Raw genomic sequence first — 55256 nt, 5'->3', positions numbered from 1 at the left:
CGTGGGAGACTGGACGTCGATAGGTGCGCATTGCATGGTAGCTGGCAATGCCAGGATCGGTGAAGGTGTGCAAATTCACCCTGGCAGCATCATCACGGCCAAGGCCGTCATAGGCGATGGAGTCGTGGTGGCTGCAGGCAGTGTGGTGTTCGGGAAAATACCGGCAGGCATTACCGTTATGGGAAATCCTGCCAAACGCTTTTGTTGGGGCTGAATGATGTCCGTTTTACAAGATCCTTTACTTTCTATTGTCATACCAACTTATCATAGAGCTCGGTACCTGAGGGGAATGCTGGATTCCATTATTGAGCAGGCACGGTTGGAGCCAGAGCTGCAGGCGGAATTTGAAGTGGTTGTTGTGGACAATGGCTTGGACGATGTCACCTGTCTTCTCATGGAAGATATGTGTGCTGCCTATCCGTTTATCTCCTATGTACGCCGTCCGCACAGCGTTCCCATGGAGGAAAGCATTCTGGCTGCAAAGCACTTTGGCCGGGGGGACTATCTCTGGACGCTGGGCGATGACGATGCTCTGGAGCAAGGCGCGTTGTCGTTCATATTGGGCCACATCAGACAGGAATCCCCCGAAATTTTCTTGGTGGCTCGCGACTCATGGACACCAGATTTGAGTCGTCGATGTGTTATTACACACGGCAATTATCCCGAGGATGAGATTTATTTTTCATCCTTGCTACAGGCCGTCCATGCGCTAGGCTGGGGGTACTACTTTGTTTATCTGGGCTCCTGTGTGTTTCGGAAGGAAAAATTCAGAGCGGTCAATGAGATTGATTACTTGCATTCGCCTCATTCTTTTTCATTTTGCGTGCTCCAGGCCTTTCATGATATTCCTTGCAAGTATCTAAAGAAGAAGCCGGTGACGAAATACAGAATGGACAATATTTTGCCTTATTCTGCAGGGGGGCTAAAGTCCGTGACGATCATCATGCTACAGTGTTTTCAGCATCTCCAGAAATATGGAATGGGATCTTGGCATGAAATTTTGAGTATCAGAGACCTGATTTTTTCCAATAAGAAACTTGTTCATCTCAAGATTCACTCGTTGGCTGTTTGCATGCTCAGCAACCAATGGGACAGGGTCAGGACTCGTCAGCCCATCCTGGAAGAAGAGTGGGATATTTTTCAGGAAGCATATGCTGCCTACGGTAATGAGGAGATGCATGCCCTGTTGTCCAGGATTCGCAGCCATGTGCAGGATGATGCGCAGTCTGAGCGAAGCATTAATGACCAACTGGGTGTGATCTTGATCAAGGAAAATCTGGACCGGCGCACCTATCCTCGCAATACCCTGCAGGTGGTGTGAGTGGTGAGGTCTGCTACATGCGGCTGCGCACGTCGGCAATCAGCGCCGCAATGCCATCCTGCAGGCGGGTGGTGCTGTGCCAACCCAGTGTCTGCAGCAGCCCCGGCCGCGCGACCGAGAAGCCTATTTCTCCCTGGACAAGCGCAATATCGCCAAAACCCAGAACGCTGGTGGAGTCCGTCGCGGCATGGAGCTCCCGACAGAAATCCCTGAGGGCAATCGCCTGGCCTGTACCCACCTCCACGCTGTGGCAACCCCTGGCAAGCTCTGGTAGGCCCTTTAGCAGGCAGGCATACGCCTGCGCGGCATCCTCGACAAAGAGAAAGTCCCGCATCTGCTGGCCGCTGGTCAAGGCAATCCGGGGAAGATGGTTCAGGCAGTTGCGTGTCAGGGCAGTGCAGAACTTCTCCATGGCATCACCGGGGCCGTAGAGATGCTCCAGGCGCATGTGGATGAGCCGTATGCGAGTCCCTGCCATGACGTCGGCCCATTCCCGGAAATGGGCCTTGCTGCGGATGTAGTTCTGCAGCAGGTGTCCCGGGCCAGCCTTGGCGTAGTAGGTATCGGTATTGATGAAAAACTGCAGGCCCTGGGCAATGGCGTCCTCCAGCAGTCGTGCTGGCAAGAGCACATTGGACGCGATGATGTCCGAAGTGCGTGAGCAGGCCGACCGGCCATACTGGGTGGCCATATGGATGATGCCATCCTGTCCTTCCAGGTCCAGGCACTGCCCATAGAGCACCATATGCAGCGACAGCGGATACCGTGCCTGCAGTTGCCGCAAGGGTTCAGGAAGTATTTCGGTGCGCAGGGCCACGGTGAGCGTATGGCCTTTCTGCAAAAGCGCCGAGCACACATGCTGGCCCAGAAAGCCGCTGGCACCTGTGATGAGGATCCGCATGGGCTAGGCTGGCTTCGTTGTGCTGAAAAATGCATCGAAGCGGCTGGCAATGTACTCCAGATGGTTTGTGCCAAGTCCTGGATAGACACCGATCCAGAAAGTCTGGTGCATGATGCGATCGGTATTTGCCAGGTCACCGCTGACGCGATAGGTGCGGCCCTCCATGTACGGCTGCTTGAGCAGGTTGCCGGCAAACAGCAGCCGTGTGCCGATGCGGTGCCGCTCAAGATGGTTCAGCAGATCGAGACGGCTGAATCCCGTATTTTCTTTCAAGGTGATGGGAAAGCCGAACCAGGAGGGGTCCGAGCGGGGCGTTGGCTCGGGAAGAATGAGAAATTCCTCTAGATGCTTCAGGCGCTTCGTGAGCTGCTGGAAGTTGTGCTTTCGGGCAGCGATGAAACCCGGCAACCTGTCCATCTGTGCCAGGCCGCATGCTGCCTGCATGTCTGTGATCTTCAGATTGTAGCCCAGATGGCTATAAATGTACTTGTGGTCGTATCCCCCGGGAAGCTCGCCCATTTGGCGGCAAAAACGCTTGTTGCAGGTGTTGTCATGGCCGGGAGGGCAATAACAATCCCGGCCCCAGTCCCTGAAGGACTCTGCGGCCCGCTTGAGCTTGGGATTATTGGTGAAGACGGCACCGCCTTCGCCCATGGTGATGTGGTGTGCCGGATAAAAGCTCAGGGTGGCGATGTCGCCAAACGTCCCCACCAGCTTGCCGTCGTAGGTGCTGCCAAGCGCATCGCAGCAGTCTTCGACAAGCCAGAGGCCATGCTTTTTGCATATCGCCACCACGGCTTCGAGGTCGAAGGTGTTGCCCAGCGTATGGGCAATCATGATGGCCTTGGTCTTGGGGGAAATTGCCGCTTCTATGGCGGCGGCATCGATGTTGTAGGTGGGGATGTCCACATCGACGAAGACAGGTACTGCGCCGGACTGAAGAATGGGGTTGACCGTGGTGGGGAATCCAGCGGCGACGGTAATGACTTCATCGCCGGGCTGTATGGCCCTGGAGCCCAGCTTAGGGGACGTCAGGGAGGAGAAGGCAACCAAGTTGGCCGAGGATCCGGAATTGACGGTCAGAAAGTGCTTGACGCCCAGGTAGCTGGCCATGCGGCTTTCAAATTCCGCATTGAATCGTCCCGTTGTCAGCCAGCCATCCAGGCTGGCCGACACCATGTTCTGCAGTTCCGGGGCACCAATGACCTTGCCCGAAACGGGCACGGGAGACAGTCCCGCAAGAAAGGGCTGGGGCGCATGAACCAGGCTGGAGTATTCCTGGACCAGTTCCAGAATGTCTTGCCGGATTTCCTCGGGCGTCCGGCAGGACGCCTGCGGCGAGGAGGTCGATGAGTTCATATCATTCCGAGGTATAGGATTCGATCTGGGACATCACCAGTTCGCAGGCGTTGGCGCCGCTGACCCAGGCGCGATGCCATTCAACCGTCTTGGCCAGCGCCTGGTCGAGTTGCCAGCGCGGCCGCCATTGCAGGTGTTGGACGGATTTGGAAATATCGAGTTTCAGCACATTGGCTTCATGGGGGCCTGTCACCGCATCGCAGTTCCAGTCGATGTCTTCGCCCCAGAGTGCCATTAGCTTTTCCGTGATCCAGCGCACGTTCCTGGCCCCTTCGTCCAGTGGGCCGAAATTCCATGCCTGCGAGAAGGCGGCGCCTTCTTCGTACAGCTTTTGCGCAAGGCAGAGATACCCCGACAAAGGCTCCAGCACATGTTGCCATGGGCGTATGGCTCCCGGGGAGCGGATGAGGGGGGGCAGGCCTTTTTCCAGCGAACGCAAAATATCGGGCAATAGCCTGTCGGCAGACCAGTCACCACCGCCGATGACATTGCCTGCCCTGGCCGTGGCCAGGCCTATGCCGCGCTGTTCATAGAACGATTGGCGGAAGGCATGGGTAACCAGCTCGGCACAGCCCTTGCTGTTGCTGTAGGGGTCGCGGCCTCCCAGGGGGTCGATTTCCCGGTAGCCCCAGTCCCATTCCTGGTTCTCGTAGCACTTGTCGGAGGTCACGTTGACCACGGCACGGACGCAGTCGATCTTGCGGGCGGCCTCCAGCAGGTGCACGGTCCCCATGACGTTGGTGGAATAGGTTTGCACCGGGTCGTCGTAGGACGGCCGAACCAAGGCCTGCGCTGCCATGTGGATGACGATGTCGGGTTGGAAATTTTCCAGGGCCGAGCTCAGTGTTCCATAGTCCCGGATGTCGCCCCGGGTATCCGTCAGCCTGCGGGCGATGCCCGCTCGTGTGAACAGGTTGGGCTGTGTGTCTGGCGCCAGGGCATAGCCGTGGACCATCGCGCCGAGGTGGTGCAGCCAGAGGCCGAGCCAGCTGCCCTTGAAGCCCGTGTGCCCTGTCAGAAACACACGTTTGCCATGCCAGAAACTTGAAGAGGGGGTCATGGAGCGCTATTCCCAGATCTTCCACGGAGCCTGCCCGTGTTCCCACAATTCTTCCAGCTTTTGCTTGTCACGCAGGGTGTCCATGGGTTGCCAGAAGCCTTCGTGCTCGAATGCCATCAGATCCCCTTGCTCTGCCAATTGCGTCAAGGGTGCCTGTTCCCACACCGTTTGATCATTGTCCAGCAGGTCCAGCACGCGGGGCGACAGTACGAAAAAGCCGCCGTTGATCAAGCCGCCGTCTCCCTTGGGCTTTTCCTTGAATTGTGTGACCCGGGAAGCCTGAATGGCGACGGCACCAAACCGCCCGGGAGGATAGGTGGCCGTCATGGTCGCCACCTTGCCGTGCCGGCGGTGGAAAGCGATGGACGCGGCGATGTCGATGTCCCCGACGCCATCGCCATAGGTCATGCAAAACGCCTCTTCGTCTTTCAAATGGGCAGCGACACGCAGCAGACGGCCCCCGGTCATGGTGTGGTCGCCCGTGTCCACAAGGGTCACGCGCCAGGGCTCCACCCGTTGCTGGTGCACCTGCATTTCGTTGTTTCGCATGTCAAAGGTGACATCAGACATGTGCAGGAAGTAGTTGGCGAAATACTCCTTGATCTGATACCCCTTGTATCCGCAGCATATGATGAAATCATTGATTCCGTGGTGGGAATATATTTTCATGATATGCCAGAGAATCGGCTTTCCACCCACTTCCACCATGGGCTTCGGCCGTGTCGTCGTTTCTTCGCTCAGGCGTGTGCCCAGGCCCCCCGCTAAAATCACTGCCTTCATGGTAGGGCGATGCCTCAATGGCCGCAAATCGGAGTGGACTCTGGGAGGCATCCAGATTCGGTCTGGCTGACGTAGGCATTGTGAAAATGCTTGACGCGATCTTCAATGCCTTCTCCCAGAATGGCGGGGCGTGTGGCTTGGCTGATTCCCGCCTGCACCTTGCGACAGATATCACCGTCCTCTGCAAATACTTTACGCGTAAAGGCGTGGCCATCGGCATGGATGCGTTCCATCATCTTCGAGCCCATTTCGGTGCCATTCTTCAAATGCACGCCCACGGTTCGTGAATGCACACGCGTGCGATCCACGGCAAGGGGATCGAAACGTTGTACGTGGAAGCTGTATCCCATGAAAGAGGTGACTGTGAGATTTGGAAAAATCAGATGATGGGTATAGTGTTCGAAGCGCCAAGGCCACTGACCAATCCTGGGCTCCATGCGTGAAAAGCGTGCCACCCACTCAGCATTGGCAGCGTGCTCGAGATGGCTGTGCAGGCGGTCATTCAGAAAGAAGAGGGGCGCTTCTTCTTGCCGGCTCATTCCATCGACCTGGGCGAACGTGCGGTTGTGTACGGCCGGCACGTGATAGCCCTCAAGGGAGTTTTCGATCACGACTTTCCAGTTCGCCTCAACGTCCTCCTGGAATTCATCGAGCACGGAGTCCATACCTTCACTGGCGCGTTCCAGAAAATCATACTGGCTGCCCAGATAGTCCCGCAGGCTGGGACCTTGAGGGGAAAGCCGTACAAAAATGAACTGGCCCACGGCTTCGCAGGCAAACTCGGTCAGCTTGAATTTCTCGGGCTCGGCAACCACTTGGGGAAATGCCTGTTTGGCAGGTATTCCCACAGGGACACCTTGCCTGTCGTAAACCCAGCCATGGTAAGGGCAGCGCACGGCGCCCTTGTGCAGTCCGGGCTCGCACAGCCGGGCATGGCGATGGGCGCACACATTCAGAAAAGCATGTGGCTTGCCCTGGGCATCGCATTGCAGCAGTAGACTTGTGCCGCCCAGGCTCAGGCCACGGTGGGAGAGCCCCTGGAATTCGAAAAGCAGGCCAGCAAACAGCCAGTTTTTTTGAAACAGCTGGCCCTGCTCGAAAGCATGTTGACTCGGGTCACGGTAGGCCGCCAGTGGGATGGATTGAGTGGACATGGAATCTTCAAGAAAAATGCAGCCAGTACTTGAGGCGTCAGGAGCCAGCAAGAGGCACTTTGAGGCAAGGTTTGCACCCTCCTCCTCTCTCTTGCTAGGCTGCATCGGTGCCTGGCAACCAATCGCCGCGCGGTGTCGCGTACAGCATGGTGTCGTAGAAATAGCCGGCATGATGGCGCAGGAAGAAGGTATAACCCGGGGCCAGCTCATCGATGGTCTGGGCAATATCCAGCAAGTCGGTGGCGTAATGGTAGGACGCCACGGCGAGGCGCGGCCGGTTTTCGGTCAGCAGTCTCTTTGAGCCCCGCAGCGCGCGCGCTTCGAAGCCTTCCACATCGAATTTCATGAAGGTGGCGCGCTCCACCCAGTCGTCCACGGTCACGCAACGTATGCTGACATCGCCCTGATCTGAAATATGGCTACCCATGGTGCCTGTCTGGTGAAAGCGCAGGGTCTGGGTCTGGTCCGAGACGGCATAGTTGTGGGCGTGGAATTGCTCAAGCTTCCAGGGTGCCAGTTGCTGCAGGGCCTGGAAATTCTCGGCATCCGGTTCAAAGGCATGCAGGCTGGCATAGTTCCAGCCTGTGACGCCGAACAGCTTGTGCAGTATCGTGCCACGGTGTGCGCCGCAGTCCACGAAGTGCTCCCTGTTGCCCAGGGTGAAGGTGTTGCTATCACCCGCCAGTCCGAAATACTCATCCCTGGGACTGATGCGAATGTCGTTCATCCAGCGCCGATCGTATTCGAGGCGCTGCAGCAGCACGCCATAAAGCGTTTCCCGGCTGTGATCGTCCCCCAGGCGTTGTGCCAGCTTCAGCCAGTCGTCGGCGCGTGCCAGGGTGTTGCTCCGGTAGTCCCTGATTTTTTCGTAGACCGCCACGGAGTTGAAGCAGGCCAGTACCTGGAATACATCCCTCAGCTCAAGCCTGGCGTGGCGGGCCAGATGCCGGCAAAAGCCGTTGGCAAAGAGGCTGAGGCTGAAGTCCACCATCAGGGTATTGGCCGGAAAGCTTCCTGCCCGTTCGACAAGCTGGGCGGATTTGACGATGGGGATTCCTTCCACGGATTCCTTGCTGGTGTAGTCGTCCACGCCGAGGATGATGGATGCTCCCTGGTCCAGCAAGTACCTCAGATGCATGTTCCCCAGCAACGACTGGGGACCGAACACCACCAAGGGTCGGTCGCTCAACAGAGCGGGAGACTCCGGCTCCCCGGAGCGGGCAAAAGATTCGATCAGATGGGCGTAAAGGCTCATGTCAGCAATCAAGAGGTTCTGTCATATTCTTCGGAGGCGTTGCCGCATCGCCGCAGGCCTAGATCTCAGGAATCTCGCGCAGCCCCCTACTAAAAAGCAAGCCACGTCAACTGACGGTCAGTCCGCCATCCATGACCAAGGTAGTGCCAGTTATCCAGCGGCTGGCATCCGATAATAGAAAAACTGCGGCGTTGGCGACATCCTCTGGTTTGCCAAATCCGAGAGGGTAGTTGCCTCGCTCTTTTTCCATGGATCCTACTAAGGTTGCTGTCGCCTCCAGCAGTGGTGTCTCAACTAATGCTGGAGACAAGCAATTTGCCCGTATTCGTCGCTTGACAACCTCCATGGCCAAGCAGCGCACCATTGCTATTAGTGCAGCCTTTGTACCTGAGTATGCCGCTACTCCTGGAACCCCTATATGAGCCGCAATTGATGAGAGAAAAACCAATGAACCATCTGCGCTTATGAGGTTTCGTTTGAGTAGAGCCTGCGTCAGGAGCATTGGGGCATCGACATTGATGGCTTGGACTTCTCTGAGGTGCTGCTCCGATATCATGCGTACGGGACTCAGGCGAGAGATTCCGGCGCTGTGCACTACTCCATGCACCGGGCCTCCAATATGTGCGACCAATCTTTCCCGATCCCTTTCCAGGGTGAGGTCCGTATGCAGCATTTCATGGGTCTTATCCGATATGGATTTCAACTGCTGCAGGCTGCTGGCCAGACGCTCTGGATCTCGTCCTATCCCCAGCACCTGGGCACCCATGCGTGCGCAAGCTAAGGCCGTAGCAAGGCCCAAGCCAGAAGTTGCGCCCGTCACGATGATGCGGCGGCCATGCAGGTGAAAGGGAGTGGAAGTCTCGTGGTTCATGAGGATTATTCTTCGATCAACTCAGGAAGACAAGCGCCATCGATATCCATAATGCAGGCTCCCCATGAAAGGCCAATTCCAAATCCGGAGAGAAGTATTTTGTGCCGGTCTTGCGCAAGTGTATCGCGAAGTCGCGCCGTAATTGTTATCGGTAAAGTCGCACTGCTAGTGTTGCCAAAATCATGCAAAGTGCTTGGAGTTTGCTCGATAGTAAGTCCCAGTTTTTTTCTGATGGTCTCATTTATCATTCTATTAGCTTGGTGAAAAATGTAATAATCAATATTATTCTTTTCAAGCTTGGCATATTCGAGGATTTGCTGTATGGCAGGTGGCACTCTTTGTGTCGAGAAGCTCAGAACTGCTGGTCCATCCAGAGATAAATCATTGGGCCAATGGAGAATTCCATGTTCATCGCGGGTTGGAATGCCATGATGTATAGCGTACGGTTCCCTATGCCCCCCAATAGGCTTCATGATGGCCTTGTAGCCGCTGCCGTCACTATTGAGGTCAAAGTGCATGGGAGATGCATCGGCCGAGAACTCTAGCGCTGTCGCGGTTCCTGCATCTGAGAAGAGTGGATCATTGATGTTGGCCGATTTATCGCCCACCAGCAGCAATCCCTTCTTCACTCCACCTGCTGCAATCATGCTACCCAGGAGGTGTAGCCCGAACGGATAACCCGAACAGCCCAGATTTACATCAAAAGCAATCGTTCCGTGTGGCAATCCCAGCCTGTCCTGAAGAATGATTGCGGTGGATGGAATCAGATAGTCGGGAGACTGTGTAACGACGATCAGAGCATCGATTTCGTTGCGCTGCCACTGCAGTTCGGCCAGCAACTTTTCTGTGGCAGCAAAGGCTAGGTCCGAAAAGCACTGCCATTCCGGGCAGATGCGCCGCGTCTTTATACCGATGTTGCGCACCAGCCTTTCACGCTCGGAGCGTTGCGATGGTGGGCAATCCTCCAGATTGGAGATCACCCGCTTGGGAACGCAACTGGACATGCCCGCAAAGCGGACGTTGTGCAGAGTGGACAGCGCCATGGTGTTATCCCAGCAGCTTGTAGAGGTCGGTGATCGTCGAGCAGTTCTTGAGGTCGTCCCCGGTGATGGTCTTGCCGAATTCGACATCGAACATGACGATCACGCCCAGCGCAGCCAGGGAGTCCCACTCGGGCAGGCTCCGGAGCTCGGTTTCGGGGGTCACTTCGACGGTTTCCTGGAAGTCTACGGCGGTCAGAAAGCTTTCGATGAATTGGTCAATGGAGGGCATGAGATGGGTTCCTGAAAAAGGGCTACGCGCTCGTCTATGAGGGCAGACGCTTCGATGAATTTTCGCAGAGAGCCTCTGCGCTGGAAGGGTGAAACTGTAGGCGAAAGCGAGTCCTGTTCCGATGCTGTGCGGGGTGACGCTGTCCTAGCGAATCCCGGAGATGATGGCACACGGCTCCCTGGGCGGTGGCCGGGCCGCCTGGTAAAAGTCAAAGAAACGCGGTTTGTTCCCGCTTATCCGGGGGCCGTGCCTGCCGGCTTGCCTGCACGATGGCGGTATTTGTGCGGGTGTCGGCCTGGGCGCCGGGCCTGTGTTGGGGCGCTTGCCCGCAACCTTGATGACCAAGATGAATACGAACGAGCATTTGCAGCAGGCCCGCCAGTTGCATGAACAGTGGCAGTTCGAGCAGGCTCGCCAGGCCTATGAAAAGGTGCTGGAGCAGGAGCCTGCCCATGCCGAGGCGCTGCACGGCATGGCCCAGCTGCTGGGTCTGCACCAGCTGCGCAGTGCCGAGGCACTGCCCTATCTGGAGGCAGCCATCGGCGTGCGGCCTGCGGATTTTGGCTACTGGCGCCTGTACATCCACATGCTGATCCGCGAGGGGCTGCTGGACATGGCCATCTCGCTGATCGACGTGGCACGGGCCAACGGCATGCAGGAGATTGCGCTGGAACAGCTGGAAAAGGATGTGGCCCTGGTGCAGGGCGCGCAGGCAGCTGCGTTCCTGGAGGTGCAGGCCGCGCGCTGGCCACTGGGGCCGGCGCAGCCCGAGGCGGCGCCGGTTGCTGGCGATGGCCGTGGTCGGGTGCCCGAGGCGCAGCTGCGGCTGCTGGGGCAGCTGTTTGCCCAGCGCGAGCATGCCGAGGTCAGCCAGCTGGCGGGTTCGCTGGTGCGCCAGTATCCCAAGAGCGGCTTGGTCTGGAAGTTCAAGGCGGCAGCCGATCATGCGAACGGCCGCATCGAGGCGGCCCTGCAGGCAGCGCGCCAGGCAGCCGTTCTGCTGCCGCGCGATGCCGAGGTGCAGTTCAACCTGGGCGGCATCTGCCTGCAGGCAGGCCACGCAGCCGAGGCCGAGCGTGCGATGCGTGCGGCGTTGGCGCTGCGGCCGCATTGGACCCAGGCCTTCTCGCATCTGGGCGATGCGCTGTGCGCCCAGGGCTGTATCGAGGACAGCCTGCCCTGCTATGTGAATGCGCTGCTGCTCGACCCGGAGGATGTGGACACACTGTCGCGGCTGACGGCCGCGCTGCAGAAAACCGGACGGCTGCAGGAATGTGCGCAGTTCCTGGTGCTGCTCATGCAGCAGCGGCCCGAGGACCTGCGTTTGTGCCTGGCCAGCGCCCATGTGCTGGGCGAGGCTGGCTGGGAGCTGCAGGCGGAAACTGCCTATCGCATGGCGCTGCAGATCGAGCCTGAGAGTCTGGAGCTGCTGCTGCATCTGGCGTTGCTGCTGTGCTCCGGAGGACGGCTGGGAGAGGCTGAAACCTGCTTGCGCAAGGCGCTCCAATTGCGCCCCGACAATGCCGTGCTCCACTGCGAGACGGCCTTCACGCTGTTTGCCCAGAAGAAATGGGAGCAGGCGCTGGAACTGCTCGAAGAGGCGCTGCGCATCCAGCCTGACAATGCCCGCGCGCACATGCTGCGCTGCCAGGTATTGCTGGAAACGCGTGACCTGCTCCGGCTCGACCGGGCCTTGACCGAAGCGCTGGAACGCCTTCCCGGTGACCGGGAGCTGATGTTCCAGCGCGCCGCCTACTGGGACCGCTGCGGCGATGCCCTGCGCCACATGCGCCAGCTGGATGAACTGGTCAGGCTGCACCCGGACTACGAGCCCGCCTATAGCGCGCGCCTGTTCGCCATGATCCATTCGCCTGAGGCCAGTGCAGCCTCGGTGGGGCGGGCCAACCGCGAATATGGTGCGCTCATGCGGCGGCATTCCGAGGGGCAGCGGGGCATGGGGCATGAGAACGCCCGTGACCGCGGCAAGACATTGCGTGTGGGCTTCGTGTCCGGTGATCTTCGCGCGCATGCGGCGGCCAAGTTCTTCCTGCCGGTGATGCGCGAGCTGTCCCGGCATGGCGACCTGGTGTGCGTTGCCTATTGCAACAACGAAATTCACGATGAGGTCACCAAGGAATTCCAGGGCCTGTTCCAGCTGTGGCGCGGCATCAAGGACATGAATGTGCAGTCGCTGTCCAACCTGGTTCGGGCCGACGGCATCGATATCCTGATCGATCTCAGTGGCCATACGCGTGGTCACCGGCTGGATCTGTTTGCCGCAAAGCCCGCGCCGCTGCAGATGACCTGGATAGGCAACCCGGGCAGCACAGGCCTGGAAAGCATGGACTACATCGTGCTCAGCGACCTGATCCTGGAGGACGAGCTGCTCAAGACCCAGCTGACCGAACGGCTGATGCGTGTTCCTTTGGCCTACGTCTTCGACGGCGGCATCCACCAGGAGGCCGTGGCGCCACTGCCGGCGCTGCGCAACGGCCATCTGACGTTCGGCTCCTTCAACCGCCTGTCCAAGATCAACCGCCAGGTGGTTTCTGTCTGGGGTGAGGTGCTGCGTGCACTGCCCACGGCGAGGCTGAAGATCGCGGCCTGCCCCCGTTCCGGTCCTCCGCAGCACCTGCGCGACTGGCTGGCCGAGGAGGGCGTGGCCGCGCAGCGCGTCGATTTTGTGGAGCAGATGGGATTCGAGCACTATCTGCAGGCGCACCATGACATAGATATCTGCCTGGATACTCTGCCCTTCACCGGCGGAGTGGTCACCAACCACGCCCTGTGGATGGGCGTGCCCACGCTGACACTGATGGGGGAGCTGCTGGCGGGGCGGCAGTCGGCCGAAGTGATGGCTCGTGTCGGCCTGGACCAGGGCTTTGCAGCACGGGACCTGGCGCAACTGCTGGACCAGGCTGCGTTCTGGCAGGCACATTTGCCGCAGCTGCAGCAGATACGCCAGGGGCTGCGTGCACGCCTGCAGGACCAGGAACCGCAACAGGCGGACATCGTGGCGCGCTCGGTGGCGATGGGGATGCGCCAGGCCTGGGCCCGCTGGTGCCAGGGACAGGAGCCTGTGGATCTGCGTGTCTCCTATGAGGATCTGGGTCTGGCCGCTCCTGTGGCCCCCGTTTTGTAACAGCGAACCATGCACCGCGCGGATGGCCATGCCGCGCAGTGCAAAAAATCTTGTGAAGTCCCCCTAAAGTTCGCCGGGGCAGCTCCGAAAACCAACTCAGCAGAGGGACAAAAAGTCCTGAGCCCACCAAAAGCCGCGTAATTCGATGTGAAAGCGGCCGATGGTCGGATTGGGCCGCCGCCGCCCGCCTTGCGATAAGCGAGGGCACCGTGGCGGCGACGTAACTGACTTTACTAGGAGTTGTCACCATGGCCATGTCTATCAACACCAACGTGCAATCGCTGAACGCCCAGCGCAACCTGGCTACTTCGCAAAGCTCGCTGTCCACCACCATGCAGCGCCTGTCCTCCGGCCTGCGCGTCAACAGCGCCAAGGATGACGCAGCCGGCCTGGCCATCGCAGAACGCATGAACGCCCAGGTCCGCGGCATGAACGTGGCAGTGCGCAACGCCAACGACGGCGTGTCGATGGCCCAGACCGCTGAAGGCGCCCTGTCCAAGGTGACCGACGCTCTGCAGCGTATGCGTGAACTGGCTGTGCAGGCCCGTAACGGCACCAACGGCGCCAAGGACCAGGTTTCGCTGAACAAGGAATTCGTCGAGCTGGGCAAGGAAATCGACCGCGTGATCAAGGGCGCTGATTTCAACGGCAAGAAGATCCTGAGCACCGATGCTGGCGCCATCAACTTCCAAGTGGGCGCCAACACTTCGGCCAACGACTCGATCACCGTCACCACGAGCAATCTGGGTACGAACACCGACATCACCGGCATCACCAGCGCCTCGATCGGCTCCAACGCCACCACGGCTCTGGACGCTACTGCCCTGGCTACCGTGATCAGCAACCTGGACACGGCTCTGGATACGGTCAACTCCGAGCGCGCCGTGCTGGGTGCCACCCAGAACCGCTTCGAGGCCGTGGTCTCGAACCTGCAAGTGGCAGCTGAGAACACCGCTTCTGCCCGCAGCCGCATCATGGATGCCGACTTCGCTTCGGAAACCGCCAACCTGAGCCGCTCGCAGATCCTGCAGCAAGCTGGCACGGCGATGGTGGCCCAGGCCAACCAACTGCCCCAGGGCGTTCTGGCCCTGCTGCGCTGATAGTGCGAGTCCGGCGGCCTTTCCAAGCAAGAGGCGGCCGGAATTCTCCAGGCCCCAGGCATCTGCCTGGGGTTTTTTTATGGGCGAAAGAGTGGGTGAAGAGGGTGTTCGAAAGGTGAATTGGCGTCCGATCATGGGCTTTATCGGCGCTTTGGCGCAAGGGCTTTTCCGCACAATCGTTGGCATCAGATAGGCAGAGCTGGAAGTCCTGGCGTGCTTTCTGGCGTTCTGGCGGCTTGGGGTCGTCGAACGGTTGGCCATTGTTCATGCCTAACGAGGAGCTGCCCCATGGCATCCATCATCAACACCAATCTTGTTTCGCTTAACGCCCAGCGCAATCTCAACACGTCCCAGTCGTCGCTGAGCACCACCATGCAGCGCCTGTCTTCGGGCCTGCGTGTCAACAGTGCAAAGGACGACGCGGCAGGCTTGGCCATTGCCGAGCGCATGAACGCCCAGGTGCGAGGCATGAATGTGGCCATGCGCAATGCCAATGACGGCATTTCCATGGCGCAGACGGCCGAAGGCGCACTGGGCAAGCTCAGCGACAACCTGCAGCGGATGCGTGAACTGGCCGTGCAGGCCGCCAACGACACCAACGGCACGACGGACCGTGGTTCGCTGGACAAGGAGTTCCAGCAGCTGGCGCAGGAAATCGCCCGTATCGTCGGCAGCACCAGCTTCAACGGCCGCCAGCTGCTGGACAACAACAATGCCACCGTGTTCCAGGTGGGTGCCAATACCGGGGCCGACAACCAGATCACGATCATGGCCGTGAACCTGACGGGCTCTACGCCCGGCGGCCTGGCCATTACCGGCGGCACGCCGCCGTCCCTGGGTGGAGCCCTGGGCTCGCTGCTCGGCGCGGGCAGCTCGGCGCCTGATGCCCGCCTGTCCATGGCTGCCATCGACACCGCCCTGGATCTGGTCAACAACACACGCGCCACCTTCGGTGCCGCACAGAACCGCTTCGAGGCCGTGATCTCCAACCTGCAGGTGGCAGCAGAGAACACCGCATCCGCACGCTCGCGCATCATGGATGCCGACTTTGCCGCTGAAACCGCGAACCTGAGCCGCACGCAGATCCTGCAGCAGGCTGGTACAGCGATGGTGGCCCAGGCCAACCAGCTGCCCCAGTCGGTGCTCAAGCTGATCCAGTAAGAGGGAGCCTGCGGGGCTTTTGAGCCTGGCTGCGCAGGGCGTAGCCAAAAAAAGCCTCAGGTTCGGGAGAAACCGGTCGATAAGATACCGGGGAATGCCTTCGGGCATTTGGTGTGCGTGTTCGCAAGGACGCGTTCTGCGCTGTGGCGCGGAGGTGTTCTGCACTTAGAAAGGGATGGTCATGGCCACCTTGAGCTCAGCTGGCATCAGCGGCAGCGGCCTGGACGAGACGATGATCGCCAAACTGGTGGCCCTGCAAAGGCAGTCACTGGTTCCGCTTCAGCAAAAAGCGTCTGTTCTGGATTCCAAGATATCCACGTTCGGGCAGATCAAGTCCCTGATGTCCACGCTTCAGGACGCGGCCACTTCGCTGGCCGATGCCGATACATGGCGCCTGACCAATGCCACCACGACCAATACGGCCGTGACTGCCACGGTGACGGACGCCAATGCTCTGCCCGGATCTTCGGTGATCTCGGTGACGGATCTGGCGCGCAGCCAGTCTGTTGCGACCGCTGTCATGCCGGCGTCCACCCAGTTCGGGGCTGGCAAGCTCACCATCACCATGGGCAGCTGGGACAAGACTGGCGACCAGTTCAGCAATCCCGGCACTCCCGTGGAGATCGATATCGCGGCCGGTGCCAAGCTGGAAGACGTGGTCCAGGCCATCAATAGCAAGGGCACGGGCGTGGTGGCGTCGGTGCTCAAGGATGCCCAGGGTGAACGCCTGGTGCTGCGCTCGCGTGCCACGGGTGCCGATGCCGGCTTCACGGTCGGTGCCAGTGGCGATGCCAGCCTGTCGGCCCTGGCCTTCAACGGCAAGGCAACCACGAGCTCCGTGGCGCAGTACGCCCAGAATGCCGAGATCAATGTCAATGGCATCACGGTGCAGTCGACCACCAACGAGTTCAAGCAGACCGTGCCTGGCCTGAACATCACCGTGAACCAGGTGACGGCGGCCGCCACCCCGGTGACGGTGACGGTGTCCTCGGACACTGAGGGCATGAAGAAGAAGATCCAGGCCTTCATGGATGCCTACAACGCGCTCAATGACGCGTTGGCCAGCTCGACCAAGTACGACGCCGAAAGCAAGGCCGCCGGCGTGCTGCAGGGCGACTCCACCACGGTGGGCATGACCAACAGCCTGCGCAGCGTGGTCTCGGGTACGGTTGCTGGCGCAGCGGACACGCTCAAGCGCCTGTCGGACATGGGCATTCAGATCCAGAAGGGCGGCAAGCTCGCCTACGGTACGACAGCCAGCGACAAGACCAAGCTGGACGCAGCGCTGAAGGACCCCGAGTCCATGAGCAAGATGTTTGCCGCCGTGGGAACGGACGGGCAGCCTGATACGCAGGGCCTGGCCGCGCGCATGAAGGATTTCACGCGCAAGGCGCTGGAATTCGATGGCACCTTCGACACCAAGAGCAAGAGCCTGCAGGAACTCAAGAAGAGCAACGGCAAGTCCCAGGACCGGATCAATGACCAGGCCGATTCGCTGGAAAAGCGCCTGCGTGAGCAGTACGCTTCGCTGGACAAGAAGATGAGCGGCTATTCGGCGCTCAGTGCCTACATGAACCAGCAGGTTTCCCAGTGGAATAAATAGACAGGAGCCATGCGGAGCGGCGGTCCTGTTTTCTGTAACCAATGCCCGGTGCCTCTAAATTTTCGGGCATTGCAGCCGAAGAACAAGACATCAAGGAAACGAACATGTACACATCGCTCAACCGTCGTGCTGCAAGTGCCTACGCCCAGGTCGGCGTCCAGTCCTCCGTGGACGGCGCATCGCCCCATCAACTGATCCAGCTGCTGTTCGACGCGCTTGAGAAAGCGCTGAACGCGGCCAAGGGCGCCTTGCAGCGTGGCGACATCGGCGAGAAAGGTGTGCAGATCGGCAAGGCCGTGCGCATTCTGGAAGAAGGCCTGAAGGCCTCCGTCAATCCCGATGAAGGCGGCGAGCTGGCACAGAACCTGATTTCCGTCTACGACTACAGCATCACCCAGCTGACGCTGGCCAATCTGCGCAACGACGCAGCGCTGCTGCAAAGCGCGCAGGACGTGTTGGCTCCGATTGCCAATGGTTGGCGTGATATCGCCAACACGCCAGCCGTTGCCGGGACCTAGAAATGGAGTTGACATTGATTGACTTTTACCGGGCCATAGAAGACAGCAGCGCCAAGATGCTGCAGGCCGCACAGAACAAGGATTGGGAGGGAGTGACGCGCTACGAAGGCACCTGTGCCGTGCTGATCGAGCAACTGCGGCTCAAGTCCCATGACGAGCCGCTGGCGCCTGAGCAACGCAAGGAGAAGGCCCGCATCATGCAGCGCATCCTGCGCAACGATGCCCAGATCCGCACGCTGGCCGAGCCCTGGCTGGCACAGTTCGAGCACATGTTCGACGGCCAGCCCCACGCCATGCATTGAGCCATGGCCTGACGGCGGCAGCTGCATCTGCAGCTTCCTGCCGGACATGAAAAAACCGCCTGAGATCCAGGCGGTTTTTTCATGGGCGGAATCTGCGGATGGCAGCGGCTGCAGATCAGGCCGCAGGTTCGGCCGCTGTGGGTCGCCGTATATCGATCAGGCCGTCGGCGCGGGCTGCACCTGCAGTTCGCTGAGCATGCGCAGCAGGTTGCGGTTGACGTCCTCGATCTCGAAGTCGTTGTCTTCGCGCAGCTGGCGAATCGGTGCGGGATCGTCGGATTCCAGCGCAATGGCCATCATCAGGGCCGGCGCGTAGGGGCCGGTGCGCGTCACGGCCGCGTCGAAGACGCGTTCGGACAGCGGTACGCGGCGCAGCACGGTGGGCAGGGGCTCGCCCAGCAATTGGTCCAGCTGCGAGAACAGGCCCAGCAGATAGACCTCGCGCTGCAGGTCGTGGCTGATGCCGGCTTCGATCAGGCGTTCGGTCAGGCTGGCGCGCAGCCGGATGGCGGTGCGCACGGGTATCAGGTTGGGCTCGGTGCAGGCGTGGGGCAGCTGGTCCGACAGCCAGCGCTGCAGCGTGCCGTAGCCCAGCATCACCAGGCCGCGGCGCAGCGAGTCCACATTGCCCCGCAGGCCCAGGGCCGCGGAGTTGGTGTAGAGCATGAAGCGATAGGCCAGGATGGGGTCCTCGCCCAGGATCTGCTCGAAGGCTTCCAGCGATTGCTCGGCATCGACGGCACGCATCAGCGCAAGCACGGTGTCGCGGCTGGGCAGGGCGGGGTGATGGCGCTGGGCATGCAATGCATCGGCCACGGGCCAGCCGGCGATGGCGCCCGCATGGAAGCTGTCCAGGCACAGATCGGCCAGAGCCAGGCTTTCCAGCCCTTCATACATCTGGCCGCCCAGCAGCTGCAGGGGGGGCAGGGTGGGGGCGGGCCTGGCGGCCTGCTTGAGGGCCTGGAGCTTGGTCGGCGCTTCGGCGGCCTGCGCGGCCTGCTGCAGCGCAAGCACGGTCTGATTGGGCATGCCCGAGGCGCCTTCGGGCGGCAGGTGCAGCAGGCTGCTGGCAAACCAGTGGGCGGCCTGGGCGTCGGGCACGTCGGACAGCGGGCCGCGCCAGACCAGCATCAGGCCGCGCGCATGGGCCTGGCGCACCAGGTCATAGATGGCGGAGTCCTGCAGCCAGTCGCCGCGCACCTCGATCCAGGGGCTTCCCTTGGAGGCGTTCTCCAGCAGGTCGCACAGCACCTGGCGGGATTGGGGCGACAGCAGCACCGGCGGCGACTGCGTGCCCCAGGTCTCGCGCAGTATGCGCAGCAGGTGGGCCACGTCGGCCTGGACGCCGGGCTCCTCGTGAAGATAAAGCTGCACGCCCGCCAGACGGCGGGCCTGGTTCCAGAGCGGCCTATAGCCGAGGGTCAGAGAGCTCAGGACGGACTGGACCATGGATGCATGCGCGGGCGGTTATCAGTTGATGAAGTTGAACAGTGACAGTTTCTGGATCGAGGCGTAGGACTGCAAGGCCGCCTGCATGCCCACCTTCTGCATGTCCACATCGGAGAGGGCCTTGATCATATCGATGTCTTCGGCCCGCGAGCGCGCTGCTTCCTGCTGGTCCGCCTGGTTCTTCATGTCGTCTTCGAGGCGGTCGGCGCGGTTGAGCTGGTCGCCGGCGAAGCTGCGCATGGCCTGGACGCGGCTCATGCCGGCGTCGAGTTCGTTGAGGCCGCGGCCCAGCGCCTGCTGCATGGCTCCGGCATCGGTGGCGCCGTTCTTCACGCCCGCGATCACGTTGTCCAGCACGCTGAACAGGTCGGTGCGCTGGCTGGGGCCCAGCGTGAAGCTGTCGCCCGTGGCCAGGTTGCCCGAGATCTTCATCGACATGCCGCCCACGGTGATGGTGTCTCCGGCCGTGTAGGGAACGGCCGGGCCGGTCGTGCCACCGGAGGTGACGGTGTAGCTCAGGGCGCCCGTCGTGGCGTCCTTGGTGAAATTCAGGGTGTAGCTGGCGCCCGTGATGGCGCTGGGGTCCGACACCGTGCCCAGGTCGGCATAGGCCGAGCTGCCCGTGGGCGACTGGCGCGTCACGGCGAACACGCCGTTGCCCGTGGGCACGTTCATCCAGGTCGCAAAGCCGTCCAGCGCCAGCGGCAGGCCGTTTTCGCTGCCCGTGGCCTGGCCCGGTTGCAGCTGGGAATTGGTGCCGGGGTTGCCGTTGGTGAGAGGGTCTTCCTTGCTGCCCAGTCCGCGGAAGATGGGCAGGCCGTTGGAGTCCTTGGCATTGGCGTAGCTCAGCACCTGGTTGCGTATGCTTTCGAGCTGCTGCACCAGCGCATCGCGCGCCTTCTGGTCATAGGAGCCATTGCCGGACTGCAGGATCAGGTCGCGGAAGTCCTTGAGCGCGTCGTGGGCGGTGCCCAGCTTGGATTCGCCCTGGGCCATCACATCGCGCTGCAGGCCCAGCACACGCTGGTCGTTTTCCGAGCGGGAGATGCGCGTGAGCGCGCGCTCGGCCTGGGCGGCGGCCACGGGGTCGTCGCTGGCGCGCACCACGCGCTTGCCGGAAGTGGTCTTTTCCATCAGGTCCACCAGACTCGTGTTGCGCGAGTTCAGGTTGTTGATGGTGCTTTCGTACATGTTGGCCGTGCCAATGCGGGAGATGCTCATGGTGGAATGCTCCTGTCCTGTGATCAGCGGCCCACGGTCTGCAGAACGCTGTCGAAAATGCTTTGCGCGACCTGCAGCATCTTGGCCGAGGCCTGGTAGGACTGCTGGTACTGCAGCAGCTTGGCGGCCTCTTCGTCGAGGTTCACGCCCGAGACGGCCGTGCGGTCCGCTTCCAGGTTCTTGGCGATGGTCTCGGACAGCTTGGCCGCGTACTGCGCGCTCTGTGTGCGGGTGCCCACCTGGGCCATGGCGGTGGAAAAGCCGTCGCTCAGCGTGGTCGAGCCATCGAAGAGCTTGCTGTCGCGCAGCGCCAGGAAGGAGCTGGCATTGCCGGCATCGCGCTGGTAGGCCGTGCCGTATTGCGGATCGGTGGCCTTGCCCAGCGTGACCTTGTCGCTGTTGGTTCCGTTGATGGCGGGCGTGCCGGTGATCTTGACCTGCAGGCCCGGTGCCAGCTGTATGGCCTGGCCGGAGGTGTACAGGCCCGTGGCGGGTACGCCTGTGGGTGCCGGGGTGATGGTGTACTCCAGCTGCCCGGCGCCGTTCTTGCTGAATGACACCTCGGCACCGGCGAAGTTGGTCAAGTCGAAGCCCGCGCTGACCTGGATCCCGCCCATCTGCAGGGTGGCATCGCCCAGCGACTTGATGCTGGCGGCCACGGGATTGGCCACGGCCAGGTCGTTGGGCGAATGCACTGCGGCCTGGATGTCGTGGGCGCCTGCCGCCATGGGGCGGAACAGGATGGAGTTGCCCTGCACGCCTTCGGCCTTGAGGTCGAAGCGCAGGCCGTCGATCTCCTTGGAGCTCAGGTCGGCCATGTCGGTGAAGTCCGTGACCTTGCCGTCGGACAGGCGGATGACCTTGCCCGCTGGGGCCGTGCTGCCGAAGACGACCTGGTAGTCGGAGGCCTTGAGCTGGCTGGCATCGACCACCGTGGTCGTCGGCGTGGTGGCACCTGTCCACTGGGCGCCCGTGGTCGAGCCGTTGCTGACCATGGACAGCTTGAACAGATTGCTGCCGCTTTGTCCCGACAGCGTCAGGCCGAGGTTGTTTTGCTGGTTCAGCGTGTCGCCGATGGCCAGTGCCATGCGGCCCAGCAGGTTGCGGCCCTCGGTCAGGTCGCTGCCCTGGAACTGCAGCAGGCCGGCGATCTCGCCGCCACCCAGCATGGAGGGCGTCAGCTCCACGCTCTGGCCGCCGGGCTGCTGGAAGTACAGGGCCATCTTGCCGCTGCCCGGAAACTCCGTGGCCTCCTTGAGCGTGAGCTGGGCCGAACTGGAGCCCAGCACCAGCGGCTGGCTTCCGCCCACGAACAGGCTGATGGTGCCGTCGTCCGCGGGGATCTGGCTGGTCTGCACATACTTGTTGATATTGCGCACCAGCTGGTCGCGCTGGTCCAGCAGGTCGTTGGGCGTCTGGCCCGAGGCGATGGAGCGGCTGATCTGCGCATTGAGCGTGGCCACCTGGCCAGCCAGGCTGTTGACCACGGTCACATCGTTGCCCATCTGCTGCTTGGCGCTGTAGTCCAGCTCGTCGAGCTGGGCCGATGCCGAGCGAAAGCGCGCCGCCAGCTCGTTCATGCGCGTGAGCGCCACCTGGCGTGCCGACGGGTCGGTGGGCGCGCCGGCCACATCGCCGAACGAATTCATCATGTCCGTGATGGCCGCGCCCAGGCCGGTCTTGCCGCCGCTGAACACTTCCTGCATCTGCGCCAGCGAGGTGGCGCGCGCCGAATCGGCCGCCGACACGGCGCTGGCCGTGGCCGCCTGGCGGTTCAGCAACTCGTTGAAGTTGCGCAGGATGGTGTTCACATCCACGCCATTGCCGATGTAGCCGCTGCCCATGTTCTGGCCCGGCGAGGTCTGGAAGGCCACGCTCTGGCGCGAGTAGCCGGCCGTGTTGACGTTGGCGATGTTGTGGCCGGTGGTCTGCAGGGCGATCTGATTCGCCATCAGGGCGCGGGATCCGACGTTCAAAAGGCTCATGGCGTGTTCTCGGTTTAGGCTTGTGCGCGTGCCGCGCTCTGCACGGCGCTCTGGATGGCGCGGCTGAGCTTGCTGGCGTATTCGGGATCGGTGGCGTAGCCGGCTTTCTGCAGCTCGGTCGCATAGGCCAGGGCCGAGTCGGTCTTGCCCATGGCTTTCTCGTAGCGCGGATTGCTGGTGATCAGCCGCGCATAGTCGCGGAAGGACTCCTCGTAGGAGCCGTAGGCGCGGAACTTGGCCGTGACCTTGCGCGCCACGCCGTCGATGTATTCGGTGGTCGTGACCTCGGCGACCTTGCCCGTCCAGCCCTTGCCGGCCTTGATGCCGAAGAGGTTGTGGGCATTGCTGCCATCGGCGTTCTTGATCTCGCTCTTGCCCCAGCCGGTCTCGTGGCCGGCCTGGCCCAGCATGAAGGCGGCCGGAATGCCGCTTTCCTGCGCCACGCGCGCCGCGGCGTCGCCATGGTGGGCCACGAAGTTGTCGCGGCCCTTGGGCGCGGGTGCGTAGGCGTTGACGGACTGGGCCGCGCTGCTGCGGCTGCCGCTCCAGGCGCCGATGGCAGCGGTGCCGCCGGCGGCGCCATTGGCATTGGTGGCCGTGCTGCGCCAGGCGATGCGGCTCATGCTCAGCGTGGAGGGCACGGAGATCTCGGCATCCTCGGCGGCTTCCGAGCCCATGGTGCGGGCCAGCTGGCGCGTGATGGCATCCGACAGTCCGCCGGGCTGGCCCGACATGGCCACCGACAGCTGCTGGTCCAGCATGTCGGTGCTGAGGTTGCCCTGTGCGCTGTCGAGCAGGCCGGACTTCATGGTCGCCTCGCGCATGCTCTTGATCATCTCGCGCATGAACAGCGATTCCAGCTGTTTGGCGGTTTCCTTCGCGGCCTGCGGGCTGTTCTCGCCGGCCGCGAACTTGAGTGCGTTGAGGGACCGGGCGTCGGCCGCCAGCGCATTGCTGGCCGCAGTCTGCGATCCATTGGGAAGTGCGATGCTCATATCACCTCCAGTTCGGCGTTGAGAGCGCCTGCGGCCTTGATGGCCTGCAGGATGGCCAGCAGGTCCTGGGGCGTGGCGCCCAGCGTGTTGAGTGCGCGCACCACGTCGGTGAGCTGCGGGGAGCCGGGCATGTTGATGATGTTGCCGGGCTCCTGCTTGATCTGGATGTCGGACTTCTGGGCCACCACGGTCTGGCCCTGCGAGAAGGCGCCGGGCTGGCTGATCACCGGCGTGGTGCTGATGGTGATGGCCAGGTTGCCGTGGGCGATGGCGCAGGGGCCCAGGGTCACGGCCTGGTTGAGCACGATGGAGCCCGTGCGTGCGTTGATCACGACCTTGGCCGAGGGCTTGGAGGTCTCGATCGGCATCTCCTGGATCTCGGCAATCATGCGCACGCGCGATCCCGGGTCCTGGGGCGCGGATACGCGCACGGTGCGCCCGTCCAGCGCCTGCGCCACGCCCTGGCCCATGCGCTGGTTGATGGCGCGCACCACCTTGTCGGCGGTCTGGAAATCGGTGGCGTTCAGGCCCAGCGTGATGCTGTCGCCTTCGTTGATCGGGGTGGGAACTGCGCGTTCGACCTGGGCGCCCTGCGGCACGCGGCCCGCGCTCAGGTGGTTGATCTGTACCTTGGAGCCGCCGGCCGAGGCGCCAGCGCCGCCGACCACGAGGTTGCCCTGGGCCAGCGCGTAGATCTCGCCGTCGGCACCGCGCAGCGGCGTGGTCACCAGGGTGCCGCCCTTGAGCGACTTGGCATTGCCCACGGAGGAGACGACCACGTCGATGGTCTGGCCTGGCTGGGCAAAGGCCGGCAGCTCGGCGGTGACGATCACGGCCGCCACGTTCTTGAGCTGCAGCTGGCCCGCGTTGCCTGTGGCGGGCAGCGAGATGCCCATCTGCTCCAGGTAGTTGGCCAGGGCCTGCTTGGTGTAGGGCATCTGGGTGGTCTGGTCGCCCGTGCCGTCGAGGCCGACCACCAGACCGTAGCCGGTCAACTGGTTGCTGCGCACGCCCTGGATGGCAGCGACCTCCTTGATGCGTGTTGCATGCGCCGGCAGGGTCAGCATGCTGGCGCCGAGGGCGGCTGCAACCCAGAAGGGGCGCTGCGCTTGGCGCAATGTCAGGAGCATGGACAGTACTTTCATGCTGTCCATTCTCCGGAGAATCAGAACGGCATAACGTTCAAAAAGAACCGGGACAACCAGCCAATTGACTGCGCTTCCCCGGCCTGCCCGCGGCTGCGCGATTCCACGCGCACATTGGCCACCTGGGTCGAGGCGACCAGGCTGCCGGGCTGCATGGTGCGCGGATCCACCGTGCCCGTGAAGCGCAGCACATCCACGTTGTGGTTCACGCCGATCTGCTTTTCTCCGGCGATCACCAGATGGCCGTTGGGCAGCACATCGACCACCGTCGTGCTGATGGCGCCCGTGAACGTGTTGTCGCTGGACGTCGAGCCCGAGCCCGTGTAGTCGTTGTTGTTGTTGAAGCCGATGTTGGAGCGGTCCTTGAGATTGGCCAGCGCATTGCCCGAAAACAGCGGCAGCGCCGAAATCCCGGCCGTGGTCTTGTTGGACCGCTTGAGGCCCGAATCCGACTTCTGGCTGGCCGTCACACGCTCCACGATCTGCACCGTCACCAGGTCCCCCACCAGGCGCGCACGCCGGTTCTCGAAACCGGGCCGGTAGCTGGCCGCGTTGAACAGGCTGCCCGTGGGGCTGCCGGCCACCGGGGCGGGCTGCGGCAGCACCGGCGGCGCCGTGGACGGCATGTCCACCGGCGGCGGGTCATTGAGCGTCGTGCAGCCCGACAGGACTGCCGCCAGCGCCAGGCACGTGCCCGTCGCGGAAAGGGAGAAGGTTCGTTGGGTCATGGCGATGTTCCCGGTGTTTCAGTGATCCATGCTTCGCATGAACCTGGCGAGCCATAGGCATGTGGCGCGACCCCGGAGACCGGCGCGGCCCAGGTCAGGGACGCCGAGCAAGGGCCGCCCCGCAGCGAGGGCGTCGTCCCCCTCCCTCGCGAAGCGAGTAGAGAGGGGGAAGCGGCGAAGCCGCTCAGGGGGAGAGATCAATTACAACTGCGCCAGCTTGGCCAGCATCTGGTCCGACGTCTGGATGGCCTTGGAATTCATTTCATAGGCGCGCTGGGTCTGGATCATGGTCACCAGCTCCTGCACCACGTTCACGTTCGAGCCTTCCAGGTAGCCCTGCTTGATCATGCCCATGCCGTTGACACCGGGCTGGCCCTGCTGGGGCTGGCCCGAGGAAGCGGTTTCCGTGAACAGGTTCTGGCCGCGCGGCTCCAGGCCGGCCGGATTGATGAACTGGCTCATCGCGATGTTGCCCACCTGCTGGGGCGCGGCCTGGCCGGCCATGGTCACGCTGACCACGCCCTCGGGGCTGATAGACACCTTGGTCGCGCCCTGGGGAATGGTGACGCCGTTGGCGATGGGCATGCCGCTGGCAGTCACCAGCTGGCCCTGGGCATCGACCTGGAAGGAGCCGTCGCGGGTATAGGCCGTGGTGCCGTCGGGCATGTTGACCTGGAAGAAGCCGTTGCCGTCGATGGCCACGTCCAGCGCATTGTTGGACTGCTGCAGGGCGCCCTGCAGGAAATTGCGCGAGGTGGCCACCGTGCGCACGCCCAGGCCCAGGTGCAGGCCCGTGGGCAGCTGGTTCTGCTCGGTGGTCTGGGCGCCCGACTGGCGCAGGTTCTGGTAGATCAGATCCTCGAACACCGCGCTGGCGCGCTTGTAGCCCGTGGTCGAGACGTTGGCCAGGTTGTGGGAGATCACATCCAGCTGGGTCTGCTGGGCTTCCATGCCGGTCTTGGAGATGAACAGCGAATTGATCATGGCGTTTTCCTTCAGTTTTCCGTGGCGACTTGCGCCGTCTCAGCGTTTGAATCCTTGGCACATCGCGCGGGACTGGCACGATCCAGGCCAGGGACGCCTAGCAAGGGCCTAGGCCGGCCGCGCCGCCCCGCAGCGAGGGCGTCGTCCCCCTTCCAGGGGGAAGCGGCGCAGCCGCTCAGGGGGTGATCTGTCTCAGCCGTTCATGCTCAAGAGTTGGCTGGCCGTCTTGTCATTGGTTTCTGCGGTCTGCAGCAGGCGCATCTGGGTCTCGAACTGGCGGGCGGCGGCAATCATGCCGACCATGGTCTCCACCGAATTCACGTTCGATCCTTCGATGGCACCCGACAGCAGGCGGGCGTTCTCGTCGTTGGGCAGCGGCTCGCCGTTGCCCGTGCGGAACAGGCCGTCGTTGCCGCGCACCAGCGCAGCGTCCTCGGCCGGCGTGGCCAGCTTGACGCGGCCCACGGCCACGGGCAGCTGGTTGCCGGTCTTGGCGGTCAGCGTGCCGTCGGAGCCCAGGGAAATCGTGGACTCGGGCGGAATGTCGATGGGGCCGCCGCCGTCCGACAGCACGGCCTGGCCGTTGCTGTTGACCAGCTGGCCCTCGGGGGAAACCTCGAACACGCCGTTGCGTGTGTAGGCTTCCTGGCCGTCCAGGCCCTGGACGGCGAACCAGGCGCGGCCCATGGCCATGGCGTCCAGTGCGCGGCCCGTGCGCTGGGTGGGGCCGGGCGTGTCCACGTAGCCGGAGGTCGCCTCCAGCGCGAACACGCGCGTGCCCGCGCCGCTGCCCTGCAGGGGCACGGAGCGGAAGGTGGACATTTCGGCCCGAAAGCCATTGGTGCCGGCATTGGCCAGGTTGTGGGCCAGCACGGACTGACGCTGCGCCGCTGCGTTGGCGCCCGTCATGGAGGTGTAGATGATGCGGTCCATGCCGGCTCTCCTGACTCAGTTCTTGGCTATCAGCGCAGGTTCACCAGGGTCGAGAAGACCTGGTCCTGGGTCTTGATGGTCTGGGCATTGGCCTGGTAGGCGCGCTGCGCGGTCATCATGTTCACCAGCTCGGCGGTCAGGTCCACGTTGGAGTCCTCCAGCGCGCCCGAACGCAGCGAGCCGAAGGTGCCGGACTGGGCCGTGCCGTTGAGCGCCGGGCCCGAATCCGAGGTTTCCACCCACTTGTTGTCACCCACGGCGCCCAGGCCCTGGGTGTTGGTGAAGGCGGCCAGGGCCAGCTGGCCTTCGGTGCGCGTCACGCCGTTGGAGTAGGTGGCCACGATGGCGCCATCGTTGCCGATGTTGATGCCGGTGAGCGCGCCCGAGGTGTAGCCGTCCTGCTTGAGGCTGCTGACCGCGAACTTGGTGCCGAACTGGGTCACGCTGGAGAAGTCCAGCGTCACGCCGGCCGTGCCGTTGATGGTGCCGGGCGTGGGCGCGTTGGGGTTGCTGCTCTTGATCTGCGCCGTCACTGGGCTGCCGCTGGTGATCTTGCCGGAGGCATCGAACACCAGGGTGGTCAGCAAGGTGGCGACCTTGGGCGGCGATGCCGCGGGGTCGTCCAGGCCGTCGTAGACCTTCCAGGTGTTGGACGCCGCGTCCTTCTCGAAGTACATCTGCACCGGCGTGGGCACGCCCTGGCTGTCATAGACGTTGATCGAGGTGCCATAGGTGGCGCGCGGCGTGGCGGCAACGGGAGGCGTGGCTGTGGGGTTGCCTGCCGCGGGCGTGGCGCGCGCATCGAGGTTCAGCTCCACATTGATCTTGGTCGTGGTCTTGGCCGCAATCGGCTGGCCCGACGGGAAGACCATGGGCACGGGCTGGCCGCCGGCCAGCACCTTGCCCGTAGTGGCGTCCACGGGGTAGCCCATGACGTTGTCGCCCTGCACGGTCTTGAGGTTGCCCTGCTTGTCCAGGCCGAAGCTGCCGGCGCGCGTATAGGCCGTGCTGCCATCGGGCTGGCGCACCACGAAGAAGCCGTTGCCGTTGATGGCCACGTCCAGGTTGTTGCCCGTGGTCGTGATCGGGCCCTGGCGGAACTGCTGGGTCACGGCGGCCACGTTGACACCGATGCCGCTGGTCTGGCCGCTGGCCGAGCCGACGGCGCTGGCCACGGCCTCGGCGAACTCGGCGCGCGAGGACTTGAAGCCCGTGGTGTTGGCGTTGGCGATGTTGTGGCCGATCACGTCCAGGTTCTTGCTGGCGGCGTTCAGACCCGAGAGGCCTTGTTGGAATCCCATGGTGTGCTCCTGCGATGGTTTGGGGTGTTTGGTGCGGCGTTCAGTAAACGGCCTTGACGGAGGTGTAGGCGACGTTGGTGCCGTCGTCCAGCTCCAGCGTCAGCTTGCCGTCGGTGGTGCCCGTGGCAAGCACCGCGTGGGGCGACAGCGTGGTCGAGGCCACGGCCTTGTCGGCATTCGTGGCCTGCACCGTGTAGCGCAGCTGGCTGGCATCGCCCGTGTACTTGCTGCCGTCCCAGGTGAAGTAGTTGCGGCCCGCGGTGCCGCTGCCCAGCTCGACGGTGTCCACCAGCTCGCCGCCGGCCGTGGTGATCTGCACCTTGACATCGGCGGCCGGGCCTTCGAGGTCGAAGGCCGCCGTATAGGACTTTTCCTTGCCCACGCCCAGGGTGTTGCCCTCGGTCAGCACGGTGCGGCCGATCATCTGCGTGCCCTGCAGCACCTGCATGGCCGTGAACTGGCCGGCCATGCTTTCCATGGTCTTGTTCAACTGCTGGATGCCGGTGACGGTGTTGATCTGCGCCATCTGCGAGGTCATCTGCGCGTTGTCCATCGGATTCATGGGATCCTGGTTGTTCAACTGCGCGACCAGCAGCTTCAGGAAGCGGTCCTGCGCTGCTGCGGGGTCGGTGTTCGAATTGCTCGTGGTGTTCTTGCTGTTGAGGTCGGCCGTGCTGGCGACGCTGCCTGCGCCATAGATCATGGGAGTGGCTCCTGGAATGTGGTGCGGACGGGGCTCACTGGCCCATCTGCAGGGTTTTGAGCAGCAGCGACTTGGTCGTGTTCATGACCTCGACGTTGTTCTGGTAGGAGCGCGAGGCCGAGATCATGTTGACCATCTCGTCCACGGCGCTGACGTTGGAATGCGTCACATAGCCTTCGGCATCGGCCAGCGGGTGCTGGGGATCGTGGATGCGGCGGCCCGGCGTGTTGTCCTGGCTGATGGCGCTGACGCGCACGCCCGAGGAGCCTTCCTCGCCCATGGGCACGGTCTGGAAGACCACCTGGCGTGCCTGGTAGGCCTTGCCGTCGGGGCCGGCCACGGCATCGACGTTGGCCAGGTTCGAGGCCACGACGTTCAGGCGCTGGGACTGGGCGCTGACGGCACTGCCGGAGATGCTGAAGATGGAGAACATGGACATGGGAAAGCTCCTGTGGTCTGTGGCGCCGGCTTACTGGCCCTGGATGGCCGACAGCATGGTCTTGGCCTGGCCGTTCAGAAAGCGCAGCGTGGCTTCGTAGCGCACGGCGTTGTCGACGAAGTTGGCGCGTTCGCGGTCCAGGTCCACGGTGTTGTTGTCCATGTTGGTCTGGGCCTGCACCGAGTAGCCGAGATGGCTTTGCGCGCTCTGCCCCGAGGCGGCGGCAGGCAGCGGAATGTGGCCGCCCTGGCTGACGCTGGCCAGCGTCATGGGCGAGGGGCCGGAGGTGACGGCCGTCAGCGCCTCGCGGAAATTGAAGTCGCGTGCCACATAGCCCGGGGTGTCGGCATTGGCGATGTTGCTGGCGATTGCACGCTGGCGCTCGGCGCGCAGCACCAGCGCCTTGCTCTGGAAGTCCAGTCGTTCAGTCATCTTGTCGAGCATGTCGGCCTCGCCCTCTGGGATTTGCGGTGATCGGTTGACGAAATGGCGGCAGCCCACGGACTGCGGCATGCGTCGATTATGGAAATCGGGCCCGAACGCTAAAGCGCAAAGAAAGCGCGTTTGCCTGCGCAGTTCGGCGCTTCGGAAAACGGCGCCCGCCCTATATTTGCTGGCATCGCTCCATGTATCCCGCCCATCCTGACGGGGTGCCGGAGCAAGTCAGGAGCCCCAGCCATGTCGAACTTCAGCACCGCCCATCCGCCTTCCGCCGCCCGAGCCTTCGCCCGCGCCGCCGCATGCGCTGCGCTCGCCGCTGGAGCATCGCTGGCAGGCAGCGCGTTCGCGCAGAACGCGCCCGATGGCGCGGCCCAGCTCAGCCAGATCGGCCAGCGCTTTGCCGACGAGGCCCTGCAGCAGGGCATGGCCGGTGCGGGCGCCCTGCCCCTGCGCATGGAAGTGCAGATGGGCCAGCTCGATCCCCGCCTGCGCCTGGCCGCCTGCGCCAAGGTCGAACCCTATTTGCCCGCAGGCTCGCGCCTGTGGGGCCGTACCCGCCTGGGCCTGCGCTGCCTGCAGGGCGCCGTGGCCTGGAATGTGTTCCTGCCCATCACGGTCAAGGCCTGGGGGCCTGCCTGGGTGCTGCAAAACGGCGTGCCTTCGGGCCGCCCGCTGTCGGCCGACGACGCCGTCCAGGCCGAGGTGGACTGGGCCGAGGATTCGGCCGCCGTCTACGCCAACCAGCAGGACTGGGTGGGCCTGGTGGCTTCCCGCCCACTGGCCGCAGGCCAGGCACTGCGCCAGAACATGCTGCGCACGCCGGCGCTGTTCGCGGTGGGTGCCGAAGTGCGTGTTCTGGTCAATGGTGGTGGTTTTTCCGTCACATCGTCGGGCAAGGCCATGTCTGCCGCCGGCGAAGGCCAGACCGTGCGGGTTCGCATGGATAATGGCCGGCTCATCTCCGGGGTGGTGAATCCCGAGGGCGTGGTGCTGGTGCAGTAAAAAAACCTCAAGTTTTGTTCCAGGCAGTCGAAAGCTAGGCACAGCGCCTTACGCCGCCAGGGCGATTGGAGAATCAAGATGAAGATAGGTCAAAAACCGGAACTGCCCGCCGCTGCCTCCCAGGCCGCCGCCAAGCAGCCCAAGACAGCCAGCGCCATTGCCAGCGAGGAATCCTCCGCACAGGCCCAGCCTGCCAAGGCGGCCGGTGTTCCCGTGTCGTTCTCGAACTCGGCCCGCGCACTGGACCAAACTGGTCGTGCCACCGCCGACTTCGATGCCAACCGCGTCAAGGAAATCCGCGAAGCCATTGCCAACGGCACCTTCCGCGTGAACGCCGACGCCGTGGCCGACAAGCTGCTGGCCAACTCCGAGGAATTCCTCTCGCACTCGCGCGTCTGAGCGCGGGTTCGGTTCTTTCTCGGTTTTTTCCTTCCGGCGCGAGCACGCGCTTTCTTTTTTCAGCAAGGCCTGTCCCATGACTCTCAGCGAGATGCTCGATTCCCTGGACGCGGTGGTCCGGATGGTGTCCGCCTCGCTGCAATCGAAGGATGCGGTCGCGCTGGAGCAGTCCAGCACCCGGCTGCGCGATGCCATGGCTGCGTTTTCCGAACTGGCCCGCCGCTTCAGCGCGGCCGACTGGACGCAGGAGCTGCGCGAGCGCGCCCAGGCACTGGGCGAGCAGATGGCCATGCAGCGCGACCAGCTGGCGCGCATGGCGGTGGTGGCCCAGCACCAGGCGGCGGCGCTGATTCCCCAGGCTTCGGACCAGGCCACGTATGGACGTGACCTGTATGGACACCCTCACGCCGGACCGGGCAAGGCGCGCATCTACCACTCGGCCAGCTGAAGCAGCCTCCTTCTTCCTTTTTTCCTGTCCTGATCAACCCTCCGGCATGCGTGCCCGAGGGTTTTGTCTTTTCCGGGGTGGCGTCGGCGTGACGCGCCTGCCGGCCGGTGCAGGCAGGGCTGCGCATCGGAAGGCGACCCTCCATGCGCGGGAGGAGGTCACGCTTGCTGAAAAAGACGGGGTGCTTTGGGCCGTGCGGTGACGGGCGGCCAGGAATGGGGAGGGTGGGCAAAGGCCCGGTTCGGCGAAAGCGGAACAACGCCTTGAAGAAGGCCGGATCCTGCGCGTGCCGGAAAGACGCAGCCATGCGATGGTGCGCGCAAATGCTGTTGGGTCTGCGGTCTGCGGTCTGCGGTCTGCGGTCTGGGTGGGCAAAGAGGGTCCGGCCGGGGCCGGACGTCCTCAGACCTGCATGTTCATCACGTCGGTATAGGCCTGCACGAGCCGGTTGCGCACCTGCATCGTGGCCTGGAAGCCGATCTGTGCCTTTTGCATGGCGATCATGGTTTCTTCGAGGCTGACGGCCGGGTTCTCCAGCTGCACTTCACGCTGCAGCTGGCTGGAGTGGTTCTGGGCTGAACTGACGGACTGCAGCGCGCCTTGAAGGGCCTGGCTGAAGCCGCCAGCCGCCACTTTGGTCGATGCGTCGCCTGCGCCCACGCCTTTGGGGAGCTGGGTGCCGTACAGGGGAGAGGTGGTACTGGGGATGCGAAGGTCCATGACACATTCCATCGGAGTTAGCAAGATGACGAGATCGTAGGTCGGCAGGGTTTTCGCATCCGGGCAAATAGAAGGTCAAACGGCGCGCTTATCGGGCGAATGTGAAGCGGCGGACTTCGAATAATCGACAGCACGCTAGGGTCCTGTGTGTGCAGGGCTCGAACACCTGGAACCAAGATGTCTGCTGTCGCTGAAATCCCTGTCCCCCAAGCCACTCCCGTCCCCCAGCCTGCCCTGCAGCAGCGCTGGACGGCCATGGACCGTGGCCAGCGCCTGCGTTGGGGCGCGATCGCCGTGCTGCTGGTCGTCGCCGTGGGGGCGGCGGCCATGTTCTACCGCCAGCCGGACTACAAGGTGCTGTTCTCCAATCTGAGCGACAAGGATGGTGGCGCCATCGTCGCCCAGCTGTCGCAGATGAACGTGCCATACCGCTACACGGAAGGCGGCGGCGCCATCCTCATCCCGTCCGACCGCGTGCACGATGTGCGCCTGAAGCTGGCCACCCAGGGCCTGCCCAAGGGTTCGGTGACGGGCTTCGAGCTGATGGAAAACAGCAAGTTCGGCATCACCCAGTTCCAGGAACGCCTGAATTTCCAGCGCGGCCTCGAAGGCGAGCTGACGCGCTCCATCCAGGCCCTGGCCGCCGTGCAAAGCGCACGCGTGCATCTGGCCCTGCCCAATCAGAACGGCTTTTTCCGCGAGCAGCAAAAGCCTTCGGCCTCGGTGCTGCTGAGCCTGTACCCCGGCCGCGTGCTGGACCGCACGCAGATCGCGGGCATCGTGCACCTGGTGGCCTCCAGCGTGCCCGAGATGGCGCCCACGGCCGTGAGCATCCTCGACGATTCGGGCAAGCTGCTGTCGCAGTCGCCCGACGGCAACGCCAACGCCGTGGACATGCAGCAGCTGAACTACACCCAGCAGATCGAGCAGCAGTACGTGCGCCGCATCCTGGATATCCTGGAGCCTGTGGTCGGCAAGAACAATGTGAAGGCCCAGGTCTCGGCCGAGATGGATTTCAGCCAGACCGAATCGACCTCGGAGCAGCACCGCCCCAACCAGTCCTCCGACGCGGGCGTGGTGCGCAGCCAGCAGGTGGTGGAGAGCACGGGCGAGCAAAAGCCGCCCCAGCCCACCGGCATCCCCGGCGCCACCAGCAACCAGCCGCCCCAGAACGCGTCCGCGCCGGTCAATGGCGCCAATCCCGCACCCCAGGCGGCCGATGGACAGAACGCCGTGCGCTCTGCCAGCAAGCGCGAGTCCATCACCAACTACGAAGTGGACAAGACCGTGCGCCACACACGCGGCAGCACGGGCAGCATCAAGCGCCTGACGGCCGCCGTGGTCATCAATGCGCCCCTGGTGGCGGCCGCTGCGCCGAATGCAGCCGGTGGCGCCACCGATGCCGCCACCGTTGCCGCCGCAGCGCGCGGCCTGACGGCGGCGCAGCAGGCGCAACTGCTGACCCTGGTGCGCGAGACCGTGGGCTACAGCGCCGAGCGCGGTGACTCGGTCAACCTGGTCAGCACCCCCTTTGTGCAGGACGAAGCGCCTGCCGAGGTGCCGCTGTGGCGCCAGCCCGAAGTGCTGGACATGGCCCGCAGCCTGGGCGTGCCCATCGGCCTGGCCCTGTTCGGCGCCATCTTGCTGCTGGGCCTGGTGCGACCCATGCTCAAGGGCCGCAAGACGGCTGCCGTGGGCGGTCAGCTCAATGCCATCGAGGGCGAGCAGCTGGACCGTCCGGCGCTGGCCGGACCCGCTGTCGATCTGTCTCCCACACAGGAGCAGGTGCGCCTGGAGCAGGCGCGCCAACTGGCCAAGCAGAACCCGATCGCGGTGGCCAACATCGTCAAGACCTGGATCAACGGCGAGGCCACCTGAGCCTGCCAAACACGGATTGCTGAGATATGGACGAACGAGGCCTGAACGACGCCGCCATCTTGCTGGTCTCCCTGGGCGAGGAGGAAGCGGCCGAGGTGTTCAAGCACCTCACACCCAAGGAAGTGCAAAAGCTCGGCGAGACCATTGCGCACATGCGCGGCGTCTCGCGCGAGAAGGTGGACTTCGTCATCAACCGCTTTGCCGATGACGCGGCCGCGCAAAGCCTGCTGGTGGACGACGCCAGCGGCTATGTGCGCTCGGTGCTCAAGCGCGCCCTGGGCGACGACAAGGCCGCGCTGCTGATCGACCGCATCCTGCAGGGCGGCGATGTCTCCGGCATCGAAAGCCTGAAATGGATGGACCCGCTGTCGGTGGCCGAACTGCTGCGCGGCGAGCATCCGCAGATCGTGGCCGCCATCCTGGTGCACCTGGAGCACGAGCAGGCTGCTGCCGTGCTGATGCAGCTGCCCGAACGCTTTCGCAGCGAAGTCATGCTGCGCGTGGCCACGCTGGAAGGCATTCAGCCGACCGCGCTCAAGGACCTCAACGAAGTGCTGTTCCAGGTGCTGGCCGGCGGCGACAAGATCCGCAAGACCTCGCTGGGCGGCGTCAAGACGGCGGCCGAGATGATCAACAACCTCGGCGGCAATGCCGACGTGGCCGTGCTGGACACCATCCGCAACTACGACCCGGACCTGGCCCAGAAGATCATGGACAAGATGTTCGTGTTCGACGACCTGGTCAAACTGGACGACCGCTCGGTGCAGCTGGTGCTGCGCGAAGTGGTGTCCGAGACGCTGATCATCGCGCTCAAGGGCGGTTCGATGGAAGTGCGCGACAAGATCCTGGCCAACATGTCCATGCGTGCGGCCGAGTCGCTGCGCGAGGACCTGGAAGGCCGCGGCCCGATGCGCCTGTCCGAAGTGGAAGCGCAGCAAAAGGAAATCCTGAAGGTGGTGCGCCGTCTGGCCGAAGAAGGCCAGATCACCATCGGCAGCGGCGCGGAGGACAGCTATGTCTAGTGGGATGAACTCGCGCTTCATTCCCTCCGAGGAGATTGACGAGCGCCAGGTGGTGCAGTGGCGCTTTGGTGCCGTGGACCACATGGGCGGCCTGCAAAGCCTGCCCGGCCTGCCGAACATTCAGGGCGCCCCCGATGCACAGGCTGCACCCGGTGGCGCCGGCATGGCGCGCACACCCGCTTCCTCGTCCGGCTTCCACAGCCTGTCGCTGCCCGGGCGCTCCGATGCGCCCCGGCTGGACGCCGATTCCATGGTGCTGGATGTCGACGCCGACGCGCCAGGCACGGCGGCATCCACCCCCGCCGTGGACGAGGAGCGGCTGCATGAATTGCTGGAGCAGGCACGCGCCGAAGGCCATGCCGAGGGCCTGGAGCAAGGCCGCCAGGAAGCCCGGCAGCAGTGGCAGCAGCACATGGATGACTATGTCTCCGGCACGGGCCGCGAGACGGCGCAGCGCGTGGACGCGCTGCTGTCCGGCCTGGACGCCGGCTTCAAGCAGCTGCAGGCGGATGCGGCGCAGGAATTGCTGAACCTGGCCTGCGACATCGCGCGCCAGGTGGTCCGCCAGGAGCTGCGCAGCCAGCCCCAGGCCCTGCTGCCCGTGGTGCGCGAGGCGCTGGACATGCTGGCCTCCGACGGCCGCGCCGCCACCGTGCGCCTGAACCCTGCCGACTTCGCCGTGCTGGACGAGGCGCTGCGCGCCGAGCATGGCGCCCAGTCCAAGGTGCAGTGGATCAGCGACGCTGGCGTGGCCCAGGGCGATGTGCGCGTGGAATCGGGCGGTGCCCAGGTCGATGCCGGCATGGACAAGCGCTGGCGCCGCGCCGTGGCCGCGCTGGGCCTGGTCTCCACCTGGTATGACGGAGAGCGCGATGCCGGTTGATGCCTCCCTGGCCGACGCCGGCAAGCCCTGGCAGCAGCTGCTGTCCAATGCCCGCGCCCGCCTGCACAGCGACATTCCGCTGGAGACCCACGGCACGCTCACGCGCCTGACCGGCCTGGTGCTGGAGGCCACGGGCCTGCAGGTGCCGGTGGGCTCGCAGTGCTGGATACGCCAGGCAGGCCAGGACCCGGTGCTGGCCGAAGTCGTCGGCTTTGCCGGCGAGCGTGCGTTCCTGATGCCTGCGGGCGACATCCAGGGGCTGTCCAGCGGCGCCATCGTGACGCCGGCCGAACCCTTTGTCGCCCCGCTGCGCTTTGGCGACGGTCCTGAAGAGCCCGTGTCCATGGCGGCCGGCGTGCTGCGCCTGCCCATCGGCAGCGGCCTGCTGGGCCGTGTCGTGGATTCGCAGGGGCAGCCGCTGGACCATGGCGGGCCGCTGGCCGACGTCACGGCCGATCTGCTGGACCGCAATCCCATCAACGCCATGGACCGCGACCCGGTGCGCGAGACGCTGGACACCGGCGTGCGCTCGCTCAACGCCCTGCTCACCGTGGGCCGGGGCCAGCGGCTGGGCCTGTTCGCAGGCTCGGGCGTGGGCAAGTCCGTGCTGCTGGGCATGATGGCGCGCTACACCCAGACGGACGTGATCGTCGTCGGCCTGATCGGTGAACGCGGCCGGGAGGTCAAGGAATTCGTCGAGGACATCCTCGGCGCACAGGACCGCAGCCGCGCCGTGGTGGTGGCCGCGCCGGCCGATGCGCCGCCGCTGCTGCGCATGCAGGGTGCCGCCTACGCCACGGCCATTGCCGAGCATTTCCGCGACAAGGGCCAGCATGTGCTGCTGCTCATGGATTCGCTGACGCGCTATGCCATGGCCCAGCGCGAGATCGCGCTGGCCATTGGCGAGCCACCGGCCACCAAGGGCTATCCGCCGTCGTGCTTTGCCAAGCTGCCGGCCCTGGTCGAGCGCAGCGGCAACGGCCTCAACGGCGTGGGATCGATCACGGCCTTCTACACCGTGCTGTCCGAGGGCGACGACCAGCAGGACCCGATCGCCGATGCGGCACGCGCCATTCTGGACGGCCACGTCGTGCTGTCGCGGGCGCTGGCCGAGTCGGGCCACTACCCGGCCATCGACATCGAGCAATCGGCCTCGCGCGTGATGCACAACGTGGTCTCGCGCGAGCACTTCGAGCTGGCGAGGCGCTTTCGCGCTGTCTATTCGCGCTACCAGAAGGGCCGGGACCTGGTCCAGGTCGGAGCCTACATGGCGGGCTCGGACCCGCAGATGGACGAGGCGATACGGCTGCAGCCGGCCATGGCGGCCTTTCTGCAGCAAAGCATGTTCGAGTCGGCTTCCATGGACGAGAGCATCTCGGGCATGGCCGCCGCGCTCGGTGGTCAGTGATGCGGTGACGCGGCACTGAGATAACGCAACAGCGAACACAGGGAGGAAAACCCGGTATGTCGTCCTTGAATGCCTTGATGGTGGCCATCGATGCCGCGTCGCGCAAGCGTGACGAGGCGCGCCAGGCGGTGCAGGAGCGTCAGCGCTCGCAGCAGGCGGCGCAGGCGCAGATGGACCAGCTGCAGCACTACGTGCAGGAAATGCAGGCACGCTGGGGCGTGCAGCAGAACCAGTCCGTGCAGCCCGAAGTCATGTTCCACCAATACCAGTTCATGGACCGCCTGCAGCACGCCATCGGCCTGCAGACACGGGTGCTGGCCGACCTGGCCATCCGCCTGGAGGCCGCGCAAAAGGCCTTGATGGCCTGCGAGCTGCGGGTCAGCAGCCTGCGCAAGGTGGTCGAGGTGCGCCGCCGCGACCTGGCGCTGGGCCAGATGCGCCGCGAGCAAAAGGAAACCGACGAACGTGCGGCCATCCAGTTTTTCCGCCGCAGCTTCGGGCTGACATTCCAGGAGGCTTGACGCATGTCCACCAACCAGATCGAACAGCGCGCCGACGCGCGCAGCGCCATGCAGCGCACCATGGAGGGCGTGCGTTCCGCGCGCGCGGCGCAGCCGCCGTCCAATGAGCAGGCCGCAGGCTTTTCCTCGCTGCTGGCCGCCATGGATGGCATTGGCGGACTGCCGGACCTGGGCCAGGTCCTCGGCGATGAGGGGGCCGGCGCACTGGCCAGCCTCAAGGGTGCAATTCAGGGCAGCCTGAAGGATCCGGCTGACCTGTCCGGCCTGGCGCAGGGGCTGCTGCAGACGCAATTGCCGCTGCAGCCCCAGGCGGAGACGGCCGATATGGCCACTTCCGCGCAGGCCGATGCCATGCTGCTGGCCGCCAACGGCCAGGCGCCCTGGCTCAGCCTGGTCGGGCAGACCGCCCACCTCGATGGCAAGGGCGACCGCGACATGCTGCAGGGCGTGGCGGGCGACTGGTTGTCTGGCCGGGGCAGTGCCGCCATGCTGGCCTTGCGCCAGGAACAGGGCGTGGTGGCGCATGCCGCCTTCATGGCGCCGCAACCTGCAGCGGGCGATGCCGCAGGCGCGGCGCTGGCCGCGAACGCCAACACGGCGGCGCTGGCTGGCGCAGTGGATGCCGCTGCAGCCGGCACGCCCGCCGATACCGCTGCGCGCCAGGGCGCTCAGGCACAGACACAGGCGGCCGATGTGCTGGCCGCCGTGCAGTCCGACGCGGCGCTGACGGCCGCCGCAGCGCGCACGGCATCTGCAGCCCAGGCCACGCATGAGCACACACCCCAGGCACTGGCTCCCGGCGTGCGGCAGGACGCGGCCCTGGCGTCGGGCATTGCGCTCAACGGCATGGCGGCGGTGCGGCCCGCGGAATGGCGCGGCCTGTTCGAGCGGGCCCGCGAAGGTGGCACCGGCTCCGCAGAGTCTGCCGCCAACGGATTGCATGGGGTTGCAGCCGCCGTGGGCGCGGCCCACGCCGGCCAGTCCCTGGGACAGCAGGCCGCCGGACACAATGGCGCAGCCTTGGCCCAGCCCGACGCCCAGGCACAGCCGGGCAACTCCACCGAGCGCGAGCAGCAGGTGTCCGAGCAGGTGGCCTTCTGGGTGCACAACAAGAGCCAGAACGCCTCGCTGTCTGTCGAGCATGAGGGCAAGGCCATCCAGGTGCAGGTCAGCCTGCAGGGCAACGAGGCCCATGTGCGCTTTGGCGCCAGCGAATCCCAGGCGCGCGAATGGCTGGGCAACGGTGCCGACCAGCTGCGCGAGCTGCTGCAGGCCCAGGGCCTGCAACTGGCCGGCGTCAGCGTGGACGCGGGTGGCCAGTCCGGCAATGGCGAGGCGGGGGGCCGCCAGGGCGCGGATGCCCAGGCGCGCCAGGGCCGCGTGAGCGCCATGGTCGATGCCGCCGGCGTCACGGGCGGCAATGGTGCCGCACAGGCTGGTGGCCGCGCGGCGGCAGGCGGGGTGGATCTGTTCGTCTGATTCTTCCTGCGCTTCTTGCGGGGCGGCGCATGCGCCGTTTTCCGGGTTTTCAGAACAGGCCGGGTGGCGACAAGCTGCCCGGCCTGTGGCGTTTGGGGGCCATCAAGCCAGCGAGAAACCGGGGTTTCATGCGCTTATTCAGGCCATGGCCCGAGGTCCAATCGCCGAATAATTCCTGCCATGGGCCTGCTGCGTCATGGCGCCGCGCATGATGCGCGAGCGCGTGGCGGTCCCGCTCACCCAGAGGAATTCCAGTGTCTGCCACACCCAATGCCGCCAACAATGCAGCTCCCGCCCCGGCCAAGGGCAAGAAGCTGATCGTGCTGATCGTCATCATCGCCGTCCTGGCCATAGGCGCGGCCGCTGCCTTCATCCTGCTGTCCAAGCGGCACAGCAATGCCGATGAGGAGGAGGGCGGCTCCAGCAAGGCGGCCGTCACGGTTCCCACCTTCCTGCCGCTGGACAGCCTGGTGGTCAATCTGTCCGACCCGGGCGGCGACCGCTTCGTGCAGATCGGCATCACGCTGGAGCTGGCCGACGAGAAGACGGCCACTACGGTCAAGCAGTACCTGCCCAGCATCCGCAACGGCATCCTGATGCTGGTGTCCCAGCGCACGGCCGAGGAGTTGCTGGAGCGCGACGGCAAGGAACGCCTGGCTGCCGACGTGCTCAACGAAGTGTCCGCACCGCTGGGCTACGGCAACCAGGCCAAGGCCAAGAAGCGCAGCCGCGACGAGGATGCAGAGGACGAAGATGGCGAGCGCCGCCGCTCCCCTGGCAAGAACCCCGTGCGCCGCGTGCTGTTCTCCAGCTTCATCATTCAGTAACCGGGGAGGCAAGGCGCCATGAGCGATTCGTTTCTCTCCCAGGAAGAAGTCGATGCCCTTTTGGAGGGCGTGACCGGCGAGAGCCAGAAATCCACGACCGAGGAGGTCGAGGCGGGCATCATCCGCCAGTACGACATCTCCAGCCAGGAGCGCATCGTGCGCGGGCGCATGCCGACGATGGAGATCGTCAACGAGCGCTTTGCCCGCAACTTCCGCATCGGCCTGTTCAACTTCATCCGCCGCAGCCCCGAGGTGTCGGTGGGCACGGTGTCGGTGCAGCGCTACAGCGCCTTCCTGCGCGAACTGGTGGTGCCCACCAACTTCAACATCGTCGCCATCCGCCCGCTGCGCGGCAGCGGCCTGGTGGTCTGCGATCCCTCGCTGGTGTTCGGCGTCATCGACACGCTGTACGGCGGCACGGGCCGGCTGCAGACACGCATCGAAGGGCGGGATTTCTCGCACACCGAGCAGCGCGTGATCAACCGCCTGGTCAACGTGATCTGCGAGGAATACAAGAAGGCCTGGCACGGCATCTATCCGCTGGAGCTGGGCTACCAGCGCTCGGAGATGCAGCCGCAGTTCGCCAACATTGCCACCCCCAGCGAAATCGTCGTGTCCACGGCCTTCCAGCTGGAGATCGGCGACATCTCGGGCTCCATCCACATCTGCATGCCCTATGCGACGCTGGAGCCCATCCGTGATGTCCTGTACTCCTCCACGCAGGGCGACTCCATTGAAGTGGACCGCCGCTGGGTCAAGGTGCTCAAGCGCGAAATCCAGGCCGCCGAGGTGACCCTGGTGGCCGAACTGGCGCGCGCCGACGCCACGGTGGAGCAGCTGCTGGCCATGCGCCCCGGCGACTTCATCGAACTCGACCGCGAGCCGCTGATCCGCGCCTCCATCGGCGGCGTTCCGATTTTCGAGTGCCAGTACGGCACTCACAACGACAAGTATGCAATCCGTGTCGAGCACTGCCTGCGCGGTGCCGATGCTGGCTGGATGGGAGAAAACAATGGCAACTGAAGACACGCAAAAGCCCGCTGGCGACGATCCGTTCTCGGGATGGGCAGAGGCATTGGACGAGCAGCGCGAGCGCGACGCCAAGCTGGAGGCGGAACAGGGCGGCCCGCTGACGGGCGAGCCCGTGCGCCCCTACGCCGGTGGCGGCGACGTGCCGGTCAACGACATCAACATGGTGCTGGACATCCCGGTGCAGCTGTCGGTGGAACTGGGCCGCACCAAGGTGCCGATCAAGTACATCCTGCAGCTGGCCCAGGGCTCGGTGGTCGAACTCGACGCACTGGCCGGCGAGCCCATGGACGTGCTGGTCAACGGCTACCTGATCGCCCAGGGCGAGGTGGTGGTGGTCAACGACAAGTTCGGTATCCGCCTGACCGACGTGGTCACGCCGTCCGAGCGCCTGCGCCGGGTCAGCCGTGGCTGAGAGCGCCGGCATGGGCCCGCTGTGGCCGACCCTGCTCACGGTCGTGGCCCTGGTCACGGCCATGGCTGCTCTGCCCTGGCTGCTGCGCCGCTTTCAGCAGCGCACGGCTGCGCTGCGTGGCGCAGCCGGCCTGCAGTCGCGGGTGCTGGGCGCCGTGGGCGTGGGCCCGCAGCAGCGGGTGGTGACGGTGGAAGTGGGCGAGGGCGCGCAGACCGTGCGGCTGGTGCTGGGCGTCACGGCGCAAAGCATCCAGTGCCTGCATGTGCTGCAGGCCCCGGCCCCTGCTGATTTTTCGGCTGCGATGGCGCAAGCGCGCAGCCTGCCTGCGGACGGTGCGAATGTCTGAATATTCCTGCAAGCGCCCGGCGCGCACGCTGAGCCAGGCCGCTGGCACCGCAGCGCTGGCGCTGTGCTGCGCCACGCCCCTGGCCTCCTGGGCGCAGGGCGCGCCCGCCAGCCTGCCGCTGGTCATCGGCCAGGGCAGCGGTGGCACCAGTTTTTCGGTGCCCATCCAGACCCTGCTGTTCTTCACGGCGCTGTCGTTCCTGCCGGCCATCCTTTTGATGATGACGGGCTTCACCCGCATCGTCATCGTGCTGTCGCTGATGCGCCAGGCGCTGGGCACGCAGTCGGCGCCGCCCAACCAGGTGATCATCGGCCTGTCGCTGTTCCTGACGCTGTTCGTCATGGGACCCACCCTGGACCGCGTGTACCAGGAGGCCTATGTGCCCTACACCACGAATGCCGCGACCTTCGAGCAGGCCATTGAAAAGGCCGAGGCGCCCATGCGCGACTTCATGCTCAAGCAGACGCGCCAGTCGGACTTTGCGCTGTTCGCGCGCCTGGCCAAGCTCGAAGCCGGCGTCACCGCAGAGACCGCGCCGCTGCGCGTGCTGGTGCCGGCCTTCGTGACCAGCGAGCTGAAGACGGCGTTCCAGATCGGCTTCATGATCTTCATCCCCTTCCTGGTCATCGACATGGTCGTGTCCTCGATCCTGATGTCGCTGGGCATGATGATGCTGTCGCCCGTGCTGGTGGCCCTGCCGTTCAAGCTCATGCTCTTCGTGCTGGCCGATGGCTGGAACCTGCTCATCGGATCGCTGGCCGCCAGCTTCGCCGTCTAGCCCCGCTCTTTCTTTGGAAATCCTTCCATGACCTCCCAATACGTGCTCACCTTCGGCCGCGAGGCACTGACCTTGCTGCTCATGATCTCCATGCCCGTGCTGGGCGTGGTGCTGGCCGTGGGCCTGGCCGTCAGTGTCTTCCAGGCGGTGACCCAGGTGCATGAGGCCACGCTGGCCTTCGTGCCCAAGCTCATCTCCGCCGTGCTGGTGTTTGCCATTGCCGGTCCGTGGATGCTGAGCACGCTGGTGGATTTCATCCGCCGCACCATCGAGACCATTCCGCAGGCGGTGGGCTGAGCCCTTCGCCGCGCATTGGAAACGCCACTGTGATCACCTTCAGCGAAGCCCAACTGGTGGCGTGGCTGTCGCCCGTTCTCTGGCCGTTTCTGCGCGTGCTGGCCATGTTCTCCGTGGCCCCCGTGTTCTCGCAGCGCGTCATTCCCATGCGGCTGAAGATCGGCCTGGCCTTCCTGGTCGCGGTGTGCGCGCAGCCCGTGCTGGGCGACCAGCCCGTGATCGGCATCAACTCGCCGCAGGCGCTGGGGACGCTGATACAGCAGGTCGGCGTGGGACTGGCCGTGGGCTTTGCCGTGCGCCTGGTGTTTGCCGCCGTGGAGGTGGCGGGCGAGGTGGTCGGCCTGCAGATGGGCCTGAACTTCGCCAGCTTCTTCGATCCCACGACCAATGCCCAGCTCAGCGCCGTGGCGCGCTTCATGGTCCAGATTTCCACGCTGCTGTTCATCGTCATCAACGGACACCTGCTGGTGCTGATGGCCGTGCTCAAGAGTTACGAGGCGTTTCCTGTGGACGGCAGCTTCCTGCAGGCCATCAACCAGATGCGGCTGCACGAGATGGGGGCGGCGGTCTTTGCCAGCGCCTTCTGGATCGCCCTGCCCATGGTCGCCATGCTGCTGTTCGTGAACCTGGTGCTGGGCATCATTTCGCGCGTGGCACCGCAGATGAACATCTATGCCGTGGGCTTCCCGGTCACGCTCACCGTGGGCCTGACGGGATTGATGGCCACGCTGCCGCTGCTCGAGCAGCCCCTGGTCGCCTTGCTGCAGCGCGGCATCGCGGTGTTTGGCACCTCAATGTAAGCAGTTGTGAAAAACAACAGATTTTCCGCTCTGGCGGCCGCAAAAGCCTCAGATCAGCTGGTTGTGGATGGCGTAGGCCGTGAGTTCGGCGTTGCTGCTCATCTGCAGTTTTTCCAGCACGCGCGCCCGGTAGACGCTGACGGTCTTGGGGCTGAGCATCAGCTCGGTGGCAATGTCGGTCAGCCGCTGCCCGGCCGCGATCTTGATCAGCGTCTGCAGCTCGCGCTCGGACAGGCTTTCATGCGGCACCTGGGGTGCGGGCTGGGCCAGGCTGTCGGCCAGCATCTGGGCCACTTCGGACGTCAGGTACTTGCGGCCCGTGGCCACCGTGCGCACGGCCTCGATCAGCAGCATCGGATCGCCCGCCTTGTTGGCATATCCCTGGGCGCCCGCCTTGAGGCAGCGCAGCGCGTACTGGTCCTCGGGGTACATGGAGACCATGAGCACCTTGATCAGCGGATGGGTCTCGCGCACGCTGGCCAGGGCCTCCAGGCCGCTGCGGCCGGGCATGTTGATGTCCAGCAGCAGCACGTCGCAGGCGGCGGTGCGCAGCTGTTCACGCAGCTCGGCATAGCTGCCTGCTTCTGCGGTGACGCTGATGTCCACTGCCTCGGCCAGGGTGTCGCGGATGCCCCGGCGCAGCACCGCATGGTCGTCGCACAGCACCACGTGGATCAAAGTCGGCCTCCTGGAAAAAGGGTCACGCCGCCATGGCGTTCAGCATTCATTGCCCGGGATATTAGGGCAAGCGCCGCCATCGTCCAGCGGAATGGAGACGATGACCGAGGTTCCGCGTCCGGCTTGACTGCTGACATCCAGCCAGCCCCGAACGGTGCGCGCGCGCTCGCCCAGACCGCGCAGGCCGAAGGATTCGGGCTTGTCGCGGGCGCCGTCGGCCAGGCCCACGCCGTCGTCCGTCACCTCCAGCGTGAGAAAACCTTCGCGGTCGGAGAGATCGATGTCCACATGGCGCGCCTGGGCATATTTGCCGACGTTGGTCAGCGCCTCCTGGGCCGTGCGGTAGGCCACGACCTGGATGTCGGGCGCGATGTCCATGCTTTCGCGGCTGCTGCGCACACGGGTGGGCACGCCCGTGCGGCGCTCGAAATTCTCGGCCAGCCACTGGACGGCGGCCACCAGTCCCTGGTCCAGCACGGGCGGGCGCAGGTTCATCATGATGCGCTGGCTGGCGCCCAGCGCGTGCTCCAGCATCTCCAGCGCAGCCAGCGCATGCTCGCGCAGCCCGCCCTCGGGCGCATTGCGCGCGATCCAGGCCACGTCGAACTTCACCGAGGTCAGCGAGCCGCCGATGTCATCGTGGATCTCGCGGGCGATGCTGGCGCGCTCGCGCTCGGTGGAGGTCTGCAGGTGCTCGGTCAGGTCGGCCAGGCGCCGCTCGGACGCCGCCAGTTCGGCCGCCGCGCGCCGGCGTGCCAGGCGGGCCTCGTGCACTTCCAGCGCATGCGAGACCACATGGGGCAGGCGCGTGATGTGGTCCTTGAGCAGATAGTCGCTGATGCCCTCGCGCATCACATCCACGGCGGCCGACTCGCCGATGGCGCCGGACAGCAGCACGAAGGGCGGATGCCCGGGCTGGCGGCGAACCAGCTCCCAGGCATCCAGCGCCGTGAAGCCGGGCAGGTGGTAGTCGGCCAGGATGAGGTCGAATGCCTGGTTGTGCAGCGCAGCTGCGGCATCATCGAGCGTGTCGACCACGACAATCTCGCAGACCAGCCCGCCGCGCAGCAGGCTCAGCCGCGCCAGCGCCTGGTCAGCGGCCGAATCCTCGATGTGCAGTATGCGCAAGGGCTTGTGCGGTGGTCTGGCATCCCCGGGGGCGCTATCATGAGATACATTTTGGAACATAAATGCAAATGGTCGTGTACACCAAGGGATGCGCGGCATTCCCGTGAACGATTGACAAGGGTTGGCCGTGCTGCAAGGCACGGCGCACGTTGGGCTGAAACGTTGGTGGTGGAGTAACAATGCAGTCAATGCACAAGCCTTCAGGCGAGCCTGCCGTCCCCATGCCCGTCATGGTGGCCGCAGACCTGCAGGATGCCTTGCTGGTGGCGATGCGCGATCTGCAGCGCCTGGAAGGCCTTCTCAATCACGCAACGCAGAACCTGCTGGACCGTTTCGACGAGACCCATGGCCAGCTGGCCGGCGAGGCGCTAGCCGCCTTGCCCCAGCTCGATGCCGCCCGGTCCACGTTGAGGCTGGCGGTGACCGAGTTGCAGTTTCACGACATGTCCTCCCAACTGATCGCCCATATTACGAAGATTTTGCAAGGCTGCGCGTTCCAGTTGGCCGCAGCCACCATGGGTGTGGACGAGGGAGAGGACGATTCCCTGGGCCTGCCGGCGATACCCGACCGGCCCAATCCCGTCACGCAAAGCGAGATGGATGCCGGCTCGGTCGAACTGTTCTGACCGCTGACCATGCACCCATCCACCTTTTATTGCCCGTCTGTTGGAGCTATACATGCGATCGATTCTGGCTGTTGATGATTCCCCCTCGATGCGAAAGATGGTGGCGTTCACCCTCGCAGGAGCGGGATTTCGCGTCGTGGAGGCCGTGGACGGCGTGGATGCGCTCGAAAAGGCCCAGCTCGAACAAGTCGATCTGGTGCTGGCCGACCAGAACATGCCGCGCCTCGATGGCATCGGCCTGACGCGCAAGCTGCGCGAAAACCCGAAGTTCCAGAACACGCCCATTCTCATTCTCACCACCGAATCCAGCGACCAGATGAAGCAGGCCGGACGCGCTGCGGGCGCCACGGGCTGGCTGGTCAAGCCCTTCGATCCGAACCGTTTGATCGAAGTCATTCAGAAAGTAATGCGTTGAGCCGATAAGTACGGGCAACAGGAAACAGCAGGACCAAAGATGGCGGATCTACACCAGGATGGGGCAGGAGCGGGCGCAGACTTCGACCTGAGCCAGTTCTATCAAATCTTCTTCGAAGAAGCGGCCGAGAACCTCGACCAGATGGAGCAGATGCTGCTGAATCTGGATCTGTCGGCGGCCAACGACGAGGAGCTCAACGGCATTTTCCGTTGCGCGCACTCGATCAAGGGCGGCGCGGCCACCTTCGGCTTTGCCGATGTGACCGAGCTGACGCACCGCATGGAGTCGCTGCTCGACCGGCTGCGCCGGCATGAGATCACACCGATTCCGGAAATGGTCGACGTGCTGCTGGAGTCGGCCGATGCCAGCCGCAGCCTGCTGGCACGCCACCAGGCCGGCAACGAGGGCGAGGCCCTGTCCACCACGGATCTGGTGGCGCGCATCGAGATGCTGGCAGAAGGCCGCAGTGCCGTGCCTGCAACAGCCGCCCCGGCCGCCGCACCGGCACCGGCGCCTGCTCCCGTGGCAACGCCGGTCGAGGCGCCCGCGCCTGCCGCACCCGTATCGGGCGGCGCCGTCGGAACGGCACCCGCCAGTGGCGGCCGTTCGCTGCACATCCTGATCGGTCCGCTGGAGCGTCTGGAGATGGCCGAGGCCATCAAGGAACTGTTCCGCGACATTCCCGGCCTGGGCCGCATCGAGGACCTGGCCTGCGATCAGCCGCAAAGCCGCCTCTTTGCCGTGCAGACCTCGTCCACCGACGACGACCTGCTCGATCTGTTCGCCTTCCACGTGGCCAAGGAGCAGGTTCGCATCACGGCAGCCGATGAGGCGGCCGGGGCCGCTCCTGCAACCGAAGCGGTGCAGGTGGCCGAAGCCCCCGTCGCCGAAGAGCATGCCGCGCACGATCCCGACGCCGCCCTGGCCTCGGTCGCCATTCCGCCCGCCGAAGAGGCCTACGGCTTCTTCAACGGCGCACCCGGCATGCCCCAGGCCGACGGCGCGCTGGCCATCCAGCCGGCCGGTGCCGCGGCCAAGCCCGCTGCCAAGACGGCTGCCCAGGCGCAGCAGGCGCAGATGGAGTCGACCAGCATCCGTGTGTCGGTGGCCAAGGTCGATCAGCTCATCAACCTGGTAGGCGAGCTGGTCATCACCCAGGCCATGCTGGCGCAAAACAGCCACGGGCTGGATGCATCGGCCTACCAGCAACTGCTGGCAGGCCTGGCCGATCTGGACCGCAATACGCGCGATCTGCAGGAATCGGTGATGTCCATCCGCATGATTCCCATGTCCACCGTGTTCAGCCGCTTCCCGCGCATGCTGCGCGACCTGGCCGGCAAGCTGGGCAAGAAGATCGACCTGATCACGCTGGGCGAAGCCACCGAACTGGACAAGGGTCTGGTCGAGAAGATCACCGACCCGCTGACCCATCTGGTGCGCAACAGCGTGGACCACGGCATCGAAATGCCCGAGGAGCGCCTGGCCGCTGGCAAGTCCGAGCATGGCACGCTGACGCTGGCAGCCTCCCATCAGGGCGGCTCCATCGTCATCGAGGTGCGCGACGACGGCCGCGGAATGAACCGCGAGAAGATTCTCAAGAAGGCCCGCGAGCGCGGCATGGATGTCTCGGACAGCATGCCCGATCAGGATGTCTGGCAGCTGATCTTCGCGCCGGGCTTCTCCACGGCCGATGTGGTGACCGACGTGTCCGGGCGCGGCGTGGGCATGGACGTGGTCAAGCGCAACATCGCGGCGCTGGGCGGCTCGGTGGAGATCGAGTCCAACCAGGGCAAGGGCATGCGCGTGGCCGTTCGCCTGCCGCTGACCCTGGCCATCATGGACGGCATGTCGGTGGGCGTCAGCGACGAGGTCTACATCCTGCCGCTGTCCTCGGTGGTCGAGTCCTTCCTGGTCAAGGAAGAGGACGTCAACACCGTGGCCAACGGCACGCAACTGGTCAAGGTGCGCGACGAGTACATGCCCGTGTTCGCGCTGGAAAAGACCTTCCGTGTGCCGCGCAGCGACACCAGCCAGTCCAGCAACATCATGGTGGTGGTCGAGTCCGACGGCAGCCGCGTGGCCCTGCTGGTCGACGAGCTGCTGGGCCAGCACCAGGTGGTGGTCAAGAACCTGGAATCGAACTATCGCAAGGTGCCCAACGTTTCGGGCGCCACCATCCTGGGCGATGGCACGGTGGCGCTGATTCTGGACACGGGTGCGCTGGTGCGCCGCGCGCGCCACTGAATGGGACAGGGATACCTGACGACAAACGACGGAGCCGCAGGCAGAGCCTGCGCGCCGCCAAAAACCATGGCTTTCGCCACCACGGCGCGGGCCCGACAGTTGAGGAGCTGAGCAATGAGCGTGATCGCTAAGACTGCAGGCGTCGCCACCGGCGCGCGCGAGTACCTGACCTTCCGCCTGGACCAGGAGGAATACGGCATCGACATTCTGAAGGTGCAGGAAATCCGCGGCTACGAGCCGCCCACGCGCATCGCCAATGCGCCGGAGTTCATCAAGGGCGTGGTGAATCTGCGCGGCACCATCGTGCCCATCGTGGACATGCGCCTGAAGTTCAACTGCTCCCAGGTCGAATACAACAGCTTCACCGTCGTCATCATCCTGAACCTGCGCAACCGCGTGGTGGGCATCGTGGTGGACTCGGTCAGCGACGTGATGGAGCTGGCTCCCGAAGCCGTGCGCCCCGCGCCGGACATCGAAAGCGCCATCGACAGCGGCTGCATCCTGGGCCTGGGTTCGGTGGGCGAGCGCATGCTCATCCTGCTGGACATCGAAAAGCTCATGAACAACGTGGACATGGGCCTGGTCGCTTCGGCCGACTGAGACCCGTTCTTGCACTGAGCGCCCTCATGCGATCCGGTTCTTCCAATGCGGCACTGGCCGCGCGCCCCGTCGCCGACGACGGGGCAGCCAACGGGCCCCTGGCCCAGGGGCGCGAATTCGAATGGTCGTCGCGGGACTTCGCCCGCGTGCAGGCGCTGATCTACCAGCGGGCCGGCATCAGCCTGCACGATGGCAAGCACGCCATGGTCTACAGCCGCCTGTCGCGGCGCCTGCGCGAGACGGGCTACGACAGCTTTGCCACCTACCTGGACTGGCTGGAGTCCCAGTCCGATGGCGTGGAGTGGCAGGAGTTCGTGAACGCGCTGACCACCAATCTCACCGCGTTCTTTCGCGAGCAGCACCATTTCGAGATCTTTGCCCAGCATCTGCGCAGCAAGCCGGCCGGCACGGCCTGGAAGGTCTGGTGCAACGCGGCCTCGACCGGGGAAGAGCCTTACTCCATCGTCATGACGGCCCTGGAAGTGCTGGGCGCCACGCCCAGCTTCCAGTTGCAGGCCAGCGACATCGACTCGCGTGTGCTGGACACGGCGTCGGCCGGTGTCTATCGCGCCGAAAGCATCAAGGGCATGAGCGCCGAGCGCCTGCACCGCTTCTTCCTGCGGGGCAAGGCCGGCAATGCGGGCCTGGTGCGCGTCAAGCCCGAGCTGCGCCGCCTGGTGGAGTTTCTCAACGTCAATCTGATCCGTGACGATTGGCCGTTCCGCGATCCCTTCGACGTGGTCTTCTGCCGCAACGTGATGATCTACTTCGATGCGGCCACGCAGCGCCGCGTGCTGGAGCGCATCCACCGCGTCATGAAGCCCGGGGGCCTGCTGTTCGTCGGACATGCCGAGAACTTCAGCGACTCGCGCGATCTGTTCACGCTCAAGGGGAAGACGGTCTATGAGCGCCGCTGACGCAGGTCCTGCCGCACACAAGGGGGTCTTCCCATGATCGGAGACCGCTCCGCCTTCGCACCGCCCCCGCCGCCTTCGGAGCGCCGCCGCACGCCGCGCATCAACAGCTATACCGCTGCGGACTACCCGGCGCCGGGCGACCCGGTGCCGCGCTCCTCGCTGGAGCAGCTCAAGCGCCAGCAGCGCTACCCCGGCGAGGCGTCGTTCTTCTACTACGACCCGCATTTCCAGCACAACGCCGTCAAGGTGCTGCCGGGCGAATACTTCGTCTCCAACGAGGACGTGATCCTGGTCACCGTGCTGGGCTCGTGCATCTCGGCCTGCATCTGGGACCGCACCATGCGCGTGGGCGGCATGAACCATTTCATGCTGCCCGACGGCGACTCCGCTGATGCGTCGGGCCGCTACGGCTCGTACGCCATGGAATTGCTGATCAACGAAATGCTCAAGCTCGGCGCACGGCGCGAGTCTTTGCAGGCCAAGATCTTCGGCGGCGGGCAGGTGATGCACAACTTCACCACCATGAACGTGGGCGAACGCAATACCGCCTTCGTCACGCAGTACCTGCAGACCGAACGCATCCCCATCGTCTCGGAGGATGTGCTGGACATCTACCCGCGCAAGGTGGTGTTCTTCCCCGCCAGCGGCAAGGCCATGGTCAAGCGCCTGGCACATGCCCATCCGGAGGAGCTGGTACAGCAGGAATTCACGCGCGGCAATGCAGCCGTCGTGGCACGCAATACGGCAGGCGGCTCGGTCGACCTGTTTTGAGGAAGGTTCAAAGGAATGGACAGGAAAATCAGGGTGATCGTGGTGGACGACTCTGCGCTGGTGCGCAGTCTGCTGTCCGAGATCATCAATCGCCAGCACGACATGGAATGCATCGGCTCGGCCAACGATCCGCTGATCGCACGCGAGATGATCCGCGAGATGAATCCCGACGTGATCACGCTCGATGTGGAAATGCCCCGCATGGATGGCATCGACTTCCTGGGCCGGCTCATGCGGCTGCGCCCCATGCCGGTGGTCATGATCTCCACGCTGACCGAGCGCGGCGCCGAGGTCACCATGCGCGCGCTGGAGCTGGGCGCCATCGACTTCGTGGCCAAGCCGCGCGTGGGCGTGTCCAACGGCCTGCAGGAGCTGGCCGCGCAGATCGTGGACAAGATCCGCGTTGCTGCCGTGGCCCAGGTCCGGCGCCTGCCGGTCGCTCCGCGCAGTGCGGCTCCCGCCACCGGCAGCGCGGTGGCGCCGGTCTCCGCCTCGGCTGGCATGAGCGCGCCGCGCCAGGCTGCACCGGCGTCGCTGCTGGGACGGCTGTCCACGGAAAAGCTGATTGCCATCGGTGCCTCCACCGGCGGCACCGAGGCCATCCGTGAAGTGCTCACCCATCTGCCGGCCGACTGCCCGGCCATCGTCATCACCCAGCACATGCCGCCGGGCTTCACCACCAGCTTCGCGGCCCGGCTCAACAGCCTGTGCCAGATGACCGTGAAGGAAGCACAGCAGGGCGAGCGGCTGCTGCCCGGCCACGCCTACATCGCACCGGGCGGCAAGCATTTCTCCGTGCAGCGCAGCGGTGCCAACTATGTCGCCGTGGTGGATGACAGCCCGCCCGTGAATCGCCACAAGCCTTCGGTCGAGGTGCTTTTCAAGTCGGTGGCGGCCTGTGCGGGCCGCAACGCCTACGGCATCATGCTCACCGGCATGGGTGCCGATGGCGCGGTCGCCATGCGTGAAATGCGCGATGCGGGCAGCTACAACTTCGTGCAGGACGAAGCCAGCTGCATCGTCTTCGGCATGCCGCGCGAGGCCATCGCCCATGGTGCGGCCGACGAGGTGCTGCCCCTCAACCAGATCGCCTCCGCCTTGCTGGGCAAGCTGCGCATAGGTTCGGACCAGGTTCACCACCGCATTTGAGTGCAACGGCCGGTCCTGGCGGCACCCATGAAAAAAAGAGCGCCAGGCGCTCTTTTTTTTCGTCCGAAGAAAGCTCACTCCGACAGTGCGCTCCAGCGCTCCAGCGCCTCCATCAGCTGCTCATCGATCTCGCCATCGCGCTGATGCAACTGAACGGCGCGGGAATTGTCGCTGGCATACAGCGAACCATCGGCCAAGGCTTCCCGAATGGACTTCTGCTCTGCCTCCAGCGCTGCAATGCTTTCGGGCAACTGATCGAGCTCACGCTGCTCCTTGTAGCTGAGCTTGCGCTTGGGCTTGCCGTCGCTGCGTGCCGCAACGGGCTTGGCCTCTTCCTTGGATGGCTTGGGCTGCGCGGCCTCGGCCAGATCGCGGCTGCGGCGGGACTGATCCAGCCAGTCCTGCACGCCGCCTTCATATTCGCGCCATTGGCCCGGGCCTTCCCAGGCGATGGTGCTGGTGACCACGTTGTCCAGGAAACTGCGGTCATGGCTGACCAGAAAAACGGTGCCGTCGTAGTTCTGCAGCAGGTCTTCCAGCATTTCCAGCGTCTCGATATCGAGATCGTTGGTCGGCTCGTCCAGCACCAGCACATTCGCGGGCCGGGCAAACAGCCGGGCCAGCAACAGGCGGTTGCGCTCCCCGCCAGACAGCGAGCGAACGGGGGAATGGGCGCGCGCCGGAGAGAACAGGAAATCCGACAGATAGCTCTTCACGTGCTTCTTCTGGCTGCCGATCTCGATCCACTCGCTGCCGGGGCTGATGAAGTCCTCCAGCGTGGCATCCATGTCGATCTGGTGACGCATCTGGTCGAAGTACGCCACCTGCAGATTCGCCCCCAGCCGCACCTGGCCGCTGTCAGGTGCCAGTTCGCCCAGAATCATTTTGAGCAGCGTCGTCTTGCCTGCGCCGTTGGGTCCGATCAGGCCCACCTTGTCTCCGCGCAAAATGGTGGCGGTGAAGTGGGAGACGATGTTCTTGTCGCCAAAGGACTTGGCCACATCCGTCAGCTCGGCCACGATCTTGCCCTGGTAGCCGTCGCCTCGGCCCGACGCAATGTCCATCTTCACGCCACCCAGCACCTCGCGGCGGGCAGCGCGGTTGGCCCGCAACTGCTCAAGCCGGCCGATGCGGCTCTGGCTGCGCGTGCGGCGGGCTTCCACGCCCTTGCGGATCCAGACCTCTTCCTGGGCCAGCAGCTTGTCGGCCTTGGCATTGATCACGGCCTCCTGGGCCAGCTGATCCTCCTTGGTCTGCTGGTACTGGACGAAATTGCCGGGATACGAGCGCAGCGTTCCACGATCCAGCTCCACGATGCGTGTGGAAATCCGGTCCAGGAAGGATCGATCGTGCGTAATGGTCACCACGCTGCCCTTGAAGTTCAGCAGCAACTCTTCCAGCCACTCGATGGCGTCAAGATCCAGGTGGTTGGTCGGCTCATCCAGCAGCAGTACATCGGGTCTCGCCACCAGGGCCTGGGCCAGTGCCACGCGCTTCTTCATCCCGCCGGACAGGGTGCCCACCACGGCTTCGGGATCGAGGTGCAGCCGCTGCAGAGTCTCCTCCACGCGCTGCTCCCAGTTCCAGGCGTCATAGGCCTCGATCTGGGACTGCAGCGCATCGAGATCCTCGCCCTCGGCGCCAGCCAGGTAGCGGTCGCGCACGGCAATCACCTCGGCTATGCCGGCGGATGCCGACTCGAAGATTGTCTGCTCGGGCACAAGCACCGGCTCCTGCGCCACATAGGTAATGCGGATGCCGGACTGTGTCTGGACCTGCCCGTCGTCTGCCTTGGCCAGCCCGCCAAGAATCTTCAACAAAGAGGACTTCCCTGCGCCGTTGCGACCGATCAGGCCCACACGCTCGCCGCTCTCCAGGGAAAACTGGGCGTGGTCGAGAAGCGCCACATGCCCGAACGCCAGTTGGGCGTCTAACAAAGTAATCAATGCCATCGTGCGCGCATTATCTATGCGGGCCCGATTCCTGGTGCAGGCAGCAAGGCCTCCGCGCCCGGAGCCTGCCCGCAGGGCAGGCTCCGGGCGGGTTTCAGAGGGCGGGGCGGTGGCTTCTTCACTGGTCTGCAAGGAAGTTCACGAATTTCACGCCATCGGTAAAAACCCATGCTATAGTTCGATCCCTCGTCGCCACACTGCCTTGCAGACAGCGATGAGTCAGAAAAGTCTTGTAGACAGCGCGAAAAAACGTGCTACAATGCAAGGCTCTGCTGAAGAGAGCGATGCAAATCGCTGGTGTTGAAAAGATCGAAGAAATTTGATTGCAACGACGCTAAAAACTGTGTTAGAATTCAAGGCTTCGCTGATTGCAGCAAGTCAGAAGCAAGGAAGAAATTCCT

General features: G+C 64.3%; 56 protein-coding genes (1 of these 56 running past the window's edge). 31 read left to right on the top strand and 25 right to left on the bottom strand.

Translation table 11 applies throughout. The annotated features are described in order from the left end of the window. Both DTS01S_RS29975 and DTS01S_RS23855 read left to right on the top strand, forming a co-directional pair. Positions 1-214 carry the 3' end of a PglD-related sugar-binding protein gene (locus tag DTS01S_RS29975; RefSeq protein WP_074932043.1) on the top strand. Its footprint begins 488 nt before the window's first position, so only the last 214 of its 702 coding nucleotides appear in the window; its start codon lies beyond the left edge, outside the window; it ends in the stop codon at positions 212-214. Continuing rightward, complete coding sequence (locus tag DTS01S_RS23855) at positions 215-1321, top strand: glycosyltransferase family 2 protein (protein ID WP_074932046.1); 1107 nt, start codon at positions 215-217, stop codon at positions 1319-1321. 13 nt (positions 1322-1334) lie between these two features. Here the strand turns inward: DTS01S_RS23855 and DTS01S_RS23850 are convergent, their stop codons facing one another. The 9 genes from DTS01S_RS23850 to DTS01S_RS23810 all read right to left on the bottom strand — a co-directional run bounded on the left by DTS01S_RS23850 (position 1335) and on the right by DTS01S_RS23810 (position 9973). Further along, complete coding sequence (locus tag DTS01S_RS23850; RefSeq protein ID WP_017404699.1) at positions 1335-2222, bottom strand: NAD-dependent epimerase/dehydratase family protein; 888 nt, start codon at positions 2220-2222, stop codon at positions 1335-1337. A 3-nt stretch (positions 2223-2225) separates the two neighbouring features. Further along, positions 2226-3581 (bottom strand): lipopolysaccharide biosynthesis protein RfbH, encoded by a 1356-nt coding sequence (gene rfbH, locus DTS01S_RS23845; protein ID WP_017404698.1) that lies wholly within the window; start codon positions 3579-3581, stop codon positions 2226-2228. A 1-nt stretch (position 3582) separates the two neighbouring features. Next, positions 3583-4641, bottom strand: a complete 1059-nt coding sequence (gene rfbG, locus DTS01S_RS23840) for a CDP-glucose 4,6-dehydratase (RefSeq protein WP_026062198.1) — start codon at positions 4639-4641, stop codon at positions 3583-3585. Between the two features lie 6 nt (positions 4642-4647). Then, the gene (rfbF, locus tag DTS01S_RS23835; RefSeq protein ID WP_017404696.1) at positions 4648-5421 is read right to left on the bottom strand and encodes a glucose-1-phosphate cytidylyltransferase; all 774 of its coding nucleotides are present in this window, start codon (positions 5419-5421) and stop codon (positions 4648-4650) included. 14 nt (positions 5422-5435) lie between these two features. Next, complete coding sequence (locus tag DTS01S_RS29970) at positions 5436-6575, bottom strand: aromatic ring-hydroxylating oxygenase subunit alpha (RefSeq protein WP_074932049.1); 1140 nt, start codon at positions 6573-6575, stop codon at positions 5436-5438. 94 nt (positions 6576-6669) lie between these two features. After that, positions 6670-7830 carry an FkbM family methyltransferase gene (locus DTS01S_RS23820; RefSeq protein WP_217649280.1) on the bottom strand — a complete coding sequence of 387 codons (1161 nt, stop codon included), beginning with the start codon at positions 7828-7830 and terminating at the stop codon, positions 6670-6672. Positions 7831-7936: 106 nt separating this feature from the next. Further along, positions 7937-8701, bottom strand: a complete 765-nt coding sequence (locus tag DTS01S_RS29965) for an SDR family NAD(P)-dependent oxidoreductase (RefSeq protein WP_074932051.1) — start codon at positions 8699-8701, stop codon at positions 7937-7939. 5 nt (positions 8702-8706) lie between these two features. Next, complete coding sequence (locus tag DTS01S_RS29960; protein ID WP_050042322.1) at positions 8707-9744, bottom strand: ketoacyl-ACP synthase III; 1038 nt, start codon at positions 9742-9744, stop codon at positions 8707-8709. 4 nt (positions 9745-9748) lie between these two features. Further along, the gene (locus DTS01S_RS23810; RefSeq protein WP_017404690.1) at positions 9749-9973 is read right to left on the bottom strand and encodes an acyl carrier protein; all 225 of its coding nucleotides are present in this window, start codon (positions 9971-9973) and stop codon (positions 9749-9751) included. 337 nt (positions 9974-10310) lie between these two features. On the opposite strand from DTS01S_RS23810, the gene DTS01S_RS23805 reads away from it, so the two are divergent. The 6 genes from DTS01S_RS23805 to DTS01S_RS23780 all read left to right on the top strand — a co-directional run bounded on the left by DTS01S_RS23805 (position 10311) and on the right by DTS01S_RS23780 (position 17799). Further along, the gene (locus DTS01S_RS23805; RefSeq protein ID WP_017404689.1) at positions 10311-13115 is read left to right on the top strand and encodes an O-linked N-acetylglucosamine transferase family protein; all 2805 of its coding nucleotides are present in this window, start codon (positions 10311-10313) and stop codon (positions 13113-13115) included. 248 nt (positions 13116-13363) lie between these two features. Beyond that, on the top strand, positions 13364-14215 hold the full coding sequence (locus DTS01S_RS23800; RefSeq protein ID WP_017404688.1) for a flagellin domain-containing protein: 852 nt from the start codon (positions 13364-13366) through the stop codon (positions 14213-14215). 288 nt (positions 14216-14503) lie between these two features. Further along, the gene (locus DTS01S_RS23795; RefSeq protein ID WP_061289112.1) at positions 14504-15376 is read left to right on the top strand and encodes a flagellin domain-containing protein; all 873 of its coding nucleotides are present in this window, start codon (positions 14504-14506) and stop codon (positions 15374-15376) included. Positions 15377-15557: 181 nt separating this feature from the next. After that, positions 15558-16979: a flagellar filament capping protein FliD gene (gene fliD, locus DTS01S_RS23790; RefSeq protein ID WP_016454334.1), complete on the top strand. Its 1422-nt coding sequence runs from the start codon at positions 15558-15560 to the stop codon at positions 16977-16979. Positions 16980-17083: 104 nt separating this feature from the next. Further along, a complete protein-coding gene (fliS, locus tag DTS01S_RS23785; protein ID WP_016454333.1) occupies positions 17084-17497 on the top strand; it encodes a flagellar export chaperone FliS in 414 nt (137 codons plus the stop codon). 2 nt (positions 17498-17499) lie between these two features. After that, positions 17500-17799: a flagellar protein FliT gene (locus DTS01S_RS23780; RefSeq protein ID WP_016449305.1), complete on the top strand. Its 300-nt coding sequence runs from the start codon at positions 17500-17502 to the stop codon at positions 17797-17799. A gap of 156 nt (positions 17800-17955) precedes the next feature. On the opposite strand, the gene DTS01S_RS23775 is transcribed toward DTS01S_RS23780, so the two are convergent. The 12 genes from DTS01S_RS23775 to flgB all read right to left on the bottom strand — a co-directional run bounded on the left by DTS01S_RS23775 (position 17956) and on the right by flgB (position 30126). Continuing rightward, on the bottom strand, positions 17956-19248 hold the full coding sequence (locus DTS01S_RS23775; RefSeq protein WP_061289109.1) for an HDOD domain-containing protein: 1293 nt from the start codon (positions 19246-19248) through the stop codon (positions 17956-17958). 21 nt (positions 19249-19269) lie between these two features. Beyond that, the gene (flgL, locus tag DTS01S_RS23770; RefSeq protein WP_016454332.1) at positions 19270-20469 is read right to left on the bottom strand and encodes a flagellar hook-associated protein FlgL; all 1200 of its coding nucleotides are present in this window, start codon (positions 20467-20469) and stop codon (positions 19270-19272) included. Between the two features lie 23 nt (positions 20470-20492). Next, complete coding sequence (flgK, locus tag DTS01S_RS23765; RefSeq protein WP_061289105.1) at positions 20493-22454, bottom strand: flagellar hook-associated protein FlgK; 1962 nt, start codon at positions 22452-22454, stop codon at positions 20493-20495. Positions 22455-22468: 14 nt separating this feature from the next. Then, complete coding sequence (gene flgJ, locus DTS01S_RS23760; protein ID WP_016449309.1) at positions 22469-23449, bottom strand: flagellar assembly peptidoglycan hydrolase FlgJ; 981 nt, start codon at positions 23447-23449, stop codon at positions 22469-22471. Next, complete coding sequence (locus tag DTS01S_RS23755) at positions 23446-24594, bottom strand: flagellar basal body P-ring protein FlgI (protein ID WP_016449310.1); 1149 nt, start codon at positions 24592-24594, stop codon at positions 23446-23448. Before DTS01S_RS23755 ends, flgJ begins: the two co-directional genes overlap by 4 nt. Positions 24595-24614: 20 nt before the next feature. Continuing rightward, positions 24615-25322, bottom strand: coding sequence for a flagellar basal body L-ring protein FlgH (locus tag DTS01S_RS23750; RefSeq protein WP_012202559.1), 708 nt, complete (start codon positions 25320-25322; stop codon positions 24615-24617). Between the two features lie 201 nt (positions 25323-25523). Next, positions 25524-26306 (bottom strand): flagellar basal-body rod protein FlgG, encoded by a 783-nt coding sequence (gene flgG, locus DTS01S_RS23745; protein WP_012202560.1) that lies wholly within the window; start codon positions 26304-26306, stop codon positions 25524-25526. 192 nt (positions 26307-26498) lie between these two features. Beyond that, entirely contained in the window at positions 26499-27239 is a 741-nt protein-coding gene (locus tag DTS01S_RS23740) for a flagellar basal body rod protein FlgF (RefSeq protein WP_016449311.1), read from the bottom strand. A gap of 29 nt (positions 27240-27268) precedes the next feature. Further along, a complete protein-coding gene (gene flgE, locus DTS01S_RS23735) occupies positions 27269-28540 on the bottom strand; it encodes a flagellar hook protein FlgE (protein WP_061289102.1) in 1272 nt (423 codons plus the stop codon). A gap of 40 nt (positions 28541-28580) precedes the next feature. Further along, positions 28581-29243 (bottom strand): flagellar hook assembly protein FlgD, encoded by a 663-nt coding sequence (locus tag DTS01S_RS23730; RefSeq protein WP_016449313.1) that lies wholly within the window; start codon positions 29241-29243, stop codon positions 28581-28583. A gap of 34 nt (positions 29244-29277) precedes the next feature. Next, complete coding sequence (gene flgC / locus DTS01S_RS23725) at positions 29278-29682, bottom strand: flagellar basal body rod protein FlgC (protein WP_016449314.1); 405 nt, start codon at positions 29680-29682, stop codon at positions 29278-29280. Positions 29683-29712: 30 nt separating this feature from the next. Beyond that, a complete protein-coding gene (gene flgB, locus DTS01S_RS23720; RefSeq protein WP_013800365.1) occupies positions 29713-30126 on the bottom strand; it encodes a flagellar basal body rod protein FlgB in 414 nt (137 codons plus the stop codon). Positions 30127-30360: 234 nt separating this feature from the next. Here flgB and flgA point away from each other — a divergent pair, with 234 nt between their 5' ends. From flgA to DTS01S_RS23705, 3 genes are all read left to right on the top strand, one after another. Continuing rightward, positions 30361-31125, top strand: coding sequence for a flagellar basal body P-ring formation chaperone FlgA (gene flgA / locus DTS01S_RS23715; protein WP_016449315.1), 765 nt, complete (start codon positions 30361-30363; stop codon positions 31123-31125). A 78-nt stretch (positions 31126-31203) separates the two neighbouring features. Next, positions 31204-31524, top strand: coding sequence for a flagellar biosynthesis anti-sigma factor FlgM (gene flgM, locus DTS01S_RS23710; protein WP_016449316.1), 321 nt, complete (start codon positions 31204-31206; stop codon positions 31522-31524). A gap of 76 nt (positions 31525-31600) precedes the next feature. Next, a complete protein-coding gene (locus DTS01S_RS23705) occupies positions 31601-31972 on the top strand; it encodes a hypothetical protein (protein ID WP_016449317.1) in 372 nt (123 codons plus the stop codon). A gap of 402 nt (positions 31973-32374) precedes the next feature. Here DTS01S_RS23705 and fliE read toward each other — a convergent pair whose 3' ends face one another. Beyond that, on the bottom strand, positions 32375-32692 hold the full coding sequence (gene fliE / locus DTS01S_RS23700; RefSeq protein ID WP_016449318.1) for a flagellar hook-basal body complex protein FliE: 318 nt from the start codon (positions 32690-32692) through the stop codon (positions 32375-32377). A 177-nt stretch (positions 32693-32869) separates the two neighbouring features. Between fliE and fliF the strand changes: the two genes are divergently transcribed. The 13 genes from fliF (at position 32870) to fliR (ending at position 44375) form a co-directional block, all read left to right on the top strand. After that, positions 32870-34570 (top strand): flagellar basal-body MS-ring/collar protein FliF, encoded by a 1701-nt coding sequence (gene fliF / locus DTS01S_RS23695; protein WP_026062017.1) that lies wholly within the window; start codon positions 32870-32872, stop codon positions 34568-34570. A 26-nt stretch (positions 34571-34596) separates the two neighbouring features. After that, positions 34597-35592 carry a flagellar motor switch protein FliG gene (gene fliG / locus DTS01S_RS23690; RefSeq protein ID WP_012202571.1) on the top strand — a complete coding sequence of 332 codons (996 nt, stop codon included), beginning with the start codon at positions 34597-34599 and terminating at the stop codon, positions 35590-35592. After that, the gene (locus DTS01S_RS23685; RefSeq protein WP_016449320.1) at positions 35585-36475 is read left to right on the top strand and encodes a FliH/SctL family protein; all 891 of its coding nucleotides are present in this window, start codon (positions 35585-35587) and stop codon (positions 36473-36475) included. Before fliG ends, DTS01S_RS23685 begins: the two co-directional genes overlap by 8 nt. Continuing rightward, positions 36465-37883, top strand: a complete 1419-nt coding sequence (fliI, locus tag DTS01S_RS23680) for a flagellar protein export ATPase FliI (RefSeq protein ID WP_017403970.1) — start codon at positions 36465-36467, stop codon at positions 37881-37883. The genes DTS01S_RS23685 and fliI overlap by 11 nt, the downstream gene beginning before the upstream one ends. Positions 37884-37939: 56 nt before the next feature. After that, entirely contained in the window at positions 37940-38404 is a 465-nt protein-coding gene (fliJ, locus tag DTS01S_RS23675) for a flagellar export protein FliJ (RefSeq protein ID WP_016449322.1), read from the top strand. A 3-nt stretch (positions 38405-38407) separates the two neighbouring features. Further along, positions 38408-39883, top strand: a complete 1476-nt coding sequence (locus tag DTS01S_RS23670; RefSeq protein ID WP_017403972.1) for a flagellar hook-length control protein FliK — start codon at positions 38408-38410, stop codon at positions 39881-39883. A 254-nt stretch (positions 39884-40137) separates the two neighbouring features. Continuing rightward, entirely contained in the window at positions 40138-40710 is a 573-nt protein-coding gene (locus DTS01S_RS23665) for a flagellar basal body-associated FliL family protein (RefSeq protein ID WP_016449324.1), read from the top strand. An 18-nt stretch (positions 40711-40728) separates the two neighbouring features. Continuing rightward, positions 40729-41733: a flagellar motor switch protein FliM gene (gene fliM / locus DTS01S_RS23660; protein ID WP_016449325.1), complete on the top strand. Its 1005-nt coding sequence runs from the start codon at positions 40729-40731 to the stop codon at positions 41731-41733. Further along, positions 41723-42154, top strand: a complete 432-nt coding sequence (gene fliN / locus DTS01S_RS23655) for a flagellar motor switch protein FliN (RefSeq protein ID WP_016449326.1) — start codon at positions 41723-41725, stop codon at positions 42152-42154. Before fliM ends, fliN begins: the two co-directional genes overlap by 11 nt. Positions 42155-42164: 10 nt before the next feature. Continuing rightward, a complete protein-coding gene (locus DTS01S_RS23650; RefSeq protein ID WP_012202579.1) occupies positions 42165-42500 on the top strand; it encodes a FliO/MopB family protein in 336 nt (111 codons plus the stop codon). Continuing rightward, a complete protein-coding gene (gene fliP, locus DTS01S_RS23645) occupies positions 42493-43278 on the top strand; it encodes a flagellar type III secretion system pore protein FliP (protein ID WP_017403975.1) in 786 nt (261 codons plus the stop codon). The genes DTS01S_RS23650 and fliP overlap by 8 nt, the downstream gene beginning before the upstream one ends. 27 nt (positions 43279-43305) lie before the next feature. Continuing rightward, positions 43306-43575: a flagellar biosynthesis protein FliQ gene (gene fliQ, locus DTS01S_RS23640; RefSeq protein WP_012202581.1), complete on the top strand. Its 270-nt coding sequence runs from the start codon at positions 43306-43308 to the stop codon at positions 43573-43575. A gap of 29 nt (positions 43576-43604) precedes the next feature. Further along, positions 43605-44375: a flagellar biosynthetic protein FliR gene (gene fliR, locus DTS01S_RS23635; RefSeq protein ID WP_012202582.1), complete on the top strand. Its 771-nt coding sequence runs from the start codon at positions 43605-43607 to the stop codon at positions 44373-44375. Positions 44376-44423: 48 nt separating this feature from the next. Here fliR and DTS01S_RS23630 read toward each other — a convergent pair whose 3' ends face one another. Both DTS01S_RS23630 and DTS01S_RS23625 read right to left on the bottom strand, forming a co-directional pair. Beyond that, positions 44424-45053 (bottom strand): response regulator, encoded by a 630-nt coding sequence (locus DTS01S_RS23630; RefSeq protein ID WP_016449328.1) that lies wholly within the window; start codon positions 45051-45053, stop codon positions 44424-44426. A gap of 39 nt (positions 45054-45092) precedes the next feature. After that, on the bottom strand, positions 45093-46241 hold the full coding sequence (locus DTS01S_RS23625) for a hybrid sensor histidine kinase/response regulator (protein ID WP_016449329.1): 1149 nt from the start codon (positions 46239-46241) through the stop codon (positions 45093-45095). A gap of 119 nt (positions 46242-46360) precedes the next feature. On the opposite strand from DTS01S_RS23625, the gene DTS01S_RS23620 reads away from it, so the two are divergent. The 7 genes from DTS01S_RS23620 (at position 46361) to DTS01S_RS23590 (ending at position 52903) form a co-directional block, all read left to right on the top strand. Beyond that, positions 46361-46807: a hypothetical protein gene (locus DTS01S_RS23620; RefSeq protein ID WP_016449330.1), complete on the top strand. Its 447-nt coding sequence runs from the start codon at positions 46361-46363 to the stop codon at positions 46805-46807. 52 nt (positions 46808-46859) lie between these two features. After that, the gene (locus tag DTS01S_RS23615) at positions 46860-47222 is read left to right on the top strand and encodes a response regulator (RefSeq protein ID WP_016449331.1); all 363 of its coding nucleotides are present in this window, start codon (positions 46860-46862) and stop codon (positions 47220-47222) included. A gap of 39 nt (positions 47223-47261) precedes the next feature. Beyond that, positions 47262-49466, top strand: a complete 2205-nt coding sequence (locus tag DTS01S_RS23610; RefSeq protein ID WP_016449332.1) for a chemotaxis protein CheW — start codon at positions 47262-47264, stop codon at positions 49464-49466. A gap of 114 nt (positions 49467-49580) precedes the next feature. Continuing rightward, positions 49581-50066 carry a chemotaxis protein CheW gene (locus DTS01S_RS23605; protein WP_016449333.1) on the top strand — a complete coding sequence of 162 codons (486 nt, stop codon included), beginning with the start codon at positions 49581-49583 and terminating at the stop codon, positions 50064-50066. 26 nt (positions 50067-50092) lie between these two features. After that, complete coding sequence (locus DTS01S_RS23600; RefSeq protein ID WP_016449334.1) at positions 50093-50983, top strand: CheR family methyltransferase; 891 nt, start codon at positions 50093-50095, stop codon at positions 50981-50983. Between the two features lie 33 nt (positions 50984-51016). Next, positions 51017-51754, top strand: a complete 738-nt coding sequence (gene cheD, locus DTS01S_RS23595; RefSeq protein WP_016449335.1) for a chemoreceptor glutamine deamidase CheD — start codon at positions 51017-51019, stop codon at positions 51752-51754. A gap of 15 nt (positions 51755-51769) precedes the next feature. Beyond that, positions 51770-52903: a protein-glutamate methylesterase/protein-glutamine glutaminase gene (locus DTS01S_RS23590; RefSeq protein ID WP_034366524.1), complete on the top strand. Its 1134-nt coding sequence runs from the start codon at positions 51770-51772 to the stop codon at positions 52901-52903. A gap of 74 nt (positions 52904-52977) precedes the next feature. Here the strand turns inward: DTS01S_RS23590 and DTS01S_RS23585 are convergent, their stop codons facing one another. Continuing rightward, on the bottom strand, positions 52978-54855 hold the full coding sequence (locus DTS01S_RS23585; protein ID WP_026063010.1) for an ATP-binding cassette domain-containing protein: 1878 nt from the start codon (positions 54853-54855) through the stop codon (positions 52978-52980). Between the last annotated feature and the right edge of the window lie 401 nt (positions 54856-55256).

Origin of the sequence: Delftia tsuruhatensis NBRC 16741 (assembly GCF_001571325.1) — a bacterium.
Classification (GTDB): domain Bacteria; phylum Pseudomonadota; class Gammaproteobacteria; order Burkholderiales; family Burkholderiaceae_C; genus Comamonas; species Comamonas tsuruhatensis.
Note: the sequence above shows the minus strand (reverse complement) of the source record. Positions and strands in the feature narration are given on the sequence as shown.

Excerpts from the sequence above, each read along its gene's own strand:
- flgB (WP_013800365.1), bottom strand. The coding sequence starts at position 30,126 with ATGCTCGACAAGATGACTGAACGACTGGACTTCCAGAGCAAGGCGCTG.
- DTS01S_RS23775 (WP_061289109.1), bottom strand. The coding sequence starts at position 19,248 with ATGGTCCAGTCCGTCCTGAGCTCTCTGACCCTCGGCTATAGGCCGCTC.
- DTS01S_RS23855 (WP_074932046.1), top strand. The coding sequence starts at position 215 with ATGATGTCCGTTTTACAAGATCCTTTACTTTCTATTGTCATACCAACT.
- flgA (WP_016449315.1), top strand. The coding sequence starts at position 30,361 with ATGTCGAACTTCAGCACCGCCCATCCGCCTTCCGCCGCCCGAGCCTTC.
- flgE (WP_061289102.1), bottom strand. The coding sequence starts at position 28,540 with ATGGGATTCCAACAAGGCCTCTCGGGTCTGAACGCCGCCAGCAAGAAC.
- DTS01S_RS23750 (WP_012202559.1), bottom strand. The coding sequence starts at position 25,322 with ATGACCCAACGAACCTTCTCCCTTTCCGCGACGGGCACGTGCCTGGCG.
- DTS01S_RS23590 (WP_034366524.1), top strand. The coding sequence starts at position 51,770 with ATGGACAGGAAAATCAGGGTGATCGTGGTGGACGACTCTGCGCTGGTG.
- flgG (WP_012202560.1), bottom strand. The coding sequence starts at position 26,306 with ATGATCAATTCGCTGTTCATCTCCAAGACCGGCATGGAAGCCCAGCAG.
- DTS01S_RS23810 (WP_017404690.1), bottom strand. The coding sequence starts at position 9,973 with ATGCCCTCCATTGACCAATTCATCGAAAGCTTTCTGACCGCCGTAGAC.
- flgL (WP_016454332.1), bottom strand. The coding sequence starts at position 20,469 with ATGAGCATCTCCCGCATTGGCACGGCCAACATGTACGAAAGCACCATC.
- fliI (WP_017403970.1), top strand. The coding sequence starts at position 36,465 with ATGCCGGTTGATGCCTCCCTGGCCGACGCCGGCAAGCCCTGGCAGCAG.
- DTS01S_RS23850 (WP_017404699.1), bottom strand. The coding sequence starts at position 2,222 with ATGCGGATCCTCATCACAGGTGCCAGCGGCTTTCTGGGCCAGCATGTG.
- rfbF (WP_017404696.1), bottom strand. The coding sequence starts at position 5,421 with ATGAAGGCAGTGATTTTAGCGGGGGGCCTGGGCACACGCCTGAGCGAA.
- rfbH (WP_017404698.1), bottom strand. The coding sequence starts at position 3,581 with ATGAACTCATCGACCTCCTCGCCGCAGGCGTCCTGCCGGACGCCCGAG.
- flgM (WP_016449316.1), top strand. The coding sequence starts at position 31,204 with ATGAAGATAGGTCAAAAACCGGAACTGCCCGCCGCTGCCTCCCAGGCC.
- DTS01S_RS29970 (WP_074932049.1), bottom strand. The coding sequence starts at position 6,575 with ATGTCCACTCAATCCATCCCACTGGCGGCCTACCGTGACCCGAGTCAA.
- DTS01S_RS23740 (WP_016449311.1), bottom strand. The coding sequence starts at position 27,239 with ATGGACCGCATCATCTACACCTCCATGACGGGCGCCAACGCAGCGGCG.
- rfbG (WP_026062198.1), bottom strand. The coding sequence starts at position 4,641 with ATGACCCCCTCTTCAAGTTTCTGGCATGGCAAACGTGTGTTTCTGACA.
- DTS01S_RS29960 (WP_050042322.1), bottom strand. The coding sequence starts at position 9,744 with ATGGCGCTGTCCACTCTGCACAACGTCCGCTTTGCGGGCATGTCCAGT.
- fliF (WP_026062017.1), top strand. The coding sequence starts at position 32,870 with ATGTCTGCTGTCGCTGAAATCCCTGTCCCCCAAGCCACTCCCGTCCCC.
- cheD (WP_016449335.1), top strand. The coding sequence starts at position 51,017 with ATGATCGGAGACCGCTCCGCCTTCGCACCGCCCCCGCCGCCTTCGGAG.
- fliM (WP_016449325.1), top strand. The coding sequence starts at position 40,729 with ATGAGCGATTCGTTTCTCTCCCAGGAAGAAGTCGATGCCCTTTTGGAG.
- DTS01S_RS23610 (WP_016449332.1), top strand. The coding sequence starts at position 47,262 with ATGGCGGATCTACACCAGGATGGGGCAGGAGCGGGCGCAGACTTCGAC.
- fliE (WP_016449318.1), bottom strand. The coding sequence starts at position 32,692 with ATGGACCTTCGCATCCCCAGTACCACCTCTCCCCTGTACGGCACCCAG.
- DTS01S_RS23780 (WP_016449305.1), top strand. The coding sequence starts at position 17,500 with ATGGAGTTGACATTGATTGACTTTTACCGGGCCATAGAAGACAGCAGC.
- DTS01S_RS23605 (WP_016449333.1), top strand. The coding sequence starts at position 49,581 with ATGAGCGTGATCGCTAAGACTGCAGGCGTCGCCACCGGCGCGCGCGAG.
- DTS01S_RS23805 (WP_017404689.1), top strand. The coding sequence starts at position 10,311 with ATGACCAAGATGAATACGAACGAGCATTTGCAGCAGGCCCGCCAGTTG.
- DTS01S_RS23800 (WP_017404688.1), top strand. The coding sequence starts at position 13,364 with ATGGCCATGTCTATCAACACCAACGTGCAATCGCTGAACGCCCAGCGC.
- DTS01S_RS23685 (WP_016449320.1), top strand. The coding sequence starts at position 35,585 with ATGTCTAGTGGGATGAACTCGCGCTTCATTCCCTCCGAGGAGATTGAC.
- DTS01S_RS23600 (WP_016449334.1), top strand. The coding sequence starts at position 50,093 with ATGCGATCCGGTTCTTCCAATGCGGCACTGGCCGCGCGCCCCGTCGCC.
- fliS (WP_016454333.1), top strand. The coding sequence starts at position 17,084 with ATGTACACATCGCTCAACCGTCGTGCTGCAAGTGCCTACGCCCAGGTC.
- DTS01S_RS29965 (WP_074932051.1), bottom strand. The coding sequence starts at position 8,701 with ATGAACCACGAGACTTCCACTCCCTTTCACCTGCATGGCCGCCGCATC.
- DTS01S_RS23795 (WP_061289112.1), top strand. The coding sequence starts at position 14,504 with ATGGCATCCATCATCAACACCAATCTTGTTTCGCTTAACGCCCAGCGC.
- flgK (WP_061289105.1), bottom strand. The coding sequence starts at position 22,454 with ATGAGCCTTTTGAACGTCGGATCCCGCGCCCTGATGGCGAATCAGATC.
- fliJ (WP_016449322.1), top strand. The coding sequence starts at position 37,940 with ATGTCGTCCTTGAATGCCTTGATGGTGGCCATCGATGCCGCGTCGCGC.
- DTS01S_RS23585 (WP_026063010.1), bottom strand. The coding sequence starts at position 54,855 with ATGGCATTGATTACTTTGTTAGACGCCCAACTGGCGTTCGGGCATGTG.
- fliN (WP_016449326.1), top strand. The coding sequence starts at position 41,723 with ATGGCAACTGAAGACACGCAAAAGCCCGCTGGCGACGATCCGTTCTCG.
- DTS01S_RS23615 (WP_016449331.1), top strand. The coding sequence starts at position 46,860 with ATGCGATCGATTCTGGCTGTTGATGATTCCCCCTCGATGCGAAAGATG.
- flgC (WP_016449314.1), bottom strand. The coding sequence starts at position 29,682 with ATGTCCATGTTCTCCATCTTCAGCATCTCCGGCAGTGCCGTCAGCGCC.
- fliD (WP_016454334.1), top strand. The coding sequence starts at position 15,558 with ATGGCCACCTTGAGCTCAGCTGGCATCAGCGGCAGCGGCCTGGACGAG.
- DTS01S_RS23650 (WP_012202579.1), top strand. The coding sequence starts at position 42,165 with ATGGGCCCGCTGTGGCCGACCCTGCTCACGGTCGTGGCCCTGGTCACG.
- fliP (WP_017403975.1), top strand. The coding sequence starts at position 42,493 with ATGTCTGAATATTCCTGCAAGCGCCCGGCGCGCACGCTGAGCCAGGCC.
- DTS01S_RS23670 (WP_017403972.1), top strand. The coding sequence starts at position 38,408 with ATGTCCACCAACCAGATCGAACAGCGCGCCGACGCGCGCAGCGCCATG.
- fliQ (WP_012202581.1), top strand. The coding sequence starts at position 43,306 with ATGACCTCCCAATACGTGCTCACCTTCGGCCGCGAGGCACTGACCTTG.
- flgJ (WP_016449309.1), bottom strand. The coding sequence starts at position 23,449 with ATGAGCATCGCACTTCCCAATGGATCGCAGACTGCGGCCAGCAATGCG.
- DTS01S_RS23820 (WP_217649280.1), bottom strand. The coding sequence starts at position 7,830 with ATGAGCCTTTACGCCCATCTGATCGAATCTTTTGCCCGCTCCGGGGAG.
- DTS01S_RS23705 (WP_016449317.1), top strand. The coding sequence starts at position 31,601 with ATGACTCTCAGCGAGATGCTCGATTCCCTGGACGCGGTGGTCCGGATG.
- DTS01S_RS23755 (WP_016449310.1), bottom strand. The coding sequence starts at position 24,594 with ATGAAAGTACTGTCCATGCTCCTGACATTGCGCCAAGCGCAGCGCCCC.
- DTS01S_RS23620 (WP_016449330.1), top strand. The coding sequence starts at position 46,361 with ATGCAGTCAATGCACAAGCCTTCAGGCGAGCCTGCCGTCCCCATGCCC.
- fliG (WP_012202571.1), top strand. The coding sequence starts at position 34,597 with ATGGACGAACGAGGCCTGAACGACGCCGCCATCTTGCTGGTCTCCCTG.
- DTS01S_RS23625 (WP_016449329.1), bottom strand. The coding sequence starts at position 46,241 with ATGTTCCAAAATGTATCTCATGATAGCGCCCCCGGGGATGCCAGACCA.
- DTS01S_RS23730 (WP_016449313.1), bottom strand. The coding sequence starts at position 29,243 with ATGATCTATGGCGCAGGCAGCGTCGCCAGCACGGCCGACCTCAACAGC.